The sequence below is a fragment of the Burkholderia pseudomultivorans genome (assembly GCF_001718415.1).
In the GTDB taxonomy this organism is placed as follows: domain Bacteria; phylum Pseudomonadota; class Gammaproteobacteria; order Burkholderiales; family Burkholderiaceae; genus Burkholderia; species Burkholderia pseudomultivorans_A.
The window spans coordinates 1829153-1886823 of record NZ_CP013377.1 but is presented as its reverse complement, the minus strand read 5'-3'; the positions used below and the strand labels follow the sequence as shown (position 1 = coordinate 1886823).

The window sequence follows — 57671 nt, the reverse complement described above, 5'->3', positions numbered from 1 at the left end:
TTCGACGAGACCTATCTGCATTGGGCCGAGAACCGCACCGAGCGCGATCGCATCATCCTGTTCTGCGACATCGACCGGCCGATGAAATATCGCTGGGCGCAGCGGATCAACGACGCGTTCGGGCAGCTGCTGATGCGCGCGGCCGCGTCGCCGAACGAGACCGGCGATCGCACGGGCGGACTGAATCGCGCGTTCCGGTATCTGTACGCGATCCGGCGTGCCGGCAAGCGGCTGAAGGCGTGGAACCGCACCGTCTACTACATCGTCAAGTGGGCGCTGTTCGGCGGGATCGCGGTCGCAATCTTCTGCATCTGACGCCGGCCGTGCACGAAGCGGGGCCGGATAGGTCGGACGATTGGCCTGACGGCACAATGCAACCAAATGTATTCATGCGGGATCGCGCGGCGGCGGGCGCGTATGATGGCTTGTTCACGTCGATATGAGTGAGCCACGCATGACGAGTACCCGCAAGACACTGATGATCGCCGGCGCGCTGCTGGTGGCCGCGGCAGGCACCGGCTACGTAATGCTGTTGCGTGCGGACCATCGCGCGATCGAGGAAGCCGGCATCGGCGATTCCGCCGCGCCGGCGGCCGCTGCGCCGGCGAAGGACGATCATACGGCCCAAGGCGCGGTCGCGCCGCCGCAGGCCGCAGCCGCGCAGCAGGCCGCGCCTGCGGCCGCCGGCGTGGCGCCTGCGTCGGTTGCCGCCGGCCATATCGCCAGCGAGACGCCGCAGCCGGCCGCGAAGCCGGTGGTGCGGCCGACCGTCAAGGTCGTGACGGTCGACGCGCAGGATTCGACCCCGGCGTCCCCGAAACCGGCCGTCTCCGCGCCCCCGGCGCCTCCTTCGCCCGCGGTGCAGCAGGCGCAATCGACCCAGCCAACCCCGGAACCGACCGCACGCCCGTCGCGCCGACGTGAAGGCCTCGAACGTCACGCGGCAGTCAATCCATCGTCCGCGAACCCGAAATCCGAAACGCCCGAGACGGCGGCGCTGGTCCGCGAATCGGCGAAGCTCGATCCGTCGCTGCCGCCGCCGCCGATGTCGGCGTATGGCGGCACGGGGGCGCCGGGCGTGGGCGCCGGTGCGGGGGCCGGAACGTATCGGCTGGGCTCGTCGTCGTCGGGCGCGAATCCGGTCGCCGCAGCGATGACCGAGCAACTGGTGAGGGAGTCGAGCAGCATCAAGTCGCAGACGCCCGCGAACGGCGCTCCGACGACAGCCAAGTAGCGATCGCGGCAATCCCGATCGCGCGATCCGTTCCGAACGAAAAAAGACCCCGCACGCCGACCAGGGCATGCGGGGCCAAGAGAGATCCCTTGCTGCGTGCGCGTTACGCGGCGATCGCTTCCTCGGCCTGCGGCTGCGTGGCCGCCGCCGGTGTCGCATCCTGGCGGATCAGGTAGTCGAATGCGCCGAGCGATGCCTTCGCGCCTTCGCCGACCGCGATCACGATCTGCTTGAACGGCACCGTCGTCACGTCGCCGGCCGCGAACACGCCGGGCACCGACGTCGCACCGCGCGCGTCGACGACGATCTCGCCATGCTTCGACAGCTCGACCGTGCCCTTCAGCCATTCGGTATTCGGCACGAGGCCGATCTGTACGAACACGCCTTCGAGGTCGATCCGCTTCACGTCGCCCGAGCGGCGATCCTGGTAGACGATTCCGTTCAGCCTGTTGCCGTCGCCGGTCAGCTCGGTCGTCTGTGCGTCGGTGACGATCGTCACGTTCGACAGGGTGCGCAGCTTGCGCTGCAGGACTTCGTCCGCGCGCAGTTGCGAACCGTATTCGATCAGCGTGACTTCCTTCACGATGCCCGCGAGATCGATCGCGGCCTCGACGCCGGAGTTGCCGCCGCCGACTACCGCGACGCGCTTGCCCTTGAACAACGGGCCGTCGCAGTGCGGGCAGTACGCGACGCCGCGATTGCGGTATTCGCGCTCGCCCGGCACGCCGATTTCGCGCCAGCGTGCGCCGGTCGCGAGCACGATCGTCTTCGCCTTCAGCACCGCGCCGTTTGCGAGGCGGACCTGATGGACGTCGCCGGGAATCAGCGCTTCCGCGCGCTGCACGTCCATGATGTCGACTTCGTATTGCTTCACGTGCTGCTCGAGCGCGGTCGCGAACTTCGGTCCTTCGGTCTCCTGCACCGACACGAAGTTCTCGATCGCCATCGTGTCGAGCACCTGGCCGCCGAAGCGCTCGGCCACCACGCCCGTCGCGATGCCCTTGCGCGCCGAGTAGATCGCGGCCGCGGCGCCCGCGGGGCCGCCGCCGACGATCAGCGTGTCGAACACGGGCTTGTTTTCGAGCGACTTCGCGGCGCGCGCGCCGGCGCCGGTATCGAGTTTCGCGAGGATTTCCTTCACGCTGCTGCGGCCTTGCCCGAACGATTCGCCGTTCAGGAACATCGTCGGCACGGCCATGATCTGGCGCGCCTCGACTTCGTCCTGGAACAGCGCGCCGTCGATCGCGACGTGACGGATGCGCGGGTTGATCAGCGACATCACGTTCAGCGCCTGCACGACTTCCGGGCAGTTCTGGCACGACAGCGAGAAATACGTTTCGAACACGTAGTCGCCGTCGAGCGCGCGAATCTGCTCGATCACGTCGTCGTCGAGCTTGATCGGGTGGCCGCCGGTCTGCAGCAGTGCGAGCACGAGCGACGTGAATTCATGGCCCATCGGGATGCCGGCGAAGCGGATGCCGGCCGGTTTGCCGGGTTCGCCGATCGAGAACGACGGCTTGCGCGCATCGTCGTCGCGGCGTTCGATTACGGTCACGCGTGTCGTCAGCGACGCAATCTCGTCGAGCAGCGCCAGCAGCTCATGCGACTTCGCGCTGTCGTCGAGCGACGCGACGAGTTCGATCGGGCGCGTGATCTTTTCGAGGTACGCTTTCAGTTGGTTCTTGAGATTGGCGTCGAGCATGGCGATTCGGATTCCGTATCGATTGTTATGGTCGGGCACGTCGTGCCGGAGGAGGGCGCGGGCCGCGCGAGGCGGCGGCCCGCGACGGCGCGCATGGCGCGCCGGGCGATCGTCAGATCTTGCCGATCAGGTCGAGCGACGGGGTCAGCGTTTCCGCACCCGGCGTCCACTTGGCCGGGCACACTTCACCCGGGTGAGCGGCGATATATTGCGCGGCCTGCACCTTGCGCAGCAGTTCGCCCGCGTCGCGGCCGATGCCGTTGTCGTGGATTTCGCACAGCTTGATCTCGCCTTCCGGGTTGATCACGAACGTACCGCGCAGCGCCATCCCTTCTTCCTCGATCAGCACGTCGAAGTTGCGCGACAGCGTGAGCGTCGGGTCGCCGATCAGCGGATACTTGATCTTGCCGATCGTGTCCGACGTGTCGTGCCATGCCTTGTGCGTGAAGTGCGTGTCGGTCGACACGCCGTAGATTTCGACACCCAGTTTCTGGAATTCCGCGTAACGGTCGGCGAGGTCGCCCAGCTCGGTCGGGCAGACGAACGTGAAGTCGGCCGGGTAGAACACGACGACGGACCACTTGCCCTTGAAGTTCTCTTCGGTCACGGTCACGAAATCGCCGTTATGGTATGCGGTTGCCTTGAACGGTTTGATTTGGGTGTTGATGATCGGCATCTTGTGATTTCCTTTGCGTCAGGTGTGAATGGAGTGTTGCCAGTATCCGGGTTCACCCCGAGCTTGTGAAATTGCTTGTTTTAATCCGAGGCATCGGGAAATTCTATGTGGGGTGCGGCCTGGGTGATCGTGCGTCTTGCGGCTGGGGAAGCGCTTGGCCAGAGGTGCGCTGGACGACCGCTCGCGAGGCCATACAATGGACGGACACTGCATCGGCATTTTGTTGTTTTCATCCCCTCGATACCGAAGGACTTCATGAAAAAGCCGCTGATCGTTCTCGATGACGTATCGCCATCGTTTTCCAGTCTGGTGGGAGATGGGCTGGCCGCGTTCAATGCCCGAACGAAAGGGCCGGCGAACCATCAGGATCTGGCCATTGCGATCGGGGAAGCCGACGATCGCGTTGGCGGTCTGATCGGCAGCACTGGATGGGGTTGGTTGTTCGTCAAGTGGCTATGGGTCGCGGAGCATGTGCGCGGACAGGGCTATGCGTCCGACCTGCTGGCGCGCGCCGAGCAAATTGCGATAAGCAGAGGATGCATCGCTGCGTGGATCGATACGTTCAATCCCGATGCGCGGCGGCTTTACGAGCGGCTCGGGTTCGTCGTATTCGGCGAACTGGCCGATTTTCCTGCCGGACACACCCGCTATTTCCTGCAGAAGCGGTTTGATATGGGTTCCGACAGCTGAACCGCTTCGGCGGGCTTCGATCGTGTGGAGCGCGAACAACGCGCGCTGGCTCAGACCTGATAAGGCACCCGGATGCCGGGTTCCGTTGCCGGAAAGTCCTTCGTGTTACGCGACACGAGCAGCAGCCCGTTTACCTGGGCCGATGCCCAGACGATCGCGTCCGGCAGGCGAATGCGGCGCTCCTTGCGAATGGTCACAGCGCGGCCGGCAACCGTACCGTCGAGCGGGATCACGTCGAATGACGAGAGCCACGCGCGGATCGGGCCTTCGTCATCTGCGGTCGTACCGACCAGAACTTCCATCCACGTAATGGTGCTGATCGCACGATAGTCGTAGCGGCCGAGTTCCAGGCGGGCGGATTCCACGCCGCCCAGGTAGTCGATCAGGATGTTGGTGTCGAAGAGAGCTTTTACCATTCCGAGCGCAGTTTTTCCTGATAAGCGAGCCCGTCGACGGTGCGATCTTTCCAGAGACCGAAGACGTCGTCGGCGAGCGGGCGCTTGTGTAGAGCAATGTAGGCATTGATCGCATCGCGAATGATCGCGGCGCGAGGGCGATGCTCAGTCTCGACGATGACGGCCAGCTCGTCGAGCTGGCCGTCTGACAGATCCACCAGAATTCGGCCCATTTTCGCCTCCGATATATGATATGCATATCATATATATGTAGATGTCGACGTGCAAGAGACGGGCCGCAGCTTGCTCAACCGAAATGGCGCGCTGCTCACACCCCCGCCATCTCCCTCAACCATTCCGCCAGCCGCCTCGCCCCATCCGGCATGTCCGCGTCCTCGCGCGTACACAGGTAGTAATCGCGCCCGTCGTCGAGCGCGTGATCGAACAGCTTCACGAGCTCGCCGCTCGCCAGTTCGCGCTCGACCAGCGGCGCACGCAGCAGCGCGACGCCGAGATCCGCGCGCGCCGCGCTCAGCGTGAGCTGCCCGTCCTCGAACATCGGTCCGACCGCGTGCGACACGTGCCGCACGCCGGCGCCCTGCAGCCAGTTGACCCATGCGCTGCGATCCTCGTCGTGCACGAGCGGCGCCTGTGCAAGATCGGCCGGCGTGCGGAACGGCCCGTGACGCTGCAGGAACGACGGGCTGCACATCGGCACCATCGCGCCCGGCACGAGCCGCTCGCAGCGATAGCCGGGCCAGTCGCCGGTGCCGAAGCGAATCGATAGGTCGGATGCATCGCTGCGATAGTTGCGGTGGTGCGCATACAGCACGGTCACGTCGACGTCCGTGTTGTCGGCGAGAAACGCATGCAGGCGCGGAATGAACCAGCCGATGCCGAACAGCGGTATCAGGCTGATCGTGATCTGCCGCAGCGACGAGCGATCGCGCACGAAGCGCGTCGCGCTGCGCAGCACCGAGAACGCGGCGCTGATCGAGCGGTAGTAGTCGCGCCCTTCGTCGGTCAGCGCGAGCAGCCGGCCTTCGCGGACCGTCAGCGGCGTCTGGATGAACGCGTCGAGCAGTTGCAGCTGATGGCTGACCGCGGACGGCGTGATGTCGAGTTCGCTCGCCGCCGCCGTGACCGACCCGAGACGCGCGAATGCCTCGAACGCGCGGACGGCCCGCAGCGGCGGATCGTGAGGCAATTGTTCGATATTTTTCATGTATCGAATTTTATAGAAAAATCAGGGTAAGCGACAAGAAGAAAAATCATCGTGTTTTCATGTAGTTGGTTTATTGTGTCGAGAACGGCATAAGCATCCAACAATTGAGTATTTGGGGTGCGGAGTCTGATTCTTTAATATTTTTCATGTTTTGATCCGATAGACCGATCCCGCACATGAAAACCGCTTTCTTCTCCGCCGGCGTCGCATTCTCCGCGGCCGCCCTGATCGCCTCCGTTCCCGCGTTCGCGCAATCCGCGCCCCAGACGATCCTGATCGGCCTGGCCGCACCGCTGACCGGCCCGTCGGCGCGGATCGGCAAGGACCTGCAGGACGGTGCGCAACTCGCGATCGACGACGCGAACGCGAAGCATCCGACCATCGGCGGCAAGCCCGTCGTGTACAAGCTCGTCGCAGCCGACGACCAGTCCGACCCGCGCACGGCCGTCGCGGTTGCGCAGCAGCTCGTCGACCAGCACGTGATCGGCGTCGTCGGCCACTGGAACACGGGCTGCAGCGTGCCGGCGTCGCGCGTCTATCGCGACGCGGGCATTCCGCAGATCGCGCCGGCGTCGACGGGCCATCAGTACACGCAGCAGGGCTACGCGACGGCCTTCCGCATCATGGGTCACGACGATGCGGGCGGCAACTTCACGGGCGCCTACGCGGTGAAGACGCTGAAGGCGAAGCGCATCGCGGTGATCGACGATCGCACGTCGTTCGGCGCGGGGCTGGCCGACCAGTTCATCAAGGGCGTGCAGGCGAACGGCGGCACGATCGTCGATCGCCAGTACGTGAACGACAAGACGACCGACTTCAGCGGCGTGCTGACCGCGATCAAGGGCAAACGCGCGGATCTGGTGTTCTTCGGCGGGCTCGATGCGCAGGCCGCGCCGATCGCACGCCGGATGCGCCAGCTCGGCGTGAACGCGCCGCTGCTCGGCGCGGGCGGTTTCGTGAGCCAGACCTTCCTGTCGCTCGCAGGCAAGGACGGCGACGGCGTGACCGCGCTCGAACCGGGCCTGCCGCTCGACCGGATGCCGGGCGGCAAGGCGTTCGACGCGCAGTACCAGGCGCGTTTCCGCGCGCCGATCGAACTGCATGCGCCGTTTGCGTACGACGCGGCCGCCACGCTGATCGCGGCTGCGCAGAAGGCCGGCACGACGCAGCCGGCGAAGCTGGTCGCCGCCGTGCGCGAGATCGACCGGCCGGGCGTGACGGGCGAGATCGCATTCGACAAGGAAGGCAACCTGAAGAATCCGGCGTTCACGATCTATCAGGTGCGCGGCGGGAAGTGGACTGTCGTCGATGTGCTCGGCGGCGCGCGCACCACGGCGAAGTAAAGGACGACAGCTTTGCATGGGGTCCGAGTAAGCGCTGAAGCGCCAACTCGGACCGACAGCTTTGCATGGGGCCCGAGTAAGCGCTAAAGCGCTAACTCGGACCGACAGCTTTGCATGGGGTCCAAGTAAGCGCTAAAGCGCTAACTTGGACCGACAATCGAGACAATTCCATGACCGAACCCACCAAGACCCCGACCACCCCCGAAGACACGCGCCTCGGCATCCTCGCGCGGCGCCGCATCGAAGCGGAAATCATCAAGCCGATCTACGAGATCATGAAGCGCGAATTCGGCACCGAACGCGCGCAGGCCGTCATCGCGGAAGCCGTACGCGGCGCGGCCGTCGAGGCAGGCCGCACGTTCGCCGCGCAGGAGCCCGACGGCACGAGCGTGCAGTCGTTCATCGCGCTGCAGGTGCTGTGGGAGAAGGACGATGCGCTCGACGTCGAGGTGCGCCGCGCGGACGATGCGCACTACGACTACGACGTGCATCGCTGCAGCTATGCGGAGATGTACCACGCGATGGGGCTCGGCGAGATCGGTCACCTGCTGAGCTGCGCGCGCGACAGCCATTTCATCGAAGGCTACGATCCGCGCATCGCGCTGACGCGCACCAGCACGATCATGCAGGGCGGCAAGCGCTGCGACTTCCGATATGAATTGCAACGCACGTCGCGCGACGCCGCGCCGGAGGACGGCAATGCATGACGACCAGGCAACCGCGCAGGTAGGCGCGCCGCGCGTGAACGGCGAGCGGCTGTGGGCTTCGCTCGAACGCATGGCGCAGATCGGCGCGACGCCGAAGGGCGGCGTCTGTCGTCTGGCGCTGACCGACCTCGACCGCGAGTCGCGCGACCTGTTCGTGCAGTGGGCGCGCGACGCCGGCTGCACGGTGCGGGTCGACCGGATGGGCAACGTGTTCGCGCGCCGCGCCGGCCGCAATCCCGATGCCGCGCCGGTGATGACGGGCTCGCACGCCGACTCGCAGCCGACCGGCGGCCGCTACGACGGCATCTACGGGGTGCTGGGCGGCCTCGAAGTCGTGCGCGCGCTGAACGACGCGGGCATCGAGACCGAGCGGCCGATCGATGTCGTGATCTGGACCAACGAGGAAGGCTCGCGCTTCGCGCCGGCGATGGTGTCGGCCGGCGTGTTCTCGGGCGTCTATACGCTCGAATACGGACTGTCGCGCACCGACAGCGCGGGCAGGACGATCGGCGAAGAACTCGAACGGATCGGCTACGCCGGGCCCGAGCCCGTCGGCGGCTATCCGGTGCATGCCGCCTACGAACTGCATATCGAGCAGGGCGCGATCCTCGAACGGGCCGGCCGCACCATCGGCGTCGTGACGGCCGGACAGGGGCAGCGCTGGTACGAGGTAACGCTGACGGGCGTCGACGCGCACGCGGGCACGACGCCGATGGAATTCCGTCGCGACACGCTGGTGGGTGCGGCGCGGATGATCACGTTCGTCGACGCGCTGGGCCGCCGGCACGCGCCGCATGCGCGCGCGACGGTCGGCATGATCGAGGCGCGCCCGAATTCGCGCAACACGGTGCCGGGCGGCTGCTTCTTCACGGTCGAGTTCCGTCATCCGGACGACGCGGTGCTCGACGCACTCGATGCGGAACTGCGCGCCGAACTCGCGAAGGTGGCGGCCGAGGCCGGCCTCGGCGCGCAGATCGAGCAGATCTTCAGGTATCCGCCGGTGCCGTTCGCGCCGCGCTGCATCGACGCGGTGCGCGACGCGGCGCAAGCGCTCGGGCTGTCGCACATGGACATCGTGTCGGGTGCGGGCCACGATGCCTGCTATGTCGCGCGCGTCGCGCCGACCGGGATGATCTTCGTGCCGTGCGTCGACGGGCTGAGCCACAACGAGGCCGAGGCGATCACACCCGAGTGGGCGGCGGCCGGCGCCGACGTGCTGCTGCGAGCGGTGCTGCGCAGCGCGCAGGAAGCCGACGCTTGATGAAGCGGACGGCCGGTTGCGGACGGCCGTCCGTCCTTGTGCGCGTAGTGCCATCTGCCGTGCGCGTTAAGTACCGCGGCGAGATCATCGCTCGGATAGTCGACAACATCGTCCGCCGAAATATTTCGATCAGCGCCCCGCCTTGCGCCGCGCCATATATGCGAGATACGCGACGATCCGGTCGAGCTCGACGTCGCTCAGCTGTTCCGGCGGAAACGCCGGCATCACGCGGCCCGGCCAGTCGCGCACCGATGCGGGGTTGCGGATATAGCGGCGCAGCGCGGCAGGCTGGAAGTATTCGACCGGATTCATCGGCGTGTTCAGGTCGGGGCCGGCATCGCTGCTGCCCGCGCCGTCGATGCGGTGGCATGCGAGGCATTGCGTGACGAACAGGCGCTGGCCCGCGCGGGCCGGGTCGTCGGCGGGCAGCGCCGGATCGACCGCGAGCGAAGGCCAGCGCGCGAGCGGCGACGCTTCGATCGTGATGCGCACGATCTGGTACGGCCATTGTTCGCCGCGCACCGTCGAGGCCTTCGGGCCGAGCCACACGAGATAGAACGGCCCCGCGCTGACCGTCTTGCCCGGCAGCGCCGGCCACGGGTGCGCGGGGTCTTCGATCGCGAGCCACGCGACGGCGCCAGCCGATGCGCGGCTGCGCACGAGACGCGTCGGCAGCTGCGCGGCGAAGCCGTCGGCCGCCCGCGTTTCGAGCACGCCGTCCTCGGGCAGCGGCGTGTCGCCGAGCAAGTCGGCCAGCGGCACGGCGCGGAAGTTCATCGGCGTGCCGTACGCGATGTCGCGCGGCACGTGGATTTCGACGGCGTCGGGGCGCGCGAGCAGCGCCTGCGGCGTAAAGGAGCGGGGCGTGCCGCCGGTCGCGAGTTCGAGCGTGGACTGCGCCGACGCGCGCTGTCCGATCAGGCAAACCGTCAGCAACAACAGCGAAAACAACCTGCGCTTCAGCATGCGTTCTCCGTGGAAGGGGTGTTCCGGCGGCGACGGCAGGCAGGGGCGTCGCGGCCGATGGATGCATCGGGCGACAGTCTATCCGGTACGGCGCGGTCGCGACCGGAAACGCGCGCAGGGGCATGTACGGGAGCAAGGTGCGCGCTGCGCCGGCCGGAAAGCCAGGCGGCGCAACGCCGCCGCTTCACGACCCGTTCGAGCACGCGTTGCCGACGTCGGGCGAGCGCGTTTCCCGCTGCGGATCGAAATCGGCTTCGCGCGCGCCGGCCGGCGTCAACGACACGAAATGCATCGTGTCGTCGCGCGCAGGGAAGCCGGCGATGCCTGTCGGGCTCCACGGAATCGGCGAGCGCTGCACGCCGCGCACGGCGATCCGTGCGGGCGACAGCGCGAGCGTCAACAGGCGCCCGTCGCGTGTCGGCACATAGGCGAGCGAGCCGGCCACGCCGATGCCGGATTCGCGCACCGACGCCGGCAGGCAGTCGAGCGTCGCGGTGCGATGGCCGTCCGGGTCGATCAGCGTCGCGACGCCGCGGCCGTTGGCCGTCGTCGTGACGACGATGAAGCGGTCGATATCCGGCACGTAGGCCGTCGAATACACGTAGTACTGGATCGCGTCGCTCAGCGTACCGAGCTTGTCGAGCTTCGCGGTGACGGGGTCGAACATCGCGTAGTCGAGCGTCGCGTCGGTGCTGCCTTCGATGAATTTCTGCCAGACCAGCAGCGCCTTGTGCGGCGAGCCCGCGATCATCGGCCACCATTCGCGGCGGTGCGGCGCGACGGCCACATGGTTCAGCACGTGACCGGCCGCATCGTAGGTTTTCAGGTAGACGCCATTGCCGGTGCCGAGATTGTCGACGCCGCCGCCGTCCACCCAGTCGGCCGAATAGAACACGACGAAGCGTTCGCCGACGGCCGCGACGTGCCCCGAATGGCCGCCCGATTCGACGTCGTTCGGGTAGGGCTTGACCGGCTTCAGGTCGCGCCGGTAGATGCCGTAGCGCTGGCTGACCTGCTGCGGCGCGTTCCAGCCGTCCTCGAACGTGACGAAGATGTCGCCGCGTCCGTTCTGTGCGATCGACACGGGTTCCTGCGCTTCGGGACGGCTGATGAAGGTATGCACGCGCAGCATGTGCGGGCTGCCCGGCTGCCATTCGCCGACATACACGTCGTGCGGCCAGTTGCCGCTGCGCAGCGCGCCGCGCGGCACGACGCCCGAACTGCTGAAGAAGATCCAGCGCCGCCCGTCGCCGGCATCGGCGACGCCGATGCCGTGCATGAAGCGCCGCAGGTCGCCGGTTTCCTGCTGCGTGGCGGGCCCCTGCACGGTGACCGTATGCACGACCGGCGCGCCGGCGAATGCGGCCGCGATGATGCAGGCGCCGCCCAGCGCCGCGACCCAGCGTGCAACCGCGCGCCGGGTCGTGCGCGGCTGCGCGGCAACCCGGCGCCAGCGTGGCGACTGCATCATTCGACGGTCACCGACTTCGCGAGATTGCGCGGCTTGTCGACGTCGGCGCCGCGCGTGCAGCCGACGTGGTATGCGAGCAGCTGCAGCGGGATCACGTTGACGATCGGCGACAGCGCATCGCCCGATTCGCGCACGCGGATCACGTGCGTATCGCGGTCGGCGTCGATCTCGAGCTGATGGCCTGCGAGCACGTAGAGCCGTCCGCCGCGCGCACGCACCTCGGCCATGTTGGATTTCAGCTTCTGGAACAGCCGGTCGTCGGGCGCGATCGTCACGACCGGCATCGCACTCGTCACCAGCGCGAGCGGGCCATGCTTCAGCTCGCCGGCGGGATAACCCTCCGCATGGATGTACGACACCTCCTTGAGCTTCAGCGCGCCTTCCATCGCGATCGGGAAATGAATGCCGCGACCGAGGAACAGCGCGTTCTCGCTCTTCGCGAACTTTGCGGTCCAGCCCATGATCTGCGTTTCGAGCGCCAGCGCATGACCGATGCGTTCCGGCAGCGCGCGCAACTGCTGCAGATGCGCGGCCGTCTGCGCGGCGTCGAGCCGGCCGCGCTGTTGCGCGAGCGTCAGCGTCAGCAGGAACAGCGCGACCAGTTGCGTGGTGAACGCCTTGGTCGACGCGACGCCGAGCTCGATGCCGGCGCGCGTCAGGAAGCGCAGCGGCGCGTTGCGCGCGATCGTGCTGGTCGCGACGTTGCAGATCGCCATCGACAGGTCCTGGCCCATCTCGCGCGCACGGTCGAGCGCGCCGATCGTGTCGGCGGTTTCGCCGGACTGCGAGATGCCGACGACGAGCGTGCGCGGATCGGCGACCGTATCGCGATAGCGGAATTCGCTCGCGATCTCGACCTGCGCGGGCACGCCGGCGATCGACTCGAGCCAGTACTTCGCGGTCAGCCCCGCGTAATAGCTGGTGCCGCAGCCGAGCAGCAGCACGCTTTTCACCTTCGACAGCAGCGCGCGCGTGTCGGCCTGCTCGCCGAACAGCGCCGGCGAGACGGTGTCGATGCCGTCGAGCGTGTTGTCGATCGCCTTCGGCTGCTCGAAGATCTCCTTCTGCATGAAATGCTGGTACGGCCCCAGCGCGGCGTCGCTATCGCGCGTGCGGACTTCGCAGAGCGGTCGCCGCGCTTCATGCCCGAGCGCGTCGACGACCGCGATCCGCTCGGGCGTGATCAGCGCGACGTCGCCATCCTCGAGGTAGACGAAACGGTCGGTCAGGTCCGCGAGCGCCGCGCAGTCGGACGCAAGATAGTTCTGCGTCGCGCCGATGCCGATCACGAGCGGCGAGCCCGCGCGCGCGGCGACCAGCCGCTGCGGCTCGCGCGCGCTCAGCACGGCGATCGCGTATGCGCCGTGCAGGCGCTTGACCGCGCGCGTGACGGCGTCGAACAGGTCGTCGCGATAGACGCTGTGGATCAGATGCGCGATCACTTCGGTGTCCGTCTCGCCGCGGAACGTGTAGCCGCGCTGCCGCAGCTCCGCGCGCAGCGTGTCGTGGTTCTCGATGATCCCGTTGTGCACGACCGCGATCGTGTCGCCCGACATGATCGGATGCGCATTCGTCTCCGATGGCGCGCCATGGGTCGCCCAGCGCGTATGCGCAATGCAGGTCTGCGCTTCGAGGCCCAGCGTCAGCACGCGATCCTGCAGGTCCGCCACGCGCCGCAGCGTACGCTCGCTGCGCAACCGGCCGTCGCGCTGCACCGCGATGCCGCACGAGTCGTAGCCGCGATATTCGAGCCTGCTCAGCGCGTTGACCAGTTGCGGCACCTGATTGTTCATGCCGCTTGCTCCGACGATTCCGCACATATGTCACCTCGTCCAGAAGAAAATGCCGGGTGGCGCGCATCGCGCGGCAGCAGGGCGTCAGCGCCGGCGCCGTGCGATGCGGATGCCGTCTCATGCGTTGTGTCCCGTTTCGCCGGTCGTCCAGTCGCGGCGCTGCGGCTCCGCATGGGCGATCCATTCGATGCCGGAAATCGATCCGTTCGCGTCGTGCGACGCGACGAGTATCCGCGTCGCGCGCGCGGCGCTGCGCCGCCGCGTGCCCTGCAGGCTCGCCGGCACCGAGCGCACTTTCACGCTGGCCGAGCGCCGCAGCATCTTCGACACGCGCAGCCGATAGGCGAACGGATGCACGACGCGGCCCGCGATCAGCCAGGTGACCAGCAAGCCCGCCATCAGCGCGATGCAGGTCACGTAGAACACCAGTTGCTCGATCGGCATTTCCGCCTCGTTGAACGGCAGCAGGTAGCGATACGTGTAGATGCAGATCGACGCCCAGACGGCGCCGACCAGCGCAGGTCGCACGAAGCGGAACCAGACGACGAGCACGAACCCGGCGATTCCGCCGCGCTCGGCCATCATCTCGCGCGGCGTGCGCAGGGACAGGTCAATAATCGGTGCGTTCTTCATGTTGGATGCCTCGGTCGGGACTGACCCATACGGCCCGCTTGCCACGCCCCCGCAGCATCACGGCGGGCAGCGCGATGACGGTGGTGATCATGCTGATCAGCCAGAAAGCGACGGGATACCAGACGGTATCCAGGAAGTACATCAGCAGCTTCTCGTCGTAGCGGCGATCGATCATGCTGCCGATGATCAGTTGCAGGATGCAGGTCGCGACCAGCAGCATCCCGTGCCAGTGCGGCACGACGGACACGTGCCAGTCCTTGGGCAGCGGATAGATGACGCCGATCAGCGCGAGCAGCAGGATGAACGACATCCCGTACGCCCATGCGATGCCGATCAGGTACTCGACGAACAGCGGCCACATCATCATCTGCGTGGGGCGCGCGAGCGTGCCCGCGTATTTCATCAGCACCTGGATGCCGCCTTTCGCCCAGCGCAGCCGCTGCCGGTACAGGCCCTTCACCGTCTCGGGCATCAGGATCCAGCTCAGCGCGTGCGGCTCGTAGACCACGCGCCAGTCGCGGCACTGCAGTTTCCAGCTGATGTCGATGTCCTCGGTCAGCATGTCCGAGCTCCAGTAGCCGACGTCGGCGAGCGCGGTCTTGCGGAACATCGTGACGACGCCCGACACCGTGAAGATGCGGCCGTATACCTGCTGCGTGCGCTTGATCAGCCCGACGATCGACGAGAATTCGCCGACCTGCATGCGGCCGAGCAGCGACGTGCGCGTGCGGATGCGCGGATTGCCGGTGACGGCGCCGACGCCCGGGTCGGTCAGGAAATGCTCGAGCATCCAGCCGACCGCATCGTGCGCAAGCAGCGAGTCGCCGTCGATGCAGAGCAGGAACTCCGCATTCGACACCGCCGCCGCGGTCGTGAGCCCGACCGCCTTGCCTTCGTTGCGCGCGTGGTGGATCACGAGCAGCCGCGGAATCTCGGCGGCCAGCTCGTTGAGGATCTCGCCGGTGCGATCCTTGCTGCCGTCGTTGACCGCGATGATGTCGTAGTTCGGATAGTTCATCCCGTTCAGATGGCTGATCACGCTGCGTGCGTTGGCCTCCTCGTTGAAGCAGGGCACGACGATCGAGATCTTCGGGATGCCGCTCGCCGCGATGGTTCGCGTCGACAATTCGCGGCCTTCCTCGAGCAGGAAGTAGTGCACGACGCCGCCGATCATCCACAGGTACGACATGAAGAACGGGTAGTAGAAGACGAAGTCCTGCAGGCGCGTGATGATCGTATGGGTGGTCATGGCGTCTTCGTCCCCTGCTGGCGATGCATCTGCATCAGCGCGTTGATCGAGGTCGGATCGAGTCGCGACTTCAGCGACATCACGTCGCGCATCGCATCGAGGGTCGGCTGGTCGTGCAGGTAGTTGTCGGGGTAGTAGCCGAAGTTGACCGCACCCAGGCTGCGCAGCCGCCGCATCTGCGCGAGCAGCGTGCTGGCCGGCACCTCCTTGCGCGCATGCCAGTCGTACGCCTGCAGCTCGAACACGGTGCGCGAGACGCCCTGCGGTTTGCTCTTGACGATTTCGACGAGCCGGTCGAGCCAGCGGTCGGGGTTCGACGCCTGCTCCATGTAGGGCATCGCCATCAGCGCGACGTAGTCGTAGGCCGCCAGGAAATCGTCGTAGTTCTGCGCGTACCACGCTTCGGATTCGGGCTTCAGCACCGGCATCGCGAACATGTTGCGCGCGGTCAGCACGTCGCCGGCGTTCTGGTTCGCGAGCACGATCTGTTCGAGCTGCCGCGTCAGGTCGATCAGGTAGCGCGTTTTCTGCCGCGTCCAGCGGCTCATCAGGTCGGGCGTTGCGCGAATCTTGCCGATGTCGGCCGGCAGCCCCCATTGCGCGTACGCGCGCAGTGCATGGCGGCCGGCGTCCTCGTAGTCGTCGAGCACCGCGTCGTCGCTGAACAGGATGCCGCCGAACGACGCGTACTTGCCGAGATCCTCGTAGATCTGCTCGATCATCAGGCGTGCGTCCGGATCGAACGGGCTCAGCCGGAATATGCGCGTGCCGTTCTCGCGCGTGGGCGCGCCGCCGTACGCGCTGACGGCTTCGAGGCCGCGGTGCTTGTCCGGCGGCGGCCGGAACGCGAGTACCGGCATCCATGCGTAGACCTGCACGTTGGCGCGCGTGCTGAGCTGCCATGCGGCGCGCGAGAACAGGTCGGCGCGCATCGGCAGGTGGCGGTTCGGGAAATACAGCGCCTCCGCGGTGCCGGTGCCTTTCGGATCGGCGAACGCCTGCAGGTAGACGGATCGCGGCTGCATCCGGTAGATCCGCTCGATCAGGCCGCCGAGATTCTTTTCCTGTTGCGCGGGGTTCGGATCGTAGACCTGGTCGAGATCCACCTGCACGACGCGCTCGGGCACGTCGACGTCGCCGCGATTGTTGGCCGGCTCGCGCATCGACCGCTCGAAGCCGCCGATGTCGACGTCGTACATCATCAGGATCCGCCGCAGGCGGTCGAGCGGCACGTCGGGCGTGTTCGGCCCGGCGTCGAGGCTGAACTGGATGTCCATGCCGAGCGACGTCGAGATCTTGCGCACGGGCTGGTTTTCCGCGCCGTACGGCCAGACCATCGAGCGCGCGACGATGCCGGTGCGCTCGCGAATCTGCTGGACGCAGGTTTTCAGGTCGTTGTGCACGCGCGCCTCGAACTCGGCATCCGTCTCGTAGCGCTTCTCGTCCGTCAGGTACAGGTGCGACGTGGTGGCCGGCAGTTCGTTGCCCTGCGGGTTTGCGACTGCGCCGTGATGGAGGTTGTGCGTATGGCACGCGAGCTCGACCAGATTCGACGAACCGAGCTTCTGCACCTCGTCCCACGACATGAAGTAGTCGCGCGGCATCTCGATCTTGTCGCTGATGCGGATCGGCGCGTCCGGCGGCGCATCGATCCACGCGGTGACGATGCCCATCACGGCCGGATACTTGAAGCGTTCGAGCAGCGGCAGGACTTTCGTGTAGTGGCTGCGATAGCCGTCGTCGAACGTAAGCAGCACCGAGCGCGGCGGCAGCGGCTTGCCGCCGTGTCGCGACGCCTCGATCTGCTTGACCGTGATGGTGTGGTAGTTGTTCGTCTGCAGCCACGAGAAGATCGCGGTCAGCGTGCCGGTGTCGACCGCGTACGGGTCGACCATCGCGTTGTTCGAGAAGCTCGCCAGCAGGTTGTCGCGTACGTCGTGCAGGCAGATCACGCGAAACGTCTTGCCGTCGGCCGGGTCGGACGGCGGCAGCAGATCGATCATCTTGGCCCTCGTCACGCCCGGAAACAGCGAACAGGCGGCAAACGCGCCGAGGCATCCGCACATGAAGGTCCGTCTGGATTGCATGAAATAGACTCCCTGTTGCTAGAACGGCAGGTTGACCGACATGAAGCCGGTTTCGGAGCGTTCGCGCTGGCCGTCGTACGCGTGACTGCTGACTTCGACGCCGTAGCTCAGCGTGATGTCGTGCTTGAAGGTCCACGCGTGCTCGAGTCGCGCGCTCCACAGCGCGCTGGTGCCGAAGCCGCGCTCGTTGTATGCGCCGCCGGACACCGAGACGCGCTGCTGCAGCGACATGTCGCCCTTCTTCCACATCGTCAGCTGGTGCATCACGGTGGCGGCGACCGCGTAGTCGCGGCTCGGGCTGAAATAGGCCACGTCGTTGCGCGTGTTGCTGTCGGTGCCGAGATCCAGCGATACGTTGACCTGCTGGTTCGCGGACGTATACACACGCTGCGTGGCGGTCGCGGCAATCTCCTGATGCAGGTTCGAATCGCTGTAGCGGCTGACGCCGTAGCTCAGCCTGACCTCGCGCCGGTCGTTCTGGCGGTACACGACCTCGACGTTCGCGCTGCGGCCCCAGACGTGCGCGGCATAGGCTTTCCACGGCAGCGAATTGGTGTTGGAGTCGAGCGAGCCGGTCACCGTCCAGTAGTCGTTGAGCGCATACGCGATCGAGCCGCGGCCGCCGGTGCGTCCGTCCGAGCCGAACGAGCGCGTGACCTCGCCCTGGATCGTCAGCGGCCCGTGCCGGTAGTCGCCGCCGACGCCGGTGCGCGTCCGACTGAGGTTGCCGCTGTCGGTTTGCGCGTAGCCGTAGAACGTGTGCGAAAAGACCCGCCAGTTGTCGCCGAACGGTTGCGAGAACACGTAGCTGTCCGACGTGAATGCGTTGTCGGCCAAGGCGCTGTTGCCGTGTTCGTAGCTGAGGTCGGTCGTGAACACGGGGCTGCGGTACGCGTTGTAGTCGCGCTTGAACTGGCGCACTGCGCCGCTGTCCGGAAAGGTGTTGTCGACGGTCGTGTCGACGCTGCGCGCGGTCGCGTAGTCGTCCGCCGCGAGCGCCGCGCGACCGAGCCCGGCGAGCATCTCCACGCTGTCGGGGTGATCGGTCAGCGACGCGCGGTACATCGCGATCGCCTGGCGCGGATGTGACTGGCCCGAGACCGCGTCGGCGTGGGCGGCCCGCACCTCGGCATTGAACGGCACCTGCTTCTCGAGTTCTTCCAGCGCGGCGATCCCTTCGTCGACATGGCCGGTGTTGATCAGGTACTGCGCGCGCAGCCGGTAGTAGCGCAGGTAGTCGTCGTGCGCCGGGCCCCAGGTGTTCACCTGGCCGGCTTCCGGCAGCGACTTGCCCATTTCCTCAAGCACCTTGCCGGCGTCGTTCGCGCGGCCCTGGTCGATATACGACCAGAACAGGCCTTCGCGCAGCTCGATCGGGCGCGTGCGCGCGCCGTACTGGAAGCCGCGCGTCGCATGGTCGGTCGGCGACGCGGTGGCCTGCGCCAGCGCGCGCTGATAGACGGCGCTGGCTTTGCCCGGTTCGCTCAGATACAGATAGGCGTCGCCGACGGCCGCCAGCGCGTCGACCGAGATCTCCGCATCGGGCGGAATCGTTTCGAAGGTCGCGACGGCCTTGTTCATGTCGCCGCGTGCGGCGTAGGCGACCGTCCGGTCGCCGGCGAGCGAGGTCCGGACCGCCGAATACTCGGGCGCGGCCGGCATGCGCCGGTCGAGGTCGTCGGCCGCGTGCAGCGCGCTGTCGAGGCCGTCGAAGCGATCGGCGCTCGTCATCGAGCGCGACTTGTCGCGCCCGCCGCGCACCTGCTGGCGAATCGACAGTTCCTCCAGCTGCGCAAGATCGACGGGCGAGAACGCGTCGGGGCGCGCTTTCGCTTCGTCGAGCGCCTTGACCGCGCCGCCGCTCGCGGCGAGGCCGAACACGTCGTTGCGGATGGTCTCGCGATCGGCGGTGCGCAGGTTCGGCGCCTGCGCGTTCGGGGTTTGCGCTTCGGGCTGCTGCGCGCCCGACGGCGGCGAGGCGGGCATCGGCGTCGTCGACGGCGGCGTGCCCGGCATCGTGGCGCCGGGCGCGGGCATCGCGGGCATCGTCGGAGGCGGCGCCGACGGAGCGGCGGGCGTCGCGGCGCCCGCCGCCTGGGCAATCAGCGTCGGGGCATTCGGCGGCTGGGTGTCGGAGAGCGCGGCAAGCTGGGTCGGCGCGCCCGCGTTCGGCGCGTCCGAAGGCTTGGCGTCCGGCGTTCCGGCGATCTCGCGCGCACCGCCCGATTCGGTGTCGCCGTCGGCGGCGAAGCAGGAGCCCGATGCGACGAGCAGCAAGACGATCGGCGCATGCAGGAGGATCCGCCGGGTCGGCGGAGCGACGGTGGTGCATTGTTGTTCACGATTGTTAGCCACGGTGTGTCCTCACTTGGTGAAACGATCACCTCGGTTAAAAACGGTCACCTCGGTGCACGCCCGACGATGCCTGCCGCCGATCGGCGCTCGTTCGGGCAACGAGCCCGTCCCGCCAGCGCGCGTTACAGGCGATTGCGGATCGCCTGTCCCAGCAGCGCACGCGATTCGCTGTTCTTCGGGTCGATGGCGAGCGCCCGGCTCGCGTTCTGTTCGACACAGCCCCATTCGCTGATCTGCGCGCACCAGCGTGCCTTCGCCAGTGCCCGGGCGCCTTCCAGTTCCTCGTGGGTGACGCTGGCCGTCTGCATGTGCGGCGTGTCGTAGTTGAACGGCTGCGGCCTCGGTGTGAGGTCCGGAGGCTTTCTGGCGCTTGCGAACGCGGCGGGACGCGAGGTGCGATGCGTGTCGTCCGGACGCACATGCGGGCGGCCGCCGGTCGGTGTGGAATGCGTGTTGGCGGCCGTCGTCAGCGGCCGCGCATGCGATGCGCGCGCGTGCTTCGTGGCGGCGTGATACGGGGCCGGCGCCTCGGCCGCGAGCGTGGCGGGCGGCGCGCCCGCGGTCGCCGTCGACGATGCGTACGACGATATGGAGGACGGCGGCGACACAGCGGACGAAGCTGGCGCGGTTTGCGCGACCGTTGCCGGCGCTTCGCCGTGTCTGGCGGTGCCGATCGTGCCGGACGCGCCGGCGGCGGCCGTCACGATCGCGTTGCGGTATTTCCCGACGGTGGTGCCGATCAGTTTGGACAGGTCGTGCGTCACGTCGCCATGGCCGACACCCGCGTCTCGCTCGACATACGCGAAGACGCCGAAGATCGCGGCAAATGCGACGAAGCTGAGTGCCGCATTCTTTCCTGGACCCCATGAGGGCTTCGGCTGGCGCATGGGGTTGTCGTCAGGTCGTTCAGCACGAGTCATTCAAGGTTCCTCGCTTCGATGGACTTGCGGTGGGTGATGCGGTCGGGCAGGCCGACGCGCGGCTTCAGCGGGAGCTCACCATCGCAGCTGGGTGGTCAGTGCACCGGTTTCGACGATCGCGAACTGCTCGGCGCCCTGATAGGTGCCTTCGATCCGGTAGCTCGCCTCGGGGACGCTGAACAGGCAGCGCGAGCCGGTCGCGTTGAATTCGACGAGCACGCGGCCGTGGCGCCGCAGGCGCACCTGCACGTTCGCAATCGGCTGGCCGGTCTTGGCCGACGCAAACGACACGCCGAGGTTGTACGGACGGCCGTCGGGGGGCAGCGGCGCCGTGCCGTCGATCTGTGCGTCTCCGCAGACGTACGAGATCACGTAGCGGCCTGCGTTCGGATCGGACGCGGGCGCCTGCACCGAGGTCTGTGCAACCACATTCGCGCACAGCGCGAACAGGGCGATGCTTAAAAACGGGCGAGCCTGTGTTTGAAACGAAGATGACATTCCAACCTCCGTCCAAAATGGAGTCATTCGCAATATTTATTCCGAGCCGGAATTTGCCGTCGTGTTTCTTCGAGACACGCTATTGATACACGATGGGTTTTGAACAAACAACCGCGTGTGGCACGAATGGCACGCCACAAAAGATCCTATTTAAATAGGATTCTGAAAAGTCTGTTGTTTGTTATTACCGCTGAAGAAAGGCGTTATTTCCGGTTTCGGAGCGCGCGATCCGGTAGCGATGACCCTGTACGTCATACTTGACGCCAGTGGTATCGACGTTCATGCCGAAAATAACGACTGAGGAAATGAATTTTTTGCCTCTGTGCTCGCAGGCAATTATAGGATGCGGGGTGCAGTCGGGCCGATTTAAAAAAGAGGGTGCGACGTTTTGAGCGGATATGTCGGTTACAAGTAATTGGAAACTTTTATTTTGTTGTGTAACAGGGTATTTCGCTTTTGCAAAAGAGAAAGATTATTCGGGGTCGAGGCGAAACCAGTAATAAGTACGATTCGGACTCGCAAACGTTTGTCTGCCCGATGATATCGATCGCGGGTGCGGAGCGAGTGCGAAGCGCATGCGAACAGAGGTGTCGGGAGCCTCGGCGTATGACGAAACGGGCACATCTTCACGAGGGCAACGGACGCGTATTGCAGCGAGCCGACCGCGTTGATCCGGCAACCCGGACTAACCCGCATTTCGTCGCATGGTGGGGTTAACGCGAGAACGATGCGCTCATCGGCTGCCAGTCGCATCGCAGCGTGAGAAGCGTGTGCCGGGCACTGCCGGTTGCATCGGGTCGACGCTGTCGTTCGCCGCAATGCGCGGCCGGTTCAGGATGTCGATCAACGGTCTCGTGTTCGGCTGCGAACCTGCGCGGAGCGACGCCGCTTCCCGCCAACCACCCGATGCGCGGCCCGGCGACGCCTGTCTCTTTCGCCATGCCCCGCGCATCGAACCGGCGCGTCTCGAAGTGGCACCCCCGCACCGACCGTCTGCCACCCGCGCGGAGCAAAGCCCTCCGCGCAATGCGCAGTGCGCCGGACGGCTTCTCGCAGCGACGGCGCGGCGCGGATTTGGTGCAGTGCAGATTGCATATTCATGACACGCGGGAGAACTATGCTCGACGAGCGCGGCGTAGCAACGGCCGTGCGCGATCGCGGGGCATCGATGCCGCGATCGGCGTCGCGCGCTGCACCGTCGTGGTGCGATGTGACGGGCCCGCCACGGCCCGGGACGGAGGACTCGAAAGGCACGCTACTTGCTTGGCAGTCGTTACGCCGGTCCGGCATGCGCAATGCCGGGGAAAACGATCGATGGAGAAAAGATCGATGAAGCCATTCGATGAAATGTTGCAATCCGGCGAGAGTGTGAGGGCGCCTTATGCGCGTCTCAAACAGTGGCTCGATACGCAGAATCCCGCGAGCCTCGCCCAGAAGGCCCACGACGCGGAAGGCGTGTTCCGCAGGACGGGCATCACGTTCGCCGTGTACGGCGACGCCCAGGCCGCCGAGCGGCTGATCCCGTTCGACATCGTGCCGCGCATCATCTCCGGCGCCGAATGGAGCCGCTTGTCGCTCGGCATCGAGCAGCGCGTGATGGCGCTCAACGCGTTCCTCGACGACATCTACCACCGCCAGGAAATCGTGCGCGCGGGGATCGTGCCGAAACACCTGATCGCGCACAACGACGCGTTCATCCCGGAGATGATCGACTTCCGCCCGCCGGGCAACGTCTATACGCACATCATCGGCGTCGACATCGTGCGCACCGGCGAGAACGAGTTCTACGTGCTCGAGGACAACGCGCGCACGCCGTCCGGCGTGTCGTACATGCTGGAAAACCGCGAGACGATGATGCAGCTCTTCCCCGAGCTGTTCCAGCAGGTGAAGGTGCGCCCGGTCGAAACCTATCCGCAGATGCTGCGCCAGTCGCTCGCGGCCGTCTGCCCGCCGGGCGGCAACGCGGACAACCCGACCGTCGCGGTGCTGACGCCCGGCATCCACAATTCCGCGTACTACGAGCATTCGTTCCTCGCCGACCAGATGGGCGTGCATCTCGTCGAAGGCAGCGACCTGCAGGTGATCGACGGCCGTGTCGCGATGCGCACGACCGAAGGCTTCCGGCCGATCGACGTGCTGTATCGCCGCGTCGACGATGCGTTCCTCGATCCGCTCACGTTCCGCGCCGATTCGGTGCTCGGCGTCGCCGGGATCATGGACGTGTACCGCGCGGGCAACATCACGATCGCGAACGCGCCCGGCACCGGCATCGCCGACGACAAGGCGATCTATTCGTACATGCCGGAGATCGTCGAGTTCTACACGGGCCGCAAGGCGCTGCTCGAGAACGTGCCGACCTGGCGCTGCGGCGACGCCGACAGCCTGAAGTACGTGCTCGACCATCTCGACGAACTCGTCGTGAAGGAAGTGCACGGCTCGGGCGGCTACGGAATGCTGGTCGGGCCGTGCGCGTCGAAGGCCGAGATCGACGCGTTCGCCGCGAAGCTGCGCGCGCGTCCCGCGAACTACATCGCGCAACCCACGCTGGCGTTGTCCACGACGCCGATCCTGACCGAAGCCGGCCTCGCGCCGCGCCACGTCGACCTGCGGCCGTTCGTGCTGGTGTCGGACCGGATCCGCATCACGCCGGGCGGGCTCACGCGCGTCGCGCTGAAGGAGGGATCGCTCGTCGTCAACTCGAGCCAGGGCGGCGGCACCAAGGATACCTGGGTGCTGGCCGACTGAGCCGGAGGCGACCGCGCGCGCCGTTCGCGGCGCGCGAACCGAACCAACACGGAGTGGACACGAGATGCTTCTGGGACGCACTGCGAGCGGTCTCTACTGGATGTACCGCTATATCGAACGCGCGGAAAACATCGCGCGCATCGTCGACGCCGGGCTGCGCATGGCGCTGACGCGCACGGCCGACGCGCCGGCCGAATGGTCGTCGGTGCTGGTCAGCTCGGGCGCCGACGACGGCTACCGGCAAAAGTACGACGCCTACGCGGCCGACACCGTGACCGACTACCTGCTGCGCGATCTCGACAATCCGTCGAGCGTGCTGTCGTGCATCGAGGCCGCGCGCTCGAACGCGCGAATGGTGCGCACGGCGCTGACGCGCGAGGCGTGGGAGAGCGTGAACGGCGCATGGCTCGCGCTGCGGCGCGCGCTCGCACAGCCGGTGCCGGAGGGCGAACTGCCGGCGGTGCTCGACCAGGTGAAGCGCGAGACCGCGCTGATCCTCGGCAGCTTCTACAGCACCATGCTGCGCAACGAGATCTTCGATTTCGCGCAGATCGGCGCATTCGTCGAGCGCGCCGACAATACCGCGCGCATCATCGACGTCAAATACCACCTGCTGCTGCCGTCGGTGTCGCACGTCGGCACCATCCTCGACAACTACCAGTGGGAGACGATCCTGCGCTGCGTGGCCGCGCACCGTTCGTACCGCTGGGTGTACGACGTGCAGTACAAGCCGCTGAACATCGCCGACTACCTGATCCTGAACGGCCGCATGCCGCGTTCGCTGCGTTATTGCTACGGGCGCGTCGTGTCGAGCCTGAACCTGCTCGCGAAGGATTACGGCGTGACACATCCGTGTCACGACACGGCCGCGAAGATCCTGCAGATGCTGTCCGACAACACGGTCGAGCGGATCTTCAAGAGCGGCCTGCACGAATTCCTGACCGACTTCATCGGCCGCAACAACAGCCTGGGGCTCGAAATCGCCCAGGCATACAACTTCGACTGAGGCCCGCCATGCGACTCGCCATCCGACACATCTCGCGTTACCAGTTCGACGAGCAAGCGACCCATGCACTGCAGCGCCTGCGGCTGCGCCCGCAATCGGGCCCCGGGCAGACGGTGCGCGCATGGCAGGTCACGATCGACGGCGTCGAGCCGGCGCTGTCGTATGCCGACGGCTTCGGCAACCGGATCGACCTGGTGCGTCACGAGCGCGGCGCGAAGGCCGACATCGTCGTGGTCGCGGCCGGCGTCGTCGAGACGCAGGATCGCGCGGGCATCGTCGGTCATCCCGAAGGCTATGCGCCGCCGTGGATCTTCGAGCGCGAGACGGCGCTCACGAAAGCGGGCGACACCGTGCGCGCGCTGGCCGACGCGCTGCCGATCCCGCCGCGCAGCCTCGACGCGCTGCACTGGCTGATGACGGAAGTGCACGGCCGCATCGCATATGCACCGCACACCGCGGCCGAGATGCCCGTCGATGCGGAAACCGCGCTGCAAAGCGGCGAGGGCACCAGCCGTGACCATGCGCACGCGTTCATCGCGGCCGCGCGCGTGCTGAAGATTCCGTCGCGCTACGTGTCGGGCTACGTGCTGGCCGACAGCGCGATGCAGCGCATCGCCGACGCGAAGCAGCAGGCGGGCGACGACGAAGAGGCGGCGCTCGCGCTGCAGATCGGCGACGGCATGCAGCAGGTGCTCGGCGCGTCGCATGCGGTGCAGTCGCAGTCGCAGGGGCTGCCGCTGGCCGCACTCGGCGCGCAGCCGCAGGCCGCCGCGCTGGCGCAGCAGCCGGCCGGTCACGCGTGGGCCGAGGCCTACGTCGAAGGGCTCGGCTGGGTCGGCTTCGATCCGTTCATGAACCGCTGCCCGGACGAGCGCTACGTGCGCATCGCGGTCGGCCTCGACTACCGCGACGCGCAGCCCGTGACGGGGCTCGGCGCCAGTGCGGCCGGCGTCGAGATCAGCGTCGTGCAGTCGCCCGAATTGGTCTGACGCGCCCCTTCGCCGAATTCGCCGCGCCGCCGCGTTCGTCCCGACGACGCGGCACGCGCGGCCGGCCCAACCCGAACCGAGCGGCTCTCCCATGCCCATTCACGTCGCGCTGCATCACACCACCCGCTACCGCTACGACCGGCTCGTCGGCCTTGGCCCGCAGATCGTGCGGCTGCGCCCCGCGCCGCACTGCCGCACGCCGATCGTCGCGTATTCGATGACGGTCGAGCCTGCGCAGCATTTCGTCAACTGGCAGCAGGATCCGTTCTCGAACTATCTCGCGCGCCTGGTGTTTCCGGAGCGCACGCGGCACTTCGAGATCACGGTCGACCTCGTCGCCGAAATGTCGGTGTACAACCCGTTCGACTTCTTTCTGGAAAGCAGCGCCGAACGGTATCCGTTCCAGTACGACGATGCGCTGAAGACCGAGCTTGCGCCGTATCTCGCCTGCGATCCGGCGACGAGCGAGTCGCCCGCGTTTCGCGCGTATCTCGACGGCGTGGACCGCACGCCGGCCGGCACCGTGGATTTCCTGGTCGCGCTGAACCAGCAGCTGCAGCGCGACATCCGCTATCTGGTGCGGATGGAGCCCGGCGTGCAGGCGCCTGCGCAGACGCTCGAACTCGCGTCGGGATCGTGCCGCGACAGCGGCTGGCTGCTCGTGCAGCTGTGCCGGCATCTGGGCATCGCCGCGCGCTTCGTGTCGGGCTACCTGATCCAGCTGACGCCCGACGTGAAGTCGCTCGACGGCCCGAGCGGCACGTCGGTCGATTTCACCGACCTGCACGCGTGGTGCGAGGTCTACCTGCCCGGCGCGGGCTGGATCGGCTTCGATCCGACCTCGGGCCTGCTGGCCGGCGAAGGGCATATCCCGCTCGCATGCACGCCGCAGCCGACCAGCGCGGCGCCCGTCGAAGGGCTGATCGACGAATGCGAGGTCGCGTTCGAGCACGAGATGACGGTCACGCGCGTGTACGAATCGCCGCGCGTGACGAAGCCGTATACCGATGCGCAGTGGGACACCGTGCGCGCGCTCGGCACGCAGGTCGATCGCGCGCTGGCGGCCGGCGACGTGCGTCTCACGCAGGGCGGCGAGCCGACCTTCGTGTCGATCGACGATCGCGACGGCGCGGAGTGGAACACCGATGCGCTCGGCCCGACCAAGCGCGGCTACGCGACCGAACTCGTGCAGCGCCTGCGCGCCGAATACGGCGACGGCGGCTTCCTGCATTTCGGGCAGGGCAAGTGGTATCCGGGCGAGCAGCTGCCGCGCTGGGCGCTGTCGATCTTCTGGCGCGCGGACGGCCAGCCCGCATGGAACGATCCGTCGCTGTTCGCGGACGAGCGCGAGCCGTCCGCCCATACGACCGACGACGCGAAGCGCTTCATCGACGCGCTGGCCGCGCGCCTGAACCTGACCGACGAATTCATCCGGCCCGGCTACGAGGACGTGTGGTACTACCTGTGGCGCGAGCGCCGGCTGCCGGTCAACGTCGATCCGTTCGACTCGCGCCTCGACGACGAGCTCGAACGCGCGCGGCTGCGCAAGGTGTTCGAGCAGCGGCTCGACAGCGTGGTCGGCTACGTGCTGCCGATCAAGCGTGTCGAGGACGGCCCGGGCGCCGCTCGACCCGCGCTCGACGGCGCGCGCTGGCAGACCGGCCCGTGGTTCTTCCGCGACGAGCGCATGTACCTCGTACCCGGCGATTCGCCGATGGGCTATCGACTGCCGCTCGATTCGCTGCCGTGGGTCGCGCGCGGCGACTATCCGTATCTGGTCGAACGCGATCCGTTCGCGCCGCGCGACGCGCTGCCCGATGCGGCCGCGTTCCGCGCGCGCTACGCCGGCGCGGCCGACGCGCCGCGCTATCTGACCGGCGTGCATCGCGAGGCGGCGCCGCAGACCGTGATGCAGTGGCGCGACGATGGCGCCGCCGGCGGGGGCGGGCGGCATGCCACGGAGGAGGCCGGGCGCCGGCCCGAGCGCTTCGAGTCGGCCGCATGGATCACGCGCACCGCGCTGTGCGTCGAGGCCCGCAACGGCGTGCTGTACCTGTTCATGCCGCCGCTCGCCGCGCTCGACGACTATCTCGAACTGCTCGGCGCGATCGAGCTGACCGCGCACGCGCTCGACGTGAAGCTTGTGCTCGAAGGCTATCCGCCGCCGCGCGACGCGCGGTTGAAGGTGCTGCAGGTGACGCCCGATCCCGGCGTGATCGAGGTGAACATCCATCCGGCATCGAGCTTCGACGAGCTCGTCGAGCAGACCGAATTCCTCTACGACGCCGCCTGGCAGTCGCGGCTGTGCAGCGAGAAGTTCATGGTGGACGGCCGTCACGTCGGCACCGGCGGCGGCAACCACTTCGTGCTCGGCGGCGCGACGCCCGCCGACAGCCCGTTCCTGCGCCGCCCGGACCTGCTCGCGAGCCTGATCGCGTACTGGCACAACCATCCGTCGCTGTCGTACCTGTTCTCGGGGCTGTTCATCGGGCCGACCAGCCAGGCGCCGCGCGTCGACGAGGCGCGCAACGACCAGCTGTACGAACTCGACATCGCGTTCGCTGAGATCCAGCGCAACAAGCTGCTGTACGGGCAGGACATGCCGCCCTGGCTTGTCGATCGCGTGCTGCGCAACCTGCTGATCGACGTGACCGGCAATACGCACCGCAGCGAGTTCTGCATCGACAAGCTGTATTCGCCCGACTCGGCGACCGGCCGGCTCGGCCTGCTCGAACTGCGCGCGTTCGAGATGCCGCCGCATGCGCGGATGAGCGTCGTGCAGCAACTGCTGCTGCGGGCGCTGGTCGCACGCTTCTGGCACGCGCCGTACACGACGCCGCTCACGCGCTGGGGCACCGCGCTGCACGACCGCTTCATGCTGCCGACCTTCCTGAAGATGGATTTCGACGACGTGCTGGCCGAGCTGCGCGACGCCGGTTTTAGCTTCGATCCCGCGTGGTTCGCGCCGCACTTCGAATTCCGTTTCCCGCTGTTCGGGCAGATCGCGGTGAACGGGATGGCGCTGACGCTGCGCGGCGCGCTGGAGCCGTGGCACGTGATGGGCGAGGAGGGGGCGGTCGGCGGCACGGTGCGCTACGTCGATTCGTCGGTGGAAAGGCTCGAGGTGCGCGTGAGCGGCCTGAACGACAACCGGCACGTCGTAACCGTCAACGGCCGCGCGCTGCCGCTGCAGCCGACCGGCACCGTCGGCGAATACGTCGCGGGCGTGCGCTACAAGGCGTGGTCGCCGCCGTCCGCGCTGCATCCGACGATCGGCGTGCATGCGCCGCTGACCTTCGACGTCGTCGATACGTGGCTCGCGCGCTCGTTGGGCGGTTGCCGGTATCACGTCGCGCACCCGGGCGGGCGCAACTACGCGACCTTCCCGGTGAATGCGTACGAGGCCGAGAGCCGCCGGCTCGCGCGCTTCGTCGCGATGGGGCACACGCCGGGACGGATGGAGGTCGCGGCGGCCGCGCCGAGCCGCGAATTTCCGTTCACGCTCGACCTGCGGCGACCCGGTTGACGGGCGCGATCGCGATGCGCGGCGTTCGACCTTTCCGCCTGCCGGTCGGTGGCTGCCTCGCCGGAGTGCTAGGATGCCGGCAGATCGCCCGCATGCGCGGCGGCGGGCTGCCGGTGCAGCCGCGCGCGCGGGCGATTGCCTTCTGACGACGGAACGCCATCGTGCCGCCCCTTCACCCCGACGATCTCGCCGATACCGACGCGATGCCCACGCTCTTCGATACCGGCGCGCAGCCGGACGCGGCCGAGCTGGCCGCCGCGCTCGCCGCGCCGGCGGCTGCCGGCCGCTACGACGAACTGCGCGGCAGCGCCGCCGGCCTGCGCGCCCCCGCGCTCGCGCCTGCGTGGCGCAGCTTCTTCACGTCGATCGGCAGCGACGGCGTCGCCGATCTCGACCGCCGCGCGGACGCGCTGCACCGGCGCATGCGCGACAACGGCCTGTTCTACCAGCTGCACGAACAGCGCGCCGGCGACGGCGCGGTCGGCCCGTGGTCGCTCGACCTGCTGCCGCTGATCGTCACGCCCGAGGACTGGGTCGCGATCGAGCGCGGCGTGCTGCAGCGCGCGCGGCTGCTCAACGCGACGATGGTCGACCTGTACGGGCCGCAGACGATCCTGCAGCGCGGGCTGCTGCCGCCCGCGCTCGTCACCGGGCATCCCGGCTACCTGCGCGCGATGCGCGGCGCGCGCGTGCCGGGCGACACCTGGCTGCACGTGATCGCCTTCGACCTGGCGCGCGGCCCCGACGGGCAGTGGCGGATCGTCGCGCAGCACACGCAGGGCGCGGCCGGGCTCGGCTATCTGCTGGAAAACCGGCTGATCGTGTCGCGGCTGTTCCCGCGCGGCTTTCGCGGGCTGCGCGTGCAGCGGCTCGCGTCCGCGTACCGTGCGCTGCTGGAGAGCCTGCAGGCGCTCAGCCCGACCCGCCGGAATTCGCGGATCGTGCTGCTGACGCCCGGGCCGCACAGCGCGACCTATTTCGAGCACGCGTATCTGGCGCGCTACCTTGGCCTCACGCTCGTCGAGGGCGGCGACCTGACCGCGCGCGACAACCACGTGTTCCTGAAGACGCTGCGCGGGCTCGAACCGGTGCACGGGATCCTGCGGCGCGTCGACGACGCGTGGCTCGATCCGCTCGAACTGCGCCCCGATTCGCTGCTCGGCGTGCCTGGGCTGCTGCAGGCCGTGCGCGCCGGCAACGTGCTGCTCGCGAACGCGCCGGGCTCGGGTTTCCTCGAATCGCCGGGCGTGCTCGGCTTCATGCCGCGCCTCGCGGAGAGCCTGCTCGGCGAAACGCTGACGCTGCCGGCCGTGCACTCGTGGTGGTGCGGCGAGGCCGCCGCATGCGACGACGCGCTGCCGCAGCTCGCGCGCGGCATCGTGAAGGCCGCGTATCCGCCCGAGGTGCAGGACGGCGGCCCGTTCGAGCCGGTGATCGGCTCGCGGCTCGCGCCGGCGCAGCTCGCCGAATGGCGGGCGCGGATTCTCGCGCGGCCGGAGCACTACACGGTGCAGGCCGACCTGCCGCTGTCGCAGGCGCCGACCTGGCCGGGGCGCGAGTCGCCGGACGGCGACGCCGGCGCACGCATCGTGCCGAAGCCGCTGCTGCTGCGCGTGTTTGCACTCGCCGACGGCCCGCAGCGTTGGCGCCTGCTGCCGGGCGGGCTGTCGCGGGTCGGCACGCGCGACGCGCTGTTCAATGCGCCGATGCCGCGCGGCGGCAGCACCGTCGACACCTGGGTGATGACCGAAGGCATCGTCGATTCGACGACGCTGCTGCAGACCCATCTCGGCCCCGACGATCTCGTCGGACCGCCGCGCGCGATCGCGAGCCGCGCGGCGGAGAACCTGTTCTGGCTCGGCCGCTACACCGAGCGCGCGACCAACCTGATGCGGCTGGCGCGCGCCGCGCTCGAACGGCTGCGCGGCGAGGACGACGTCGACAGCCCCGCGCATCTGGAGCTGATCGACGTGCTGTGCCGCGACACCGGGCTGCTCGCCGCCGACGCGCCGAACGCCGTCGATGCGCCGCGCGCGTTCCAGCACGCGCTCGCGACGTCGCTGACGCGCGGCGCCGACCGCACGTCGGGAATTGCATCGTGCCTGTTCGGGATGCGCGCGGCCGCCGCGGCGATCCGCGAGCGGCTGTCGACCGAGCAGTGGCGGCTGATCGACGACGCGACGCAGTTGTTCGCGGACAGCGCCGATCATCCGGAAGCCGAGGAGCAGATCGGCAACGAGGCGCTGCAGCTGCTGGAGCGCCTCGGCCTGCTGCTCGGCGCGATCACCGGCGCACAGACCGACAACATGACGCGCGACGACGGCTGGCGGCTGTTGTCGATCGGCCGGCAGATCGACCGGATGGATTTTCTGTGCAGCGTGCTGAAGTTCGCGTTCGAGGAGGGCGCCGTGCACCGGCAGGACGGCTTCGAGCTCGTGCTCGAACTGTTCGACAGCACGATCACGTTCCGCTCGCGGTTCCAGCGCGGCTTCGACGTCGCGCCGCTGCTGTCGCTCGTGGTGCTCGATACCGACAACCCGCGCTCGCTCGGCTGGGTCGTGCAGGCGCTGCGCGGCCGGCTGACGAAGGTCGAGCGCAGCGAAGGCTATGCGCTGTCCGAGCTCGCCGAGACGATTCCGGACGTGCCGTCCTGGTCGCTGCACGAGCTGTGCGAGAGCGGCGAGGACGGCCGGCACGACAAGCTGCTGACCGCGCTCGACACGACCGCGAAGGCGGTGTGGGAACTGTCGAACCGGATCGGCGAACGCTATTTCAGCCACGTGCGCGAGGCGGGCAGGACGCTATGGTGACGACGAAAGCCGCAGCGAAGACGCCGCCCGGCGCCGGCGACGGCCGGTCGGGCGCTGCATCAACCGGATCAGCCGCATCGGCCGCATCAATTGCCGCATCGCCGTCCGCTGCGCCGGGCCGGTTGCTGCGCGTCACGCACGATACCGAATACCGGTACGCGGCACGCGTCGAATCGGCGCAGCACCAGGCGCGCCTGCAGCCGCTCGCGACGCCGCGCCAGCAGGTGCTGTCGTTCGCGCTCGACATCGAGCCCGCGCCGGCATCGGTCGGCACCGAGCTCGACGCGTTCGGCAATGCGCGCGCCTCGTTCGCGCTGAACCAGCCGCACGACGCGCTGCTCGTGCGCAGCCGCAGCACGGTGCGCGTGACGCCGCCCGCATGGTCGCTCGGCGCGCGCGGCGCGCCGCCGCCGGCGATCGCGCGGCCCGACGCCGCCCGCGCGACCGCGTGGGAAGCCGTGCGCGACCGGCTCCGGTTTCGCGCGGGGCAGCCGTACGACGCCGCGAGCGAATTCGTGTTTACGTCGCCGCACGTCGCGTGCGATCCCGAGCTCGCCGCGTACGCGGCGGCCAGCTTCACGCCGCAGCGGCCGCTCGTGCAGGCCGCATGGGACCTGATGCGACGGATTCACGCCGATTTCGCGTATACGCCGAACAGCACCGACATCACGACGACGGCGCTCGATGCGCTGCGCCTGCGCCAGGGCGTCTGCCAGGATTTCGCGCACGTGATGATCGGTGCGCTGCGCTCGCTCGGGCTCGCCGCGCGCTACGTGAGCGGCTATCTGCTTACGCAGCCGCCGCCCGGGCAGCCGCGGCTGATCGGCGCGGATGCGTCGCATGCATGGGTCGAGGTCTACGATCCCGCGTGGCCCGAGGACGGCGGCTGGCTGCAGCTCGATCCGACCAACGACCGCGCGCCGGGCGACGACTACGTGATGCTGTCGATCGGCCGCGACTATGCGGATGTGACGCCGCTGCGCGGCGTGATTCGCGGCGGCGGCGCGGACCAGGAACTGAAGGTCGGCGTGACGGTCGAGCCGCTCGACGCCGCGTAATGCGGCGTGGCCGTCAGCATTCGCCGTTTAAGTCTTCGTTAATACTGCGGGCCTAGCATGATGAGGCAGGCGAACGGACCGGACCGCGGTCCGGCGCCGCGCCTCGTCATTTCCTTGCTACGGCGGCAATCATGATCAAGCATTTCGACTACACGCTCGACAACGAAACGATCGCGCTGTGCGCGAGTTTCGGCGCGGGGCCGGCGCTGCGCCGCGTGCTCGTCAGCCGCGCGGATTCGATGGAGACGCTGGTCGTGCTCGACGCGCGCGGGCTGTCCGGCTTGCTGAAGGTGGCGACGGAAGAGCCGGAAGGGCTACTCGACGATGCGATCCGCAAAGTGGGCGACGAGCAGCTCGTCGAGCGCGCGATTCGCGGCCGCACGATCGTCGAAGCTGCGCTGTGATGCGCGCCGCGCACCGCCGCGTCACGCGATGTACCTGTTCTTGATGCGGATGTCGCGCCCGCGGAACGGGCCCGTATCGTGGTCGTGCAGATGCACGACCAGCTGCGCCGGATCGAACAGCCTCGACACCTCGCGAAAATCCTGATTCACGCGCTTCAGGCCGTCGAACAGCTCGGCATGCAGCCGTGCATCGTCGAACGGCATGCGCGCGTCGCCCGATGCACGTTCGAGGTGGACATGCAGGAAGCTCGTCAGCTGAGCGTCCTCGCTCGTCGCGAGCTGGAACGTGCTGAAGGCCTCGTGCAGCGCGGGCGATGCGGACAGGATCTGCTCGATGTCGGACGGGAACACCTTCGAGCCGTAGAAAGGCACGCTCGAATCGTTGCGGCCATACACGAACAGGAACGGGAAATAGCTGGTCCGCGGCGCAAAGTCGGTCAGCCGCAGCCCGTGTTTCGACAGGCGTTCGTTCAGCGCGCGGAACGCATAGGTGCCGCCGGAATCGCGAATGTTGTAGCGGATCTTCGGCGCCGCGCCGGACTGCCGGCCGATGGTGACGAGCAGTTCGCCGTCGGCATTCGTCTCGATCACGTAGTCGAGCGCGTTGTACTGGAAGATCATCGGCGGCGTATCGCGGCCGAACAGTTCGCGGCACAGCTCGGGGCGACCCGACAGCAGGCGGCGCAGGCCAATCGTCGTCGGCGTTTCGACGCCGATGTTGATTTCGAGGTCCGACGCGCCGTACGACGAAATCACCGTGTTCGCCTTGCGCAGCAGATGATCGCGCAGCGCTTCCGACAGCCCTTCGCCGCCGACGATGAAATCGATGTGATACGCGCTCAGGTCGATATCGCATTCGTCGACCACCGAACGGATGAACGGCGGGTAGCCGAAGATCAGGTATTGATATTTCGGCCCGAACAGCTTCAGCGTGTTGATCAGCTTGAGCCGGTCCGGCCCGATCGACTTCATGATGCCGACATCGACGAGCGACATCGATACGTTCATGCCGGTGGCCCACGGCCCGAGCGCGAAGCAGTTCAGCAGGATCTTGCCGGAGTCGCGAAACACGAGCTGATAGTTCAGCTGCAGGATGCGCTTGACGTCGCTGCGCTCGGCCGCGCTGCGCACCCAGTTGTTGGGCTGGCCGGTCGATCCCGACGATTCGTCGATGACGACGCCCGACTTCGGAATCGCGCCGCCGTAGCAGCGCTGCTCGATCGAGTAGCGCTTGATGTAGTTTTCCTTGGTCATCACCGGCACGTCCGACAGCCGCCATTTGCCGCGCGCGTCGTAGCCCTCGGCCTCGAGGAATGCGATGTACGCCGGGCATACCGCGCTCGCCTTCAGGAAGGCCATGCGGGCGCGCATGCGGCCGACGTGGGCGAGGAACGGCTGGAATACCGGCGCGTTGAGGAATACGTACAGGCGTCCGTCGAGGCTGATCAGTCGGCGAAGGAACCACAGCGTCCACAGGACGGCGTCGAGACAGAGACGATAGAGCGTGTTCATGCGGGCATCGGGGAGAGGGACGGGGTGTCGACGAGGATGTCGGCGAGCGTGCGGCGCTGGCTTTGCGGCGGCGTGCGCGAGTAGCCGATCTTGAAGACCAGCCATGCGCGGTCGATCTGCGTCTGCGCGCTGAACCATGCGGCCGCATCGGGGTTCGTGACGAGGTTGCCGTACGGATGCAGGTACAGCCCCAGGCTCGTCAGCGCGAGCCAGAAGCGCAGCAGGAAACGGCCCGAGTCGATCGCGTTCGCGGGGTTGAAGAAGTCGCCGCTCAGCACGCCGATCGCGGGCACGTGACCCAGTTGCCGGCGATACCGGCGCTTGAAATAGAAGCGCGTCGGCGCGAACAGCAGGATTTTCGACAGATGCGCAGACAGCCAGAACTCGCCGCGCGACAGGTTCATGCAGCGCCAGTCGAGGCCGTCGCGATGGCGGCGCGTCGCGCGCTCGCTGTAACGGAACCACGCGGTGATTTCGTCGTGATAGTGCGCGACGTTCATGTCGTGGAACACGGCGTCGATGTTGGTCGCAATGATCGGCTCGATGCGCTCCGCGCCCGACAGGTGCGTGTAGCGATGCCCCCATTCGTCGGCCAGCGCCGCGAGCTTTGCGACCGCCGCCTCCGGCACCGGCGTCGGGTCCATCGACAGCCGCGACGTGCGGCGTGCCATCATCAGTTCGGACGGATCGTCGCGCGGCGCGTCGGCGGCAGCCGGCACGAGCCGCAACGAAGCGAACGGAATCAGGCCGGGCGGCGTGGGGCGCGACAGCATCTCGGCGAACGCGTCGACCGGGCGATGGAGCTGCGATTCGACGCGCAAACCGTGCGGCGCCGCGAGCAGCGCGATCGCCTCGATGAACATGCCCATCGCGGACAACAGGAACGCACCGGTCGAGTCTTCTTTCGGCAGCGTGCGCGCCCCGTCGACGAACAGTTCCGCGCGATCGGCGGAAATCAGCTGCACGCGCCACGGCTGCACGTTGTGCGGCGACGGCGCATGGCGCGCAACGGACAGGATCGCCCGCCAGACGGCGAAGTCTGCGGCGGAATTGCCAGACATATCTCTCGGCCCTCTATTGTTTTTTGTTCGTGGGCCGTCGTCGTTGCGAGCGGTCCCGGATTCCCGCCACCGTGGCGGGAACGCGCTCATCTTACCGGAGCGGCGATCGCGCGTAATCGCGGTTGCGCCGCCGCGCGGCCCGACGTCGCCGTGCGGCGAATCTAGCCGGCAAAGCGGTCCGTCGCGGCGAGCAAGGCCTTCAGGATGCCCGGTTCGTTGTAGGCATGTCCGGCGTCGGGCACGATCTCGAAGGTCGCTTGGGGCCACGCCTTCGACAGGTCCCACGCGGTGCGCGCCGGCGTCGCGACATCGTAGCGGCCCTGCACGATCGCGCCGGGAATGCCGGCGAGGCGATGTGCGTCGCGCAGCAACTGGCCTTCGTCGACGAAGCCGCGATTCACGAAGTAATGGTTTTCGATGCGCGCGAACGCGAGCGCGTAGTGCCCGTCCGCGAAGTGCGCGGCCAGCTCGGGATCGGGCAGCAGCGTGATCGTGCGGCCTTCCCAGACACTCCAGGCGCGCGCGGCTTCGAGCTTCACGGCTTCGTCGTCGCCCGTCAGCCGTCGGTGGTAGGCGGCCATCAGGTCGCCGCGCTCGGCCTCCGGAATCGGCGCGAGAAATGCCTCCCACAGATCGGGGAACAGCCACGACGCGCCTTCCTGGTAGTACCACAGCAGTTCGTCGCGACGCATCGTGAAGATGCCGCGCACGATCAGCGCGCTCACGCGCTGCGGATGCGTCTCCGCATACGCGAGCGCGAGCGCGCTGCCCCACGAGCCGCCGAACACCAGCCATTGCTCGGCGCCGACCATTTCGCGCAGGCGCTCGATGTCGGCGACCAGGTGCCACGTGGTGTTGTTGTCGAGGCTTGCATGCGGCGTCGAGCGCCCGCAGCCGCGCTGGTCGAACAACAGGATGTCGTAGCGCTGCGGATCGAACAGCCGGCGGTGCTCGGGGCTGCAGCCCGCGCCGGGGCCGCCGTGCAGGAACACGGCCGGCTTGCCGGCCGGATTGCCGCAACGTTCCCAGTAGATGCGATGGCCGTCGCCGGTGTCGAGATGGCCGTGGGCGTAAGGTTCGATCGGTGGATACACGAGGCAGGCTCCGAATGAGGATGGCGTGATCGGGAGAGGGCGGCAGCGGTCCGCAGACGATGCTGCGGTGCCGCACAGGTTCGTTGCGGGCGCATCGGCCGGCCGCGGCGGGCCACGCCCGTCATTATGCCGATTCGTCGTGCAGACCGTCGCCGGCCGTGGTGGGCGGCAGCGTCGGGAGATTTTTGACGGAATTTCGTCTCGATATTTTTCAGACAAAATCGCGGCGACGTTTCGGGCCGCCGATCGCGGCGGTCCGGACGCCCATTGCCCACTTGCCGTGCCAACGGGAACCAGTCGATGAACCCTCGCGTCAAGCAGCTGACCGGGTTGCGCGCCGTCGCGGTGACGATGGTCGTCGTCGGCCATGCCGAACATGTGCTGCCGGGCGGCTATCGCGGCTGGTTCGCGCCGCTGCGGCTGATTGCCGACGGCCGGCTCGGCGTGCTGATCTTCTTCGTCCTCAGCGGCTTCCTGATCACCAACGTGCTGCGCGCCGAGCTGGCGCGCACCGGCGGCATCGCGCTGACGTCGTTCTACGTGCGCCGCGCGCTGCGGATCTGGCCGGCCTGCTACGCGTATCTCGCGACCGTCGCGGTGCTGGCCGTCGCCGGATGGCTCGACGTCGATCGCCGTCAGTGGCTGTATGCGGCGCTGCATCTGTGGAACTACTCGGCGTGGTTCGGGTTGACCGGCGACAACGCGCTGCATCCGGACGGCGCCTGGTATCTCGGCCACTTCTGGTCGCTCGCGCTCGAAGAGCAGTTCTACTGGTTCTGGCCGCTGCTGTTCGTGTTCGGTGCGCGCCGTCGCGACACGCGCTGGCTGGCCGCGCTGATCCTGCTCGTGCCGCTGGTGCGCGCGGCGACCTATTTCGCGGCGCCGTCACTGCGCGGGCAGTTGGGGATGATGCTGCACACCGGCATCGATCCGATCCTGATCGGCTGCTATGCGGCGCTCAACCAGGCGCGGCTCGAAGCGTGGATTCGCTCGTGGCGCGGCGAGTCGCGGATCGCGACCGCGCTGGTGTTCGTCGTGCTGCTGGGGATGCCCGCGGCCGAGCATCGGTTCGGCGGCTTCTGGAACGCGACCTACGGCGTCACGCTCGAAGCTGCGCTGATCGCGATCGTGATCGTCGTGCTGAACTTCCGCAGCGACTTCTGGTGTGCACGGTGGCTGCGGGCCGGCCCGGTCGTGTTCGTCGGCACGATTTCGTTCAGCCTTTATCTGTGGCAGCAGCCGTTCGCGAATCCGGACCTGCCGGTCGCGCATGCGTTTCCGCTCGGGATCGTGTGGGCGCTCATCGCGGCGGCCGCCAGCTACTTCGTCGTCGAGAAGCCGTGCCTGCTGCTGAAGGACCGCTTCGCCGCGCGCGAGGCGCGCCGCGTTCGGGACGATGCGTCGCGGATGCCCATGCCGGCCGATGCGATCGGGGCGAAGGTGGTGGAGTAGGCGGCGGGTTCGACGAAGTCTTACTGGAAGCGCTGCATCGCAGCGGGCGAATACCAGAAGTTGCGGAACATGTCGATGCCGTACGACTTGCCGTCGTAGTGCACGACCGTGCGCGCGGTGCGCTTGCCGTCTGTCGAATAATCGCCGTTCTTGCGCCGGCTTTTCTCGATGCGCGCGGTGATCGACAGGTCCGCGAAGCCGTGGCTCGATGTCTTCTCGACGGCGATCGTCATGTAGGCGTTTTCGCTGCTCGCGTCGCCGACGCCGGGGCCGCAGGCTTCGCCCTCGACGGCAACCCAGCCGTGGAGATTGGTGCCGAACACCGGACGGATCCGATTGCCTTCGCGGACCCACAGCGTCAGTTCTTCTTCGGCGGCGGCATCGGGGCAACTCGCGCCGGGCGCGCTGCTCGTGAACACGACGCCGAACGCACGCACATCGGGCGACAGCCGGTACGGTGCGGTGTCGATGCGATAGCTGTTCTCGCCGATCTGTGTGGCCGCGTCTTCCTGCACGACCGTGCGCTCGGCTGCTACGACCTTGCCGCCCTCGACGAGCGCGACGACCTGCAGCTTGTCGCCGTCGTCCGGGTTCCCGCGCTTCGGAAGCGCGTCGAACGCGGCGGCGGCGATCGTCGTGCCGGGCGCATTCGGCATGACCTTGCACGCGGACGCGACGACGCGCCCGTTCGTTCCGCCCGCGGCGATCGACGCATTCGCGACGCCGGCCCAGCGGGCGACTGCGGCAACGGTATCGTCGCTGCAAGGCTGATCGCTGGAAGCGTGAACGACGGAGACGGCGGCGACGGCGAACAGCGGCAAACAGCGAACGAGACGATTCATGGCGATGGCTCGAAATTTTTGTGTCGATTGATGGAAAGCCGTCAGGATACCGTCACGTCGCGACCGAAATCTCCCCAACCCGCCCGCTTTCGTTAGAATCTGCTTTCATCGACGCAACAGACAGACCCGGATGGGTGCACCGCGGTATCGATTCGCCGATACGGGCTGCGCCGATTACATGGGTCATCACATACCGGAGGCGAGCGTGCCAGGATTACTTCCCGATGTCGACCGCGAGGGGCTCCTCGAATATTCGGTGGTCTACACCGACCGATCGATCAATCACATGTCGCAGCTTTTTCAGGGCGTCATGCGCGATATTTCCGCCTCGCTGAAAAAAGTCTATAACGCGAAGGCGGCCATCGTCGTCCCGGGCAGCGGCACGTTCGGCATGGAGGCCGTGGCCCGGCAGTTCGCGACGAACCGGAAGTGCCTGGTCATCCGCAACGGCTGGTTCAGTTTCCGCTGGTCGCAGATTTTCGACATGGGCAGCATTCCGTCGGCGTCGACGGTGCTGAAGGCGCGCCCGGTCGAAGCCGGCCGGCAGGCCGCCTATGCGCCTGCCCCGATCGACGAAGTAGTCGCGGCGATCAAGGCCGACAAGCCGGATCTGGTATTCGCGCCGCACGTCGAGACCGCATCGGGGATGATGTTGCCTGACGACTACCTGCGCGCGGTCGCGGATGCCGTGCATGCGGTCGGCGGGATGTTCGTGCTCGACTGCATCGCGTCCGGCACGATCTGGGTGGACATGCAGGCAACCGGCGTCGACGTGCTGATCAGCGCGCCGCAGAAAGGCTGGAGCGCATCGCCGTGCTGCGGGTTGGTGATGCTGAGCCCGCTCGCGCGCGAGCGCATCGAGGCGACGACCAGCACCAGCTTCGCGTGCGACCTGCGCAAATGGCTGCAGATCATGGAAGCCTACGAGAACGGCGGCTTCGCGTATCACGCGACGATGCCGACGGACAGCCTCGTGACGCTGCGCGATGTGATGAAGGAAACCGACGCGTACGGCTTCGACAAGGTGAGGGCGGAGCAGCTCGAACTCGGCAAGCGCATCCGCGCGCTGCTCGCCGACAAGGGGTTCCGCAGCGTGGCGGCCGAAGGCTTCGAGGCGCCGGGCGTCGTGGTCTGCTACACCGACGACGACGGCATCCGGTCCGGCAAGAAATTCGCCGATGCGGGCGTGCAGATCGCGCCCGGCGTGCCGCTGCAATGCGACGAGCCGGAGGACTTCAGGACCTTCCGCATCGGCCTGTTCGGCCTCGACAAGCTGCACGACGTCGACGGCGCGGTCGCGCGCTTCGCCGGCGCGCTGGATCGTATTCTCTGAAGCGGTTTCTCGATCGACAAAAAAAGGCCCTCGCGGGCCTTTTGTCATGAACGGATCGGCATTCAGCGCGTGAGCGCCGTGAACCCGTCCAGCAGCCGCTCGACGTCGGCCGCCTCGATCGCGCCCATCGTCGAAATGCGGAACAGCTCCTTCGACAGCCCGCCTTGCCCCGCGTAGATCACGAAGCCGCGCGCCTTCAGCCCGTCGTGCAGCGTCTCGTACGTGACGCCTTGCGGCAGCCGGTACGCGCGCAGCACGACCGACGACGCGCCTTCCGGCAGTACCAGCGGCATCCCGCGTGCGGCGAGGCCGGCCTGCGCCTGATCGGCGAGCGCCTTGTAGCGCGCATGGCGCGCGCGCCAGCCGCCCGCTTCGTCGAATTCGCGCAGCGCCTCGACGAGCGCGTAATACGCATGCACGGACGGCGTGAACGGCGTGTTGCGCTGGTCCTGCAGCTTCGCGAGACGGCCGAGGTCGAGGTAGTACGTGCGGCTCGCAGCCTTCGCGAGCGCACTGCGGCGCACGATCACGAACGCCGCGCCCGGCACGCCGTGCAGGCACTTGTTCGCGGTCGCGGCGACCGCGTCGATGTCGCCGCCGGCAAAATCGATCGCTTCCGCGCCGAAGCTGCTGACGCCGTCGACGAGCAGCTTCACGCCGCGCGCGCGACAGACGTCGGCGATCGCGCCGAGATCGTTCAGGCGGCCGGTCGTCGTCTCGTGATGAATCACCGCGACGTGCGAGTAGCCGCCCGCGTCGAGCCGTGCGGCGATCTGCGCGAGATCGGGCGCCTGCATCCATTCGTGCTTCAGCACGTCGTGCGCGATTCCGTACTGCGTCGCGATCTGCGTGATGCGTTCGCCGTACACGCCGTTCTCGATCACGAGCAGCTTGCCGTCCTGCGGCACCAGGGCCGCGATCATGCTTTCGACGGCGGCCGTGCCCGAACCGGTCATCAGCACGGCGGTCCATTCGGCCGGATCGAGTTCGTATGCGGCGACGAGACGCGTGCGCGCCTCGTCCTGCAGATCGAAGAATTCGCTTTCGCGATGGCACAGGTCCGGTTGCAGCAGGCTGCGGCGCACGCGTTCGGTGAGCGTGACCGGGCCGGGGTTCAGCAGCAGCATCAATGGGCTCCTTCAGCGTGGGCTTCGGTCTGCGCGGCGCCGATGTGCCGCATCAGACGGGTCTTGACCTCGACCGGCGTGACGGTCGGGCGGGGCAGGCCGTCGGGCACGCCCGTGCGGATCGCGAGCCGCACGAAGCGCGCGCCGCTCGCGTCGTCCGACGCGGACAACGCCGCATCGAGCACGTCGAGCGTGTCGCCTTCGACCGCCGATGCATAGCCGCACGCGGCCGCGACGCCTGCGAACGACACATGCTGCGACACGGTTGCCTGGCCGCCGGTCGATTCGTGCGCGCCGTTGTCGAGCAGCACGTGCGTGAGATTGGCCGGGCCGTAGGTGCCAAGCGTCGCGAATGCACCCATGCGCATCAGCGCGGCGCCGTCGCCGTCCACGGCGACCACGCGCAGATCGGGGCGCGCGAGCGCGAGACCGAGCGCGAGCGGCGTCACGCAGCCCATCGAGCCGACCATGTAGAGCTGGTTCGGCCGATCGTCGAGCGCGTACAGTTCGCGGCCGCAGAAACCGGTGGACGCGAGCACGACGGTCGAGTCGACCGGCGTATGCGCGATCACGCGCTGCAGCGCGTCCTGGCGCGTCGGCCAGGCATCGGCCGACGCGGCGCGCGACGACGATTGCGCGGCGACCTGCGCGCGCGGCGCGGCCGACGGGTTCGCCTTCAGCTCATACGGCGCGACGCTGCCTTTCTGCATCACGAGCGCGTACGGGCGGCCGGTTGCGTCCATGTGCGCGATCGCGCGGTCGAGCGCCGGGCCGACCTGTTCGGGGTCGGTCGGGAACGTCTCCCACGGGATCTCCATCGTGTCGAGCATCGCGGGCGTGATCGGCCCCATCAGCGCATGCTGCGGCTCGTCGGCGACGCCCGGCTGGCCGCGCCACGTGACGATCAGCAGCTGCGGCAGGCGGAAGGTCCACGTGAGCGACGTGAGCGGGCTCACCGCATTGCCGAGCCCCGAGTTCTGCATCATCGCGATCCCGCGCTTGCCGCCGAGCGTCGCGCCGGCGATCAGCGCGACCGCATCGCCTTCGTTCGCGGCCGACAGGTAATGCAGCGTCGGGTCCTGCAGCACGTAGTTGATGAACGGCGTCAGGTACGAGCAGGGCACGCCCGCGTACCAGTCGAAGCCGCGCGCACGCGCCGCCTCGACGAACTGGGCCGCCTCGATCATTGTGCGCTCCCGTTGCCGGCACCCGGCTCGGACATCGGCGTCTGGCCGTGCGCGAAGTCGCCCGCGCGGCGGAAGTCTTCGAGATCGTTGACGCCGCGCCAGTGTCCGTGCACGTACTGCACCTCGATCTTCTCGCCGGCGGCGATCAGTTCGTTGAGCAGCGCAGGGATGTCGAGCGTGTCGAAATCGTCGCGCGCCTGCAGCGTCGCGAGCATCGCCTTCAGGCGTTCGACGCCGCCGCCGCGCACGTTCAGCAGGCCGATCCAGCGGCCGTGCGGCGTGCCCGCGGCGACGTCGCTCGATACGCGCTGCAGATACGTCTTCTGGCCGAACAGGCCGCGATCGTCGGCCGCCGAGCACAGCGCGAAATCGCGCACGCTCTGGTTGGTCGGCTCGGTCAGCGACGAATCGACGACGACGCTGAATTCGGCCTCGCTCTCCGCGAGGTCGCGCAGGATGTAGCTGCGGAACAGCAGGTCGCCGTACGAGATCACGGTGTCGCCGGTCAGGCGCTCGGCCGCGCAGGCGAGCGATGCGAGTTCGCCGGTCGATGCATGGCGTTCGTTGACGACGAGCTTGATGCCCGACGTGTCGATCGCATCCGCGCGATAGCCGCCGACCACGGTGATGTCGTTCACGCCATGCTTCTTGAAGCCGTCGACGAGCCAGCGCAGCAGCGGCTTGCCGGCGACCGGCAGCATCACCTTCGGCTTGTCCTCGGTGACGGCCTCCAGGCCCTTGCCGCGGCTCGCGGCGAGCACGATCGCCGCGTTCGACGCGCGCGACGACGACGACAGGTAGATGCGCTCGGCCGCCGAGTATTCGTCGGCGTCCTGCAGGCGGAAGATCTCGTTGACCGACGCGACGCGATCCTCGACGTTGATCAGCGTCTGGTTCTCGTGGATTTCGCGTGCGACGGACTGCATCGCCGACGCCGACGCGCGGATCAGGTGGTTCGCCCAGATCACGGTGCTGATGCCGGCCTGGCGGAACACGTCGGTGGGCGTGCTGTAGTACTTGGTCGGCACGATCACGAGCGGCGCCTTGCCGCTCCATTCGCGCGCGAACTGCAGGATCTCGTCGGGGCGCGACAGCTTGCTGTGGATCAGGATCGCGTCGGCGCCGGCTTCCGCATACGCGTTCGCGCGGCGCAGCGCCTCGTCCATCCCCCAGCCCGCGATCAGCGCCTCGACGCGCGCGACGATCGAGAAGTCGGGGTCGCTCTGCGAATCCTTGCCGGCCTTGATCTTGCCGCAGAACTCGTCGATCTCGGCGAGCGGCTGGCGCTCGCCGTCGATGAAGCTGTTCGTCTTCGGGAACTGCTTGTCCTCGATGCACACGCCGGCGATGCCGCGCTGCTCGAGCTTCTTCACGAGGCGGCGCACGTTGTTGAAGTTGCCGTAGCCGGTGTCGCCGTCGAGCAGGATCGGCAGGTCGCTCGCGTCGGCCATGAATTCGAGCACGTCGACGACCTGCGTCCAGCTCGCCTCGTTGTTGTCGCGCACGCCGAACTGCGCGGAGATCGCGAGGCCCGACGCCCAGATGCCCTTGAAGCCGGCTTCGCGGACGATGCGTGCGGACAGGCCGTTGTGCGCTTCCATCAGGAATTCGAGCTCGTCGCTGACGAGCATGCGGCGCAGGCGTGCGCTGCGCGATTCGGTGAAGTTGGGTTCGCGTGCGTTCATCGTGCGGCTCCCGCGGTCGTGCGTTGAATCAGGGGAAGGACGTCCTGCGCGGCGCGCGCGACGTCGTTCGGGAAATCGATCTCGATCCACGGCGCGCCCGTGACGTCGGCGACGTCGAACGAGTGGCCGCCTTCGAGCAGCAGGTCGCGCACGGCTTCCTCGTGCGGCATGTTCGCACGGCCGCTGTCGACGTAGCCCGCGACGATCGTCGCGAGGCGGCGCGCGGTGCCTTCGGTGAAGCGGAAGAAGCCGACCGACTCGCCGATCGTGTCGTAGTCGAGGTCGACCGCGAGCTGCTTGCGCAGTTCGACCGGCACGCCGTTCTTCAGGCACAGCTTGACGGGCTCGTCGCCGGCCTCGAAGTCGCGGTCGATCAGCAGGCGGTCGACCGGGCGGTCCGGATCGGCCACGAGCGCATGCAGGATGCTGTCGTCGTACAGCACGTCGGCGTCCATCAGCAGCACGTCGCCGCCGCGCGTCATCGCATCGGCGACCGTATGCACGGTCAGCACGCTGCCGAGGTCGTAGCGGTCGTTCAGCACGATCTCGGCGCGGCGGCCGAGGCGCTTCAGTTCCTGCTCGACCTTCTCGGACTGGAAGCCGAGCCCGAGCACGATCTCGTCGACGCCGACCGCGTCGAGCAGGCGCAGGTGGCGCTCGAGCAGCGACACGTCGTCGAAGCGCAGCAGGCACTTCGGAAACTGTGCCTCGGGCGGTTGTTGCAGGCGCAAGCCGAGGCCTGCCGCAAGGATGATGGCTCGCATGGGTTCTCCAACCAAAAAGCCGGCGGATCGGTGCGTGACCGGTCAGTCGGCGAGCGGCTGCGGCGCACGGCGCCGCTGCCAGTTTCTTTCACTGAAATGCAGATAGAGCAGGCCGGGCAGGCCGAGCGCGAGTTCGCGCGCGCGCTTCGCGAGCGACAGCGCGAGCGCCGCGTCGGGCGGCAGGCCGACCAGCGGCGCGAGCAGCAGGTAGCCGCCTTCCTGCGCGCCGAGCGAGCCCGGGATCGCGAAGGCCGCGCCGCGGATCGCCTGACCGACGCTTTCGAGCAGCAGCGCGTCGAGCCAGCTCACCGGATGGCCGAGGAAGTGCAGCGCGAGCCACACTTCCGCGGTGCCGACGAGCCAGCCGACCAGGCTCAGTGCGAAAGTCTTCGCGACCTTCGCGCGATCGCGGTACAGCGCGCCGACCGCATCGTCGATCGCATCCGCGCGCGTGGCCAGCGACGACCAGTCGCGCGGGCCCAGCAGTTTCGACGCGAGGCGCATCCCGCGGCCGAACAGCCCGCGTTGCTGCGCCGCGTAGAACAGCGCGGCGAGTCCGCCGAGCACGCCCGTGGCGATCAGCGCGGGCGTGCGCAGATGCGCGACCGAATCGTGGGTCGCATAGAGGCTGAACGCGGCGATGCCGATCAGCGCGAACGCCATCTGCGCGAGCGCCTGCATCGTCGTGCTGACGGTGACGGCGGCGGCCGCGTCGGCCATCCGCGTGCCGCGCTGCGCGAGGTAGCGCACCATCAGCACGGGGCCGCCGATCTGCCCGGCGGGCAGCAGGCTGTTGACCGACTCGCCGACCCAGCGCGCGCGCAGCGCGTGGCGCAGTTCGGCGCCCGGCTGGCCGCGGCGGAACATCACCGAAATCGCGACGGCGTCGATCACGAGCGGCACGACGTGGAACGCCGCGACGAGCGCGAGACCCCAACCGGCCGCGAGGAAGGTCGACGCGACCGCGCCGACGCCCTGCCAGGCGAGCAGTGCCACGAACAGCGCCGTCCCGAGGGACAGCAGGATCAGGCCCGCGCGTGTCATGACCCGCTCGAACGCCGCGTGACCAGTTGCCGGAACACCTGGCGGAAGCCGAAATACGCGATCGCATCCTTCATGTTCGAGATGAAGCGCTTCCACGGCCGCATGCCGGGGTTGGTCACGTATTCGAAGGTCAGCGACACGCGTATCTCGTTCTGGCCGAGCGGCGTGATCCGGTGACGCAGCTTGTCGCCGTCGAACAGCACGATGCCGCCGTCGGCGATCTGCACGGAGCCCGGTTCGTCCGGCAGGTCCGGATTGCGCGTGTGCAGCTCATAGTCGAGCCGGCACGACGATTCGTCGATCACGCCGATCAGCAGCGTGTAGCGGCGGCCGTCGTAGTACGACGTGTCGTAGTGCCAGCCGATGTGGTCGCCGGGCTTCGTGTAGTAATACAGCGCGTAGGCGTGCGGATCGTCGTCCGGCGATAGCATCAGCTTGTCGCCGGTCATCTTCTCGAGGAACGCGATCAGCGCCTTCGAGCGATACAGCTCGGCGATGTAGGGTGCCTGCTCGTCGATCGTGTGCCGGCTCACGCTGCCGCCCTGCTTGTGGCCGGGCAGGTAATTGCGGTTCAGCGCGGGCTGCAGGCGGCGCGCGGCGTCGGCGAGCTTCGCGTGCGCGTCGGCGGGCAGGAACGCGTCGAGATAGAGGAACGATCCCTGGCGTGTGTAATCGCTGCGCAGGCGGTCGAGGTCGAGACGGCCGACGCAGTCGGCCACGGTGCGATCGGGGTCGGACTCGTCCGCGCGCGCAGGCGCGGGGCGTGCCGGGGTCAGCACGGAGTCGTCGCGCGTGCTAGCAGTCATTTGGAAGCCTGGATTTCGGTTGGGTTCTGCGCAGCGTGGCCGCGCCGGACGATGCGCCACCAGTCGATCACGACCCAGGCGGCGAACAGCGGGGCGCCGATCGACGCCGCGAGCAGAAACGGTTCGACGCCGTCGAACAGCGTCACGAGCGGGAGCAGATACAGCACGTCCTCGGTCTCGAAGCCGCCGGCGAAGGCCTGCTTGGTGCCGGCCTTGCCCGCGATCGATTCGATCCGCATCCGCAGGAAGAAGATCAGCGCGACGGCCGCGCCGGCCACCGCGCCGAGCAGTACCGGCGACGCGGCCATCCGGCCGCCCTGCGCGACGATGCCGACGCCCATGCAGACGAACAGCGCGATCGTCACGAGCGCATCGGCCGCGAGGTCGTAAAAATGACCGATCTTGCTGGATTTGCCGCTGATTCGCGCGAGTTCGCCGTCGGTGTGATCGACGAAGTTCGACAGCACGATCAGGAACGCGCCGGCGTTGCTCCATGCGAAGCCGCCTTGCGCGAGGCACCACGCGCCGGCGAGCCCGATCAGCAGGCGGACGGTGGTCAGGTGATTCGGGGTGACGGGCGTGTCGATCAGCGGGCGGACGAGCGAGCGCGCGAGCCGCGCATCCCAGGTGCGTGGCAGCGGGGGTTCGGAACGTGTGGCGGTTTTTCTTTGGTCCATCGGCGAAATATATACGGAATTGTAATTTAATGCTTTTTCTTCGTTCAATGCCCTGACATCCAGCAGTGATACCGCCGTGCAGGCGCGCGCCGGCCCGCACGGCCGGGCCCGGCGGTCGCGCCGGCGACGCGATGCTTGACGTGCATCAGTCCCGAAAAGCAGGCATCGGGCGACAATTGGCCGCGGGATCCCCTTGCCGGGAATCGTCGGGCGACGAACGCGAATGACGGCCGGATCGCCCGATTGATTCCTTCATGTTTGTAATGTCGGGCGTCGAACGACGGAAGACGCGCCTGTCACAGATCCGTCACCCGATACCCGGCAAATTCAGGAAGGGTCTTTTTCATCCGGCGGCGATTTTTCGCCACGATCGCGTCTGCGATACTCCGGACGTGCCTGTGGTGCCGGCCGCCCATCGCGGCCCCAAGGGCTTCGCGTCGCTCAGGAGCGCCCCCGCGACGTCAACGACAGACCAAAACGCGTCAGAAATTCAGCCATGTCTTCATCACGCATCCTCGCTCCCGCCCTGCGTTCGCTCGTCCGCACCGCCGACGAAGCCGCCGCGCTGATCCGTCCCGGCATGACCGTCGCCATGAGCGGCTTCACCGGCTCCGGCTACCCGAAGGCCGTGCCGGCCGCGCTGGCTGCCCATATCGAAGCGGCGCACGCGCGCGGCGAGGATTTCCGGATCAACGTGCTGACGGGCGCGTCGACCGCGCCGGAACTCGACGGCGCGCTGGCCCGCACCAACGGCATCTCGATGCGGCTGCCGTACCAGTCCGACCCCACGCTGCGCGACAAGATCAACGCCGGCGAAGTCGACTACCAGGACATCCACCTGAGCCACGTCGCGCAATACGCGTGGTTCGGCCTGTTCGGCGAACTGGACGTCGCGATCGTCGAAGTCGCGGGCATCCGCGAGGACGGGCTGCTGATTCCGTCCGCGTCGGTCGGCAACAACAAGACCTGGCTCGAGCAGGCGAAGCACGTGATCCTCGAAGTCAACGCGCGCCAGCCGCTCGGCCTCGACGGGATGCACGACATCTACTACGGCACCGCGCTGCCGCCGAACCGCAAGCCGATTCCGCTGACGAAAAGCGACGACCGCATCGGCGAGCCGTACCTGCGCTGTCCGGCCGACAAGATCGTCGCGATCGTCGAGACCGATGCGCCGGATCGCAGCAACGCGTTCTCCGCGCCGGACGACACGTCCAAGCAGATCGCGGAGCGGCTGATCGACTTCCTGCGCCACGAGGTGAAGCGCGGCCGCCTGCCGGCGAACCTGCTGCCGCTGCAGTCCGGCGTCGGCAACATCACCAACGCGGTACTGGCGGAGCTCAGCTCGGCCGGCTTCTCGGACCTGACCGCCTACACGGAAGTGATCCAGGACGGCATGCTCGACCTGCTGCAGGACGGCACGCTGCGCTTCGCGTCGGCGACCGCGCTGTCGCTGAGCCCGGCCGCCGTGCAGCGCTTCGCCGACGAAATCGCGCTGTTCCGCGAGAAGATCCTGCTGCGTCCGCAGGAGATCAGCAACCATCCGGAACTCGTGCGCCGCCTCGGCTGCATCGCGATGAACGGGATGATCGAGGCCGACATCTACGGCAACGTGAATTCGACGCACGTGATGGGCACGAAGATCCAGAACGGCATCGGCGGCTCCGGCGATTTCGCGCGCAACGGCTATCTGTCCTGCTTCATGTCGGCGAGCACCGCGAAGGGCGGCGCGATTTCGCGGATCGTGCCGATGGCGAGCCACGTCGACCATACCGAGCACGATGTCGCGGTGGTCGTCACCGAGCAGGGCCTCGCCGATCTGCGCGGGCTGTCGCCGAAGCAGCGCGCGCGCAAGATCATCGCGAGCTGTGCGCACCCGGACTACCGGCCGATGCTGGAGGACTACTTCGAGCGCGCGTCGCGCGAGAGCTTCGGCAAGCATACGCCGCATCTGCTCGCGGAGTCGCTGTCGTGGCACGAGCGCTTCGTGCGCACGGGGACGATGAAGGTCTGACGCGGCGCCCGTCGCCCGCGTTCGATGCGCGGGCCATGCCGACGCCGCCGATGCGCGCGTCGGCTTTCGTCAGTCCATCGCCGCGTGCGCGACGTCGACGCTCGCCACCTTCTGCGGCGGCCGGATCAGCATCAGCAGCGGAATCATCAGCAGCGTCGCGACGAACATCAGCTTGAAGTCGTTCAGGTACGCGATCATCGTCGCCTGCTGGTTGATCGTGCGGTCGAGCAGCGCGATGTCGAGGCGGCTGCCGGCCAGAGCCTGCACGGCGGGGTTGAACGGCGTGACGTGGGCCGCGAGATCGGCGTGCGCGACCTGCGTGTTGCGCGTCATCAGCGTCTGCACGATCGAGATGCCGATGCTGCTGCCGATGTTGCGCATCAGGCTGTAGGTGGCCGTGCCGTCGGCGCGCAGCTCGGGCGGCAGCGTCGAGAACGACAGCGCGCTGAGCGGCACGAACACGAGCCCCAGCCCGAAGCCCTGGACCACGCCCGGCCACACGATGTCGGACTCGGACAGCACGACCGTGTACTGCATCATCTGCCACAGCGCGAGCGCGGAAATCGACAGCCCGGCGAGCAGCAGCAGCCGCGCGTCGACGTATTTCAGCAGCCGGCCGACGAACAGCATCGCGATCATCGTGCCCGCGCCGCTTGGCGCTGTGACGAGGCCGGTGGTCGCGACCGGGTAGCCCATCAGGTTCTGCAGCATCGGCGGCAGCAGCGCGCGCGTCGCGTACAGCACCGCGCCGACCACGAAGATGAACAGCGTGCCGGTCGCGAAGTTCGGGTCGCGCAGCAGTTCCGACTTGAAGAACGACGCCTTGCCGACGGTCGCCGTGTGCGCGAGAAAGAACGCGAAGCTGAGCGCCGCGACCAGCGCTTCGATGCGGATTTCGGTCGAGCCGAACCAGTCGAGCTGCTCGCCGCGGTCGAGCATCGCCTGGAACGCGCCGATCGCCAGCGCCAGCGTCGCGAAGCCGAACGCGTCGAACTTCACGTGCGGGCGCGGCGCGCGCGCGGGCAGGAAGGTCAGCACGCCGGCGAGCGCGAACGCGCCGATCGGCACGTTGATGAAGAACACCCAGCGCCAGTTGTAGCTGTCGGTGAGCCAGCCGCCGAGGGTCGGGCCGAGGATCGGGCCGACCATCACGCCCATCCCCCAGATCGCCATCGCCTGGCCCTGCTTTTCGCGCGGATTGATGTCGAGCAGGATCGACTGCGACAGCGGCACCAGCGCCGCGCCAAAGATGCCCTGCAGCAGCCGTGCGCCGACGATCTGCACCAGCGACTCGGACAGTCCGCACAGCGCGGACGCGATCGTGAAGCCCGCGATCGAGATCGTCAGCAGCCGCTTCACGCTGAGCCGGTCGGACAGCCAGCCGGTCAGCGGCGTCGCGATCGCCGCGGCGACGATATAGGAGGTCAGCACCCAGGTGATCTCGTCCTGCGACGCGGACAGGCTGCCCTGCATATGCGGCAGCGCGACGTTCGCGATCGTGCTGTCGAGGGTCTGGATCAGCGTGGCGAGCATGATCGACAGGGTCAGCATCGGCCGGTTCAGGGCGGGCGGCGATGCGGCGGCGGCGGGGTTCAAGCGTTGTCTCCGGGAGGCGGTCGCCGTGGGTGGCGATCTGGTATGGCGTAAATTATAAGCAGGCTTATTATATCTGTGCTCATCGCCGGCGGCGGAGACGGGGGCGTCGCCGGCTTGACCCTATAATCGCCGCATGGACAAGACCTACGAGAACCGGTTCGGCTACCTGCTTTCCGACGTGGCCCGCCTGCACGGACGCCTGTACGACCGGCGCGCGAAGCGCATCGGGCTGACGCGCGCGCAAAGTCGCGTGCTTGCGTACCTGACGTGGAAGGGCGAGATGAACCAGGCGCGGCTCGCGGAATGGCTCGAGATCACGCCGATTTCGCTGACGCGGCTGCTCGACCGGATGGAAAGCCTCGGCTGGATCGAGCGCATCGCGAGCGACGACGATCGCCGCGCGTTCGTGATCCGCCTGACCGACAAGTCGCGCGAGATCTTTCCGCAGATGCTCGAAGTCGGCGATACCGTCGCCGACGACGGACTGCGCGGCTTTACGCGCGAAGAGCGCGACACGCTGGTGCGGCTGCTCGGCCGCGTGCGTCACAACCTGATCGAGTGCGGCGGGGAGTGACCCGCCGGTGCGCCGCCGCACGAGCCTGCGCGTGGCGCGAAACGACGCTTCGCGCACTCAGCCGGCCAGCGCGAGCGCCGACAGATAGAGTCCCACCCCGTACGACAGATGCGCGACGACGCTGCGCCGCCGCGCGAGGGCCGGCTGCGGCGTGCGCGATGCCGCGACGCCGAATCCGAGCGCGGGCTGCATCACGAAGAACGGCGCAGCCACGCTGAAGACGCCGGCGGCGAGCGCGGGACCGAGCGTCGGCGTGTCGATCCACGCGGGGCCCGCGATCGCGACGGGCAGCGCCGCGAACGCGATGCCGATCGCGTAATGGACGAGCCAGCCGAGTGCGCGTTCGCCGGCCACGGGCGGCGCGGACACGATCGACGCGTGCCGGAACTGCCCGTGCGCCATATGGCCGACCCAGCGGCCGACCAGCGCCAGATCGAGCGACGGAATGCCGAATGCGCGCTGCCGGAACAGCGCCCACAGATCCGACACGAGCGTCGCGCCTGCGCCGATCGGCAGCAGGCGCAGCAGGAGATCGGGCGCGTTCATCGCGAGTCTCCGGTCGCGGCGGGCAGGGATCTGCGGCACGGCCGGCATGTCGCCGCGATCGCGCAGGACGGCCTGGATATCGGTTTCGTCGTCTTCATTGCAGCAGGGCTTGTCGTGGTGGAGTCGAGCGACTATCTTGCAACGTCAAGTTCACTTGAGGTCAAGCATGAGCCGACTGGATATCGCCAACGTCGCGCGCGAGACGGGCTTGCCCGCATCGACGCTGCGCTACTACGAGGAGAAGGGGCTGATCGCGCCGAACGGCCGTCGCGGGCTGCGGCGGCAGTACGACGAAGCGGTGCTGGAGCGTCTGGCGCTGATCGCGCTCGGCCGCGAGGCCGGTTTTTCGCTCGACGAGATCGGCGCGATGTTCGGCGCGGACGGCCGGCCCGCGATCGATCGCGCGAAACTCGACCAGAAGGCCGATGCGCTCGACCGCACGATCCGTCGTCTCGGCGCCGTGCGCGACGCGCTGCGCCACGCGGCCGTGTGCCCGGCGCCGAGCCATCTCGAGTGTCCGTCGTTCCGCAAGCTGTTGCGCATCGTCGCCCATCGGCATCCGGCGCGGCGCGCGAATGCGGAGCGCGCGTAGGCGGGCGGCCGGTGCGAGGCGCGGCGCGCGCTCAGCCCGCGTAGTACGCGCGGCATTCCATCTCGCGTCCGCGCACGATGCGCTTGCCGACGAGCGTGCCGAGCGTTTCGGTGACGACGGTGCGCTGCTGCTCGCGCTGCGCCGCGTCGTAGAAGTACAGCGCAACCCAGTTCGTGGTGCGGCCGGAGGCCGGCGCGCGGGCGTCGGGCGGGCACAGCGCGGTGAAATGCCAGCCGCCCTTGGTCATGTGCATCACCGGCGACCACGCGTGGCCGTCGATGGCCGGGTGTCTCGGCGTGAGCGTCGGCAGCATGCCGGCGGCGGCCTGGCGGCGATACAGGCGATCGATGTAGAGCAGCAGTTCGACGGGCGGCTCCGCGCCGGGACCGCTGTCGCGCACGGCGCCTTGCCAGCGGCGGCGCCGGCCCAGCACGTCGTCGAGCGCGGCGCGGATGCCGGCCGCGCGGCGCGGCCCGACGCCCGGGATCGCTTCGAGCTGGCCGCTGCGGACTACCCGTTCGAGATCTTCCAGCGTGTCGATGTGCAGCAGGTCGTGAATCCGCAGCGCCAGCGAACGGCCGATGCCGGGCACGGCCTCGAATGCGGACGCGTGTCCGGCGTCGCCGCGCAGCCGTTCGAGCTGGCGCCAGCGTCCGGTGACGAGCAGTTCGGCGATCGCCTGCGCGACGCCCGTGCCGATCTCGGGCAGCGCGCCGAGCGCATCGACGCCGCCCGCATCGAACAGCGCGCGCACGCTGCCGTCCAGTGCGTCGACGGTGTCGGCCGATGCGCGGTACGCGGCGGCGCGATACGGATTCGCACCCTGGTCGGCGAGCCGCTGCGCGGCCTCGCGCAGGCAATCCGCGATCTGCCGGTTTTCCTCGTGTGTCCGGGTGGCACTCGTCGACATGGCGAGGGACCTTCTGATGTGCGACAGGAGGGACGCGACAGGCCACGCACCGGTCGGTCCTCACTGATTGTCGCGGGGCAAATCGAAGAAAATTTGATGCACGTCAATAGCAAACGTTGTACAGGCAGACGCGTTCGTGCCGGCCGCCGGCACGAACGCGTCGCCTGCGCGCCCGTCGTTCGTCACGCGTCGAGGAACGAGTGCGCGTCCTCCGCTTCGGCAATGGTTCGCAGCGCGGCGAGCGCGCGTTTCTCGATCTGCCGCACGCGTTCGCGCGACATCCCCGCATCCTTCGCGATCGCGTCGTACGTGTCCGGCTCGGTGCCGCCGAGGCCGAATCGCCGCCGCAGCACGTCGGCCTCGGCCGGCGTGACCGAGCGCAGCAGCGACGTCACGCATTCGCGCATGCGCGTGTCGGCGAGCCGTTCGAACGGGCTGGCCGAGGACTGGTCCTCGATCAGGTCCACGAGGCCGGTGTCCGCGTCGGGCAGCGGCGTGTCGAGCGATACCGGCTCGGCGGGCAGCGCGAGCACCGCGCGCAGCCGGGTTTCGTCGAGCCCGGTTTCGGCCGCGAGCTCGGCGGGCGTCGGCTGCCGGCCGGTGCGCTGGTGAAAGCGCAGCGCATGCCGCCGCACGCGCTGCTGCTGATCGCCGACATGCACCGGCACGCGGATCGTGCGGGCGCGATCGGCGACCGCGCGCGCGATCGCCTGGCGGATCCACCACGTCGCATACGTCGAGAACTTGAAGCCGCGCCGGTATTCGAACTTCTCGATCGCGCGCATCAGGCCGATGCAGCCGTCCTGTACCAGATCGGACAGGTCGACGCCGCGGTTCGCGTACTTGCGCGCGATCGACAGCACGAGACGCAGGTTCGCTTCGAGCATCGCGCGGGTCGCGTCATGCACTTTCTGCTGGCCGTCGTCGAGCGCGGCGACGAGCGCGCGCCGCGCGAGCATGTCGAAGCGGCCCGCGTCCGCGCCGGCGATCGCGCGCGCCGTGTCGCCGGCCGGCGCGGACGCGAGCGCGCGCACGACGCGGCATGCGTCGTCGACGGCCGGACCGACCCAGGCAATCGCGCCGAGCTGCGCGGCAAGGCAGTTGCGTGCGTCGCGGTAGCCGTCGGAGCGGCTGCCGTGGGCGTGCAGCGCGCGCCGCACGTCCGCAACGGCTGCGCGCAGCGCGTCGTCGCTGGCGGGCGTGCGGGCGCGGCCGCCGTCGTCGTTGTCTTCCTCGTCGTCGCTCGCGTTCGTCGCGCCCGCGCCGTGGCGCGCCAGCAGCGCGTCGATCGCCGCCGGACAGCCGGCGAGCGCGTGCAGCATCTGATGGCGGCCCGTCTCGATCTCGCGCGCCAGCACGATTTCGTCTTCGCGCGTGAGCAGCGGGACCGCGTGCATGCGACGCATATAGAGCGCGAGCGGATCGGTCGACGCGCTTGCGCCGCGTGCGAGATCGCCGAGCAGCGTGCGGCCCTCGTCGAGCGCATCGCGATCGACGTCGGCAGCGGGCGCGGCCGCGAACGGCTGCGACGCGACCGGCTCGTCGAGCACGGCGATGCCGATGTCCGCGAGCGCCGCGCGCACGACGTCGAGCGCGTCGGGGCTGTCGCTTTCGGGCGGCAGCGCGTCGACGAGGTCGGCGTGCGTCAGATAACCCTGCTCGCCGGCAAGCGCAAGCAACTGGATGATCGGATCGAGCGGCGTGTCCGCCCGGAGAGTGGGGCGTGGCGTAGTCATGTCGAGGGCGGCGCGAGCCGCGTTCCTGGCTGTGCGGGACGCATCCCGCGGGTTGTCGGCCGCCGGGTGTTCGCGAACGCCTGTTCGTTCGCGCCGGAGGCCCCGAGTAGATTCAAGTTGAGGGCATTCGCGCCGAGTTCAACCGCGGCGCCGGAGACGCCCGAGCACGCAGCGTGCCTGCGCTCGGCGGAAGGCGACGGCGGGCAATAAGAAAAGGCGGGTGGGTGTATGGGCGCCCGGGTAATCGGCCGGTGCGTGAAACAAACAGTAACCGATCATACCCGCGGAAATCTGCAGGGGACGTAAGCTAGAAGCAGGCGCGCGCCCGGCGGCGACGCGCGATTTCTGCCGGAGCAAGGAATGAACCCGATTCACGCCGCGAGATCGGGCGTCGTCGCGCTGGTCGCGCTGACGCTCGGCGGCTGCTATTACACGAGCCCGTATGGGTATGCACCGTATTACACGCCGGTGCCCGCCACGGTGACGCAGCGCGAGACCCCGGTTGCGCCGGGCGCGGCCGTTGCTTCGCCGAACGCGGCGTCGAGCACGGCGCCGGCCGATGCCGACGTCGATGTCGCGCCGGCCTATCCGGCCCCGTATCCGTACTACTATCCCGCGTACTACCCGGGCTGGTACGGGCCGCCGGTCGCGATCGGCTTCGGCTTCTGGGGAGGCTGGGGCGGCCACTGGCGCGGACACGGCGGACACTGGGGCCGCCCGTGGGGCGGCGGCCACTGGGGCGGCGGTCATCGGCACTGACCGGCGCACCGCGGCACCGCGAGGGAGAACATCATGAGACGCACGATCATCCGAAGCCTGTGCATGGTCCTGTTCGGCGCGGCGGCCCTGCCGGGCGTCGCCGATGCACAGAGCGACGCCTATACGAACGCGCCGGCCGAACTGTTCGCCGGGCCGGCGCCCGACTATCCGGTGGTGGCGCAGCTCGCGCCCGGCACGGCGCTGGACGTGTACGGCTGCCTCAGCGACTACACGTGGTGCGACGTCGCGGTGCCGGGCGTACGCGGCTGGATCGATGCGCAGCTGCTCAACTATCCGTACCAGGGCAACGACGTGCCGGTGCTCGAATATGGCGCGATCGTCGGGATCCCGATCACCGGCTTCGCGATCGGCGCGTACTGGGACCGCTATTACCGCAACCGGCCGTGGTATCACGACCGCGATCGCTGGGCGCATCGTCCGGAGCCGCGACTCGGCCCGGGCGGCATCCCGCCGGGGCAAGGGCATCCGCAACCGGGCATACCGGCACCGGGTGTACCGGCGCAGGGCGTACCGGCTCCGGGCGGCGCGGTGCATGACGCACGGCCGTCTGCCGCGCGCGGCGGCTGGAACGGCTCGATTCGCGCGCCCGCGCCGCAGCC

Annotated in this window: 49 protein-coding genes (2 of these 49 running past the window's edge); 20 read left to right on the top strand and 29 right to left on the bottom strand. The window is 68.0% G+C overall.

Annotation, left to right across the window (positions count from 1 at the left end):
• Positions 1-315: the 3' portion of a lipid A hydroxylase LpxO gene (gene lpxO, locus WS57_RS07990; RefSeq protein WP_059477424.1), read on the top strand. 585 nt of this gene lie to the left of the window's left edge; the window shows 315 of its 900 coding nt (coding positions 586-900); the start codon falls outside the window, past its left edge; the stop codon is at positions 313-315.
• A 139-nt stretch (positions 316-454) separates the two neighbouring features.
• Positions 455-1234 (top strand): extensin, encoded by a 780-nt coding sequence (locus WS57_RS07985; RefSeq protein WP_069244009.1) that lies wholly within the window; start codon positions 455-457, stop codon positions 1232-1234.
• A gap of 103 nt (positions 1235-1337) precedes the next feature.
• Here the strand turns inward: WS57_RS07985 and ahpF are convergent, their stop codons facing one another.
• Both ahpF and ahpC read right to left on the bottom strand, forming a co-directional pair.
• Positions 1338-2936 (bottom strand): alkyl hydroperoxide reductase subunit F, encoded by a 1599-nt coding sequence (gene ahpF / locus WS57_RS07980; protein WP_069244008.1) that lies wholly within the window; start codon positions 2934-2936, stop codon positions 1338-1340.
• 112 nt (positions 2937-3048) lie between these two features.
• Positions 3049-3612 carry an alkyl hydroperoxide reductase subunit C gene (gene ahpC, locus WS57_RS07975; RefSeq protein WP_009688131.1) on the bottom strand — a complete coding sequence of 188 codons (564 nt, stop codon included), beginning with the start codon at positions 3610-3612 and terminating at the stop codon, positions 3049-3051.
• Positions 3613-3867: 255 nt separating this feature from the next.
• Between ahpC and WS57_RS07970 the strand changes: the two genes are divergently transcribed.
• On the top strand, positions 3868-4302 hold the full coding sequence (locus WS57_RS07970; protein WP_009688132.1) for a GNAT family N-acetyltransferase: 435 nt from the start codon (positions 3868-3870) through the stop codon (positions 4300-4302).
• Between the two features lie 50 nt (positions 4303-4352).
• On the opposite strand, the gene WS57_RS07965 is transcribed toward WS57_RS07970, so the two are convergent.
• From WS57_RS07965 to WS57_RS07955, 3 genes are all read right to left on the bottom strand, one after another.
• Positions 4353-4718 (bottom strand): type II toxin-antitoxin system VapC family toxin, encoded by a 366-nt coding sequence (locus tag WS57_RS07965; RefSeq protein WP_009688133.1) that lies wholly within the window; start codon positions 4716-4718, stop codon positions 4353-4355.
• Entirely contained in the window at positions 4712-4930 is a 219-nt protein-coding gene (locus WS57_RS07960) for a ribbon-helix-helix protein, CopG family (RefSeq protein ID WP_009688134.1), read from the bottom strand. Before WS57_RS07960 ends, WS57_RS07965 begins: the two co-directional genes overlap by 7 nt.
• 95 nt (positions 4931-5025) lie before the next feature.
• Entirely contained in the window at positions 5026-5922 is an 897-nt protein-coding gene (locus WS57_RS07955; RefSeq protein ID WP_060249913.1) for a LysR substrate-binding domain-containing protein, read from the bottom strand.
• Between the two features lie 176 nt (positions 5923-6098).
• On the opposite strand from WS57_RS07955, the gene WS57_RS07950 reads away from it, so the two are divergent.
• The 3 genes from WS57_RS07950 (at position 6099) to WS57_RS07940 (ending at position 9233) form a co-directional block, all read left to right on the top strand.
• The gene (locus WS57_RS07950; RefSeq protein ID WP_069244007.1) at positions 6099-7265 is read left to right on the top strand and encodes a branched-chain amino acid ABC transporter substrate-binding protein; all 1167 of its coding nucleotides are present in this window, start codon (positions 6099-6101) and stop codon (positions 7263-7265) included.
• Between the two features lie 170 nt (positions 7266-7435).
• Positions 7436-7972 carry an L-2-amino-thiazoline-4-carboxylic acid hydrolase gene (locus WS57_RS07945; RefSeq protein ID WP_009688137.1) on the top strand — a complete coding sequence of 179 codons (537 nt, stop codon included), beginning with the start codon at positions 7436-7438 and terminating at the stop codon, positions 7970-7972.
• Entirely contained in the window at positions 7965-9233 is a 1269-nt protein-coding gene (locus tag WS57_RS07940; RefSeq protein ID WP_059477428.1) for a Zn-dependent hydrolase, read from the top strand. The genes WS57_RS07945 and WS57_RS07940 overlap by 8 nt, the downstream gene beginning before the upstream one ends.
• Positions 9234-9362: 129 nt before the next feature.
• Here WS57_RS07940 and WS57_RS07935 read toward each other — a convergent pair whose 3' ends face one another.
• The 9 genes from WS57_RS07935 to WS57_RS07895 form a co-directional block, all read right to left on the bottom strand.
• Positions 9363-10199, bottom strand: coding sequence for a c-type cytochrome (locus tag WS57_RS07935; protein ID WP_069244006.1), 837 nt, complete (start codon positions 10197-10199; stop codon positions 9363-9365).
• A 184-nt stretch (positions 10200-10383) separates the two neighbouring features.
• Positions 10384-11670: a hypothetical protein gene (locus tag WS57_RS07930; RefSeq protein ID WP_069244005.1), complete on the bottom strand. Its 1287-nt coding sequence runs from the start codon at positions 11668-11670 to the stop codon at positions 10384-10386.
• Complete coding sequence (gene glmS / locus WS57_RS07925; protein ID WP_059477432.1) at positions 11667-13490, bottom strand: glutamine--fructose-6-phosphate transaminase (isomerizing); 1824 nt, start codon at positions 13488-13490, stop codon at positions 11667-11669. The genes WS57_RS07930 and glmS overlap by 4 nt, the downstream gene beginning before the upstream one ends.
• Before the next feature lie 90 nt (positions 13491-13580).
• Entirely contained in the window at positions 13581-14096 is a 516-nt protein-coding gene (locus WS57_RS07920) for a hypothetical protein (protein ID WP_009688144.1), read from the bottom strand.
• Positions 14074-15345, bottom strand: coding sequence for a poly-beta-1,6-N-acetyl-D-glucosamine synthase (gene pgaC / locus WS57_RS07915; protein ID WP_009688145.1), 1272 nt, complete (start codon positions 15343-15345; stop codon positions 14074-14076). Before pgaC ends, WS57_RS07920 begins: the two co-directional genes overlap by 23 nt.
• Positions 15342-17432 carry a poly-beta-1,6-N-acetyl-D-glucosamine N-deacetylase PgaB gene (gene pgaB, locus WS57_RS07910; RefSeq protein ID WP_009688146.1) on the bottom strand — a complete coding sequence of 697 codons (2091 nt, stop codon included), beginning with the start codon at positions 17430-17432 and terminating at the stop codon, positions 15342-15344. Before pgaB ends, pgaC begins: the two co-directional genes overlap by 4 nt.
• An 18-nt stretch (positions 17433-17450) precedes the next feature.
• Positions 17451-19787: a poly-beta-1,6 N-acetyl-D-glucosamine export porin PgaA gene (pgaA, locus tag WS57_RS07905; RefSeq protein ID WP_069244004.1), complete on the bottom strand. Its 2337-nt coding sequence runs from the start codon at positions 19785-19787 to the stop codon at positions 17451-17453.
• Positions 19788-19909: 122 nt separating this feature from the next.
• Positions 19910-20707, bottom strand: a complete 798-nt coding sequence (locus WS57_RS07900; protein WP_069244003.1) for a hypothetical protein — start codon at positions 20705-20707, stop codon at positions 19910-19912.
• Between the two features lie 75 nt (positions 20708-20782).
• Entirely contained in the window at positions 20783-21205 is a 423-nt protein-coding gene (locus WS57_RS07895; protein ID WP_040129577.1) for a hypothetical protein, read from the bottom strand.
• 1329 nt (positions 21206-22534) lie between these two features.
• On the opposite strand from WS57_RS07895, the gene WS57_RS07890 reads away from it, so the two are divergent.
• The 7 genes from WS57_RS07890 to WS57_RS07860 all read left to right on the top strand — a co-directional run bounded on the left by WS57_RS07890 (position 22535) and on the right by WS57_RS07860 (position 33743).
• Positions 22535-23950, top strand: a complete 1416-nt coding sequence (locus WS57_RS07890) for a circularly permuted type 2 ATP-grasp protein (RefSeq protein WP_040129576.1) — start codon at positions 22535-22537, stop codon at positions 23948-23950.
• Positions 23951-24014: 64 nt separating this feature from the next.
• Positions 24015-24956 (top strand): alpha-E domain-containing protein, encoded by a 942-nt coding sequence (locus WS57_RS07885; protein WP_009693235.1) that lies wholly within the window; start codon positions 24015-24017, stop codon positions 24954-24956.
• Positions 24957-24964: 8 nt separating this feature from the next.
• Positions 24965-25945, top strand: a complete 981-nt coding sequence (locus WS57_RS07880; RefSeq protein ID WP_069244002.1) for a transglutaminase family protein — start codon at positions 24965-24967, stop codon at positions 25943-25945.
• Between the two features lie 91 nt (positions 25946-26036).
• Positions 26037-29471: a DUF2126 domain-containing protein gene (locus WS57_RS07875; RefSeq protein WP_069244001.1), complete on the top strand. Its 3435-nt coding sequence runs from the start codon at positions 26037-26039 to the stop codon at positions 29469-29471.
• Positions 29472-29674: 203 nt separating this feature from the next.
• The gene (locus WS57_RS07870) at positions 29675-32281 is read left to right on the top strand and encodes a circularly permuted type 2 ATP-grasp protein (protein WP_059514324.1); all 2607 of its coding nucleotides are present in this window, start codon (positions 29675-29677) and stop codon (positions 32279-32281) included.
• Entirely contained in the window at positions 32275-33339 is a 1065-nt protein-coding gene (locus WS57_RS07865) for a transglutaminase family protein (RefSeq protein WP_059514282.1), read from the top strand. The genes WS57_RS07870 and WS57_RS07865 overlap by 7 nt, the downstream gene beginning before the upstream one ends.
• A gap of 131 nt (positions 33340-33470) precedes the next feature.
• On the top strand, positions 33471-33743 hold the full coding sequence (locus WS57_RS07860; protein ID WP_009688170.1) for a hypothetical protein: 273 nt from the start codon (positions 33471-33473) through the stop codon (positions 33741-33743).
• A 21-nt stretch (positions 33744-33764) separates the two neighbouring features.
• Here the strand turns inward: WS57_RS07860 and WS57_RS37955 are convergent, their stop codons facing one another.
• From WS57_RS37955 to pip, 3 genes are all read right to left on the bottom strand, one after another.
• Positions 33765-35255 (bottom strand): phenylacetate--CoA ligase family protein, encoded by a 1491-nt coding sequence (locus WS57_RS37955; RefSeq protein ID WP_069244000.1) that lies wholly within the window; start codon positions 35253-35255, stop codon positions 33765-33767.
• Positions 35252-36316, bottom strand: a complete 1065-nt coding sequence (locus WS57_RS07850; RefSeq protein ID WP_069243999.1) for a hypothetical protein — start codon at positions 36314-36316, stop codon at positions 35252-35254. The genes WS57_RS37955 and WS57_RS07850 overlap by 4 nt, the downstream gene beginning before the upstream one ends.
• A 161-nt stretch (positions 36317-36477) precedes the next feature.
• Positions 36478-37410, bottom strand: a complete 933-nt coding sequence (gene pip / locus WS57_RS07845) for a prolyl aminopeptidase (protein ID WP_009688167.1) — start codon at positions 37408-37410, stop codon at positions 36478-36480.
• Positions 37411-37710: 300 nt separating this feature from the next.
• On the opposite strand from pip, the gene WS57_RS07840 reads away from it, so the two are divergent.
• Complete coding sequence (locus WS57_RS07840) at positions 37711-38862, top strand: acyltransferase family protein (protein WP_069243998.1); 1152 nt, start codon at positions 37711-37713, stop codon at positions 38860-38862.
• A 20-nt stretch (positions 38863-38882) separates the two neighbouring features.
• Here the strand turns inward: WS57_RS07840 and WS57_RS07835 are convergent, their stop codons facing one another.
• Positions 38883-39704 carry a hypothetical protein gene (locus tag WS57_RS07835; RefSeq protein ID WP_009688165.1) on the bottom strand — a complete coding sequence of 274 codons (822 nt, stop codon included), beginning with the start codon at positions 39702-39704 and terminating at the stop codon, positions 38883-38885.
• Between the two features lie 205 nt (positions 39705-39909).
• Here WS57_RS07835 and WS57_RS07830 point away from each other — a divergent pair, with 205 nt between their 5' ends.
• Positions 39910-41037: an aminotransferase class V-fold PLP-dependent enzyme gene (locus WS57_RS07830; RefSeq protein WP_059514327.1), complete on the top strand. Its 1128-nt coding sequence runs from the start codon at positions 39910-39912 to the stop codon at positions 41035-41037.
• 62 nt (positions 41038-41099) lie between these two features.
• Here WS57_RS07830 and WS57_RS07825 read toward each other — a convergent pair whose 3' ends face one another.
• Genes WS57_RS07825 through WS57_RS07795 form a run of 7 tightly spaced genes read right to left on the bottom strand, consistent with a single transcriptional unit; the run spans position 41100 to position 48327 of the window.
• On the bottom strand, positions 41100-42164 hold the full coding sequence (locus tag WS57_RS07825; protein ID WP_059478309.1) for a 2-aminoethylphosphonate aminotransferase: 1065 nt from the start codon (positions 42162-42164) through the stop codon (positions 41100-41102).
• Complete coding sequence (gene aepY / locus WS57_RS07820) at positions 42164-43351, bottom strand: phosphonopyruvate decarboxylase (RefSeq protein WP_009688162.1); 1188 nt, start codon at positions 43349-43351, stop codon at positions 42164-42166. Before aepY ends, WS57_RS07825 begins: the two co-directional genes overlap by 1 nt.
• The gene (gene aepX, locus WS57_RS07815; protein WP_059603204.1) at positions 43348-45036 is read right to left on the bottom strand and encodes a phosphoenolpyruvate mutase; all 1689 of its coding nucleotides are present in this window, start codon (positions 45034-45036) and stop codon (positions 43348-43350) included. Before aepX ends, aepY begins: the two co-directional genes overlap by 4 nt.
• Positions 45033-45800 carry an NTP transferase domain-containing protein gene (locus WS57_RS07810; protein ID WP_009688160.1) on the bottom strand — a complete coding sequence of 256 codons (768 nt, stop codon included), beginning with the start codon at positions 45798-45800 and terminating at the stop codon, positions 45033-45035. Before WS57_RS07810 ends, aepX begins: the two co-directional genes overlap by 4 nt.
• Positions 45801-45842: 42 nt before the next feature.
• Entirely contained in the window at positions 45843-46844 is a 1002-nt protein-coding gene (locus WS57_RS07805; RefSeq protein ID WP_040129556.1) for an HpnL family protein, read from the bottom strand.
• Complete coding sequence (locus tag WS57_RS07800) at positions 46841-47650, bottom strand: 2OG-Fe(II) oxygenase (RefSeq protein WP_069243997.1); 810 nt, start codon at positions 47648-47650, stop codon at positions 46841-46843. Before WS57_RS07800 ends, WS57_RS07805 begins: the two co-directional genes overlap by 4 nt.
• Positions 47647-48327 (bottom strand): CDP-alcohol phosphatidyltransferase family protein, encoded by a 681-nt coding sequence (locus tag WS57_RS07795; protein WP_009695004.1) that lies wholly within the window; start codon positions 48325-48327, stop codon positions 47647-47649. The genes WS57_RS07800 and WS57_RS07795 overlap by 4 nt, the downstream gene beginning before the upstream one ends.
• Before the next feature lie 496 nt (positions 48328-48823).
• Between WS57_RS07795 and WS57_RS07790 the strand changes: the two genes are divergently transcribed.
• A complete protein-coding gene (locus WS57_RS07790) occupies positions 48824-50338 on the top strand; it encodes an acetyl-CoA hydrolase/transferase family protein (RefSeq protein ID WP_040129551.1) in 1515 nt (504 codons plus the stop codon).
• A 69-nt stretch (positions 50339-50407) separates the two neighbouring features.
• On the opposite strand, the gene WS57_RS07785 is transcribed toward WS57_RS07790, so the two are convergent.
• Entirely contained in the window at positions 50408-51934 is a 1527-nt protein-coding gene (locus WS57_RS07785; protein ID WP_069243996.1) for a DHA2 family efflux MFS transporter permease subunit, read from the bottom strand.
• Positions 51935-52067: 133 nt separating this feature from the next.
• Here WS57_RS07785 and WS57_RS07780 point away from each other — a divergent pair, with 133 nt between their 5' ends.
• Positions 52068-52508: a MarR family winged helix-turn-helix transcriptional regulator gene (locus WS57_RS07780; RefSeq protein WP_040129547.1), complete on the top strand. Its 441-nt coding sequence runs from the start codon at positions 52068-52070 to the stop codon at positions 52506-52508.
• A gap of 57 nt (positions 52509-52565) precedes the next feature.
• On the opposite strand, the gene WS57_RS07775 is transcribed toward WS57_RS07780, so the two are convergent.
• Positions 52566-53054: a DUF2938 domain-containing protein gene (locus tag WS57_RS07775; protein WP_059514299.1), complete on the bottom strand. Its 489-nt coding sequence runs from the start codon at positions 53052-53054 to the stop codon at positions 52566-52568.
• 166 nt (positions 53055-53220) lie between these two features.
• On the opposite strand from WS57_RS07775, the gene WS57_RS07770 reads away from it, so the two are divergent.
• Positions 53221-53646, top strand: coding sequence for a helix-turn-helix domain-containing protein (locus tag WS57_RS07770; protein ID WP_059514302.1), 426 nt, complete (start codon positions 53221-53223; stop codon positions 53644-53646).
• 31 nt (positions 53647-53677) lie between these two features.
• Here the strand turns inward: WS57_RS07770 and WS57_RS07765 are convergent, their stop codons facing one another.
• Together WS57_RS07765 and WS57_RS07760 are read right to left on the bottom strand one after the other, a co-directional pair.
• Entirely contained in the window at positions 53678-54556 is an 879-nt protein-coding gene (locus WS57_RS07765) for a helix-hairpin-helix domain-containing protein (protein ID WP_059514309.1), read from the bottom strand.
• A 182-nt stretch (positions 54557-54738) separates the two neighbouring features.
• A complete protein-coding gene (locus tag WS57_RS07760) occupies positions 54739-56292 on the bottom strand; it encodes a sigma-70 family RNA polymerase sigma factor (protein ID WP_069243995.1) in 1554 nt (517 codons plus the stop codon).
• 360 nt (positions 56293-56652) lie between these two features.
• Between WS57_RS07760 and WS57_RS07755 the strand changes: the two genes are divergently transcribed.
• Together WS57_RS07755 and WS57_RS07750 are read left to right on the top strand one after the other, a co-directional pair.
• A complete protein-coding gene (locus WS57_RS07755; RefSeq protein ID WP_069243994.1) occupies positions 56653-57051 on the top strand; it encodes a hypothetical protein in 399 nt (132 codons plus the stop codon).
• Between the two features lie 33 nt (positions 57052-57084).
• Positions 57085-57671: the 5' portion of an SH3 domain-containing protein gene (locus WS57_RS07750; protein ID WP_069243993.1), read on the top strand. 283 nt of this gene lie beyond the right edge of the window; 587 of the gene's 870 nt are visible here — the first part of the coding sequence; it begins with the start codon at positions 57085-57087; its stop codon lies off the right edge, out of view.

Coding starts and splice junctions, on each gene's coding strand:
- WS57_RS07985 (WP_069244009.1), top strand. CDS start 455: ATGACGAGTACCCGCAAGACACTGATGATCGCCGGCGCGCTGCTGGTG.
- ahpF (WP_069244008.1), bottom strand. CDS start 2,936: ATGCTCGACGCCAATCTCAAGAACCAACTGAAAGCGTACCTCGAAAAG.
- ahpC (WP_009688131.1), bottom strand. CDS start 3,612: ATGCCGATCATCAACACCCAAATCAAACCGTTCAAGGCAACCGCATAC.
- WS57_RS07970 (WP_009688132.1), top strand. CDS start 3,868: ATGAAAAAGCCGCTGATCGTTCTCGATGACGTATCGCCATCGTTTTCC.
- WS57_RS07965 (WP_009688133.1), bottom strand. CDS start 4,718: ATGGTAAAAGCTCTCTTCGACACCAACATCCTGATCGACTACCTGGGC.
- WS57_RS07960 (WP_009688134.1), bottom strand. CDS start 4,930: ATGGGCCGAATTCTGGTGGATCTGTCAGACGGCCAGCTCGACGAGCTG.
- WS57_RS07955 (WP_060249913.1), bottom strand. CDS start 5,922: ATGAAAAATATCGAACAATTGCCTCACGATCCGCCGCTGCGGGCCGTC.
- WS57_RS07950 (WP_069244007.1), top strand. CDS start 6,099: ATGAAAACCGCTTTCTTCTCCGCCGGCGTCGCATTCTCCGCGGCCGCC.
- WS57_RS07945 (WP_009688137.1), top strand. CDS start 7,436: ATGACCGAACCCACCAAGACCCCGACCACCCCCGAAGACACGCGCCTC.
- WS57_RS07940 (WP_059477428.1), top strand. CDS start 7,965: ATGCATGACGACCAGGCAACCGCGCAGGTAGGCGCGCCGCGCGTGAAC.
- WS57_RS07935 (WP_069244006.1), bottom strand. CDS start 10,199: ATGCTGAAGCGCAGGTTGTTTTCGCTGTTGTTGCTGACGGTTTGCCTG.
- WS57_RS07930 (WP_069244005.1), bottom strand. CDS start 11,670: ATGATGCAGTCGCCACGCTGGCGCCGGGTTGCCGCGCAGCCGCGCACG.
- glmS (WP_059477432.1), bottom strand. CDS start 13,490: ATGTGCGGAATCGTCGGAGCAAGCGGCATGAACAATCAGGTGCCGCAA.
- WS57_RS07920 (WP_009688144.1), bottom strand. CDS start 14,096: ATGAAGAACGCACCGATTATTGACCTGTCCCTGCGCACGCCGCGCGAG.
- pgaC (WP_009688145.1), bottom strand. CDS start 15,345: ATGACCACCCATACGATCATCACGCGCCTGCAGGACTTCGTCTTCTAC.
- pgaB (WP_009688146.1), bottom strand. CDS start 17,432: ATGCAATCCAGACGGACCTTCATGTGCGGATGCCTCGGCGCGTTTGCC.
- WS57_RS07900 (WP_069244003.1), bottom strand. CDS start 20,707: ATGACTCGTGCTGAACGACCTGACGACAACCCCATGCGCCAGCCGAAG.
- WS57_RS07895 (WP_040129577.1), bottom strand. CDS start 21,205: ATGTCATCTTCGTTTCAAACACAGGCTCGCCCGTTTTTAAGCATCGCC.
- WS57_RS07890 (WP_040129576.1), top strand. CDS start 22,535: ATGAAGCCATTCGATGAAATGTTGCAATCCGGCGAGAGTGTGAGGGCG.
- WS57_RS07885 (WP_009693235.1), top strand. CDS start 24,015: ATGCTTCTGGGACGCACTGCGAGCGGTCTCTACTGGATGTACCGCTAT.
- WS57_RS07880 (WP_069244002.1), top strand. CDS start 24,965: ATGCGACTCGCCATCCGACACATCTCGCGTTACCAGTTCGACGAGCAA.
- WS57_RS07875 (WP_069244001.1), top strand. CDS start 26,037: ATGCCCATTCACGTCGCGCTGCATCACACCACCCGCTACCGCTACGAC.
- WS57_RS07870 (WP_059514324.1), top strand. CDS start 29,675: ATGCCCACGCTCTTCGATACCGGCGCGCAGCCGGACGCGGCCGAGCTG.
- WS57_RS07865 (WP_059514282.1), top strand. CDS start 32,275: ATGGTGACGACGAAAGCCGCAGCGAAGACGCCGCCCGGCGCCGGCGAC.
- WS57_RS07860 (WP_009688170.1), top strand. CDS start 33,471: ATGATCAAGCATTTCGACTACACGCTCGACAACGAAACGATCGCGCTG.
- WS57_RS37955 (WP_069244000.1), bottom strand. CDS start 35,255: ATGAACACGCTCTATCGTCTCTGTCTCGACGCCGTCCTGTGGACGCTG.
- WS57_RS07850 (WP_069243999.1), bottom strand. CDS start 36,316: ATGTCTGGCAATTCCGCCGCAGACTTCGCCGTCTGGCGGGCGATCCTG.
- WS57_RS07840 (WP_069243998.1), top strand. CDS start 37,711: ATGAACCCTCGCGTCAAGCAGCTGACCGGGTTGCGCGCCGTCGCGGTG.
- WS57_RS07835 (WP_009688165.1), bottom strand. CDS start 39,704: ATGAATCGTCTCGTTCGCTGTTTGCCGCTGTTCGCCGTCGCCGCCGTC.
- WS57_RS07825 (WP_059478309.1), bottom strand. CDS start 42,164: ATGCTGCTGCTGAACCCCGGCCCGGTCACGCTCACCGAACGCGTGCGC.
- aepY (WP_009688162.1), bottom strand. CDS start 43,351: ATGATCGAGGCGGCCCAGTTCGTCGAGGCGGCGCGTGCGCGCGGCTTC.
- aepX (WP_059603204.1), bottom strand. CDS start 45,036: ATGAACGCACGCGAACCCAACTTCACCGAATCGCGCAGCGCACGCCTG.
- WS57_RS07810 (WP_009688160.1), bottom strand. CDS start 45,800: ATGCGAGCCATCATCCTTGCGGCAGGCCTCGGCTTGCGCCTGCAACAA.
- WS57_RS07805 (WP_040129556.1), bottom strand. CDS start 46,844: ATGACACGCGCGGGCCTGATCCTGCTGTCCCTCGGGACGGCGCTGTTC.
- WS57_RS07800 (WP_069243997.1), bottom strand. CDS start 47,650: ATGACTGCTAGCACGCGCGACGACTCCGTGCTGACCCCGGCACGCCCC.
- WS57_RS07795 (WP_009695004.1), bottom strand. CDS start 48,327: ATGGACCAAAGAAAAACCGCCACACGTTCCGAACCCCCGCTGCCACGC.
- WS57_RS07790 (WP_040129551.1), top strand. CDS start 48,824: ATGTCTTCATCACGCATCCTCGCTCCCGCCCTGCGTTCGCTCGTCCGC.
- WS57_RS07780 (WP_040129547.1), top strand. CDS start 52,068: ATGGACAAGACCTACGAGAACCGGTTCGGCTACCTGCTTTCCGACGTG.
- WS57_RS07775 (WP_059514299.1), bottom strand. CDS start 53,054: ATGAACGCGCCCGATCTCCTGCTGCGCCTGCTGCCGATCGGCGCAGGC.
- WS57_RS07770 (WP_059514302.1), top strand. CDS start 53,221: ATGAGCCGACTGGATATCGCCAACGTCGCGCGCGAGACGGGCTTGCCC.
- WS57_RS07765 (WP_059514309.1), bottom strand. CDS start 54,556: ATGTCGACGAGTGCCACCCGGACACACGAGGAAAACCGGCAGATCGCG.
- WS57_RS07760 (WP_069243995.1), bottom strand. CDS start 56,292: ATGACTACGCCACGCCCCACTCTCCGGGCGGACACGCCGCTCGATCCG.
- WS57_RS07755 (WP_069243994.1), top strand. CDS start 56,653: ATGAACCCGATTCACGCCGCGAGATCGGGCGTCGTCGCGCTGGTCGCG.